The organism is Giesbergeria giesbergeri (assembly GCF_054779375.1).
Genome location: NZ_BAAGYJ010000002.1, coordinates 337668 through 394440, shown reverse-complemented (window position 1 = coordinate 394440; position 56773 = coordinate 337668). Strand labels below are relative to the sequence as shown.

The following is a 56773-nucleotide window of genomic DNA, read 5'->3' as shown; positions in this document are numbered from 1 at the left end:
GCTCGCATCATTGACCGCGTTGGTCATAGCAATCAGTTTTTCATGATTCCCGTTATCAGCCTCCAGACTTAACACCTTTTCGAATTCGGTTTTATTGAGCGGCTTACCGTTGCCGTCTAGGGCGAGCTTTGGACTCAAGCGGAAGTCGAAATCCTCAGCCTTGTAAATATTGCCATCAGTGGGCAGACCACGTTTGCTAAGGTACTCCTTGCCCATTTTTTCGACGTGGGTAAAAAGTCCGAAGTCTCCGGTGGCGTAACTGACTCCACTGGCGTTCTTGTTGGTGATGCCAATGCGGACGAATTGGGTGCGCAAGCTGGGAATGTGTGGAATGTCTCGAAACAGGTCAAAAGCCAGTTTGTTGCGCATCCGGGTCAGGTCATACGGATGTTTGTTGAACTGCAAGGTTTTTTCATTGCGCCAGGCTGCGGCATCATTGGCCAGTTTGATCCGGTAGGATTTCTGCGCTGCGAGGCGTGAACTATGGCCACGTAAGCGCAGCGTGGCGTTGGTAGCCTTGCCATCATCGGGATAGCCATCGACGATGAAGTGAGCGGCCACTTCTGGAACGATCGCGTCGCTGTCATCCACATCGGCATTCACGTCGGCAAAAGTATAAGTCCCGTCAACCGTGACCACGGTTGCGCTCAATACTTTCGCTTCTTCGACCGCATAGACGGTGGGGTCGTCTTTGACGTAGGGCGATTCTTCCACCGCTACTTCGATCACCGATGCCGGATCTAGCCTAAAGACACTGAGGTCGGTGGAACTCAGTGCAACCTGAAAGGCACGGGTGACGCTGCCGTTGGCATACTCTAAATAGGGGATGTTCAGCTTGAAAGCACCGTTTACCTCAGCGATCGTGGTGGCGTTCACCGCCGGAGTGACCGTGCTCACGCTACCAACCGAACTCGGCTCCAACTGAAAGAGTCCGCCATCGCTGGTGGTCAACGCCATCCGGAATCCTTGTTTGCTGACACCGCCGTTGTATTCCAGATAGGGAATGCTGAGTCGAAAGCCGTTTTGAGCAGCGGTAAAGAAAGGAAACTCCTGGCTACCGGCCAAGGCCGGCAGCAGGAGAGAAGCTGCGCAACAAAGTTGTTTAATCGAATGGGTCATATTGATTCAATGATTGGTTCTGTCGTAATAAGGTCGGTGGCGGTTATGAGGCCAAGTGGTAGAACTGCTCAGCGGTTGAAATGCTGTCCCTCATCTCACAGTTCATCTGCCCCTTGGCAATCATGTGCATGGTCTTAATACCGGCTATCAGGTGCCTTGCTGTATAAAACGACTTCCATCCTAGCATCGGTCTGAGCCGATGCTGGATTGCTCGGTGCGCCTGCTCCTGCTCCACGGGGTTGCTCAGGCACTGGGGGGATTGGCGTTGCTCTCTCTGTAGGCTGCCGTCTTGCATCCACCCTCGCACTGCACCACCTCGGGCACTGAGGAGGCGCCAACATCTGAGAAAGTGGGAGAATCCAGCCACCAGTTCAAGCAAGACGATGTCAATGGTGGCTGCAAAGAATTCACTGCACGGGTACACCGATGCCAGTGATCCGTTCTACATGGATGGCTGCCATGGCCCCGAAACAAATACGGCCTCATCTTCTCCGGGCCAAGGGGGCATCGTTACTGCAACAGCAGACACAGATTCCGACGCAGATGCACGGAATTGAAAATGTGTACCCAAGGGGATCGTGAGACAGACACCGGGCTGTAGGGCAATGATCTCCTCCCGGTCACCTTGTTTGCGCCACATGTCGCCACGGCCTGTCAGAACGAACCACACTTCCTCCACCGTGCGATGGGCCACAGCCTTGGCGACTTTGCCTGCAGCTAGCTCAAAATGTGCCATGCCGCCACCAGACAGGCCAAGCAAGACCCGCACATCGGAGCCATCGGGAGCCGTGATGGTGGGGTCGGTAGGCAGATGCAGGGTGGAAAACGGGTTCATTGCGTGCCAAAACAGGAGAAGACAACCTCACCAGAGGCGAGGGTTTCTAGAAATAAAAAGGCCCTGTATCACAAGACCACAGAACCTAGCCTCATCACCAATAAGAGGCTGAGAGAGGAATCCATCTAGAGCGTATTATGAACTCCCAGCAGCAGCCAATATCTGGCTCGCCGCTAGCAACATCAGCACCACAAACACCAAAAAGTGCAAACACCTGCAGCAACCGCTCGTAGTCTCTCGCTCACCGGCGAAACCTCGCCAGCCAGCCCAAGCTGCGCTCCACCACCCAACGCTTAGGCAACAATACAAAGCCCTTCTTTGCCTCTGGCAACCTCACGATTTCCAACTGCACTCCATGTCCTTGGGCATCACTGCGCGCTTTGTCTCCCGTATAGCCCTGATCGGCCCACGCTAACTTCACTGTCTCCCCCGTGACCTACTGCACAGCCTCACACAGCACCTGCACCTGCGCGCGTTCCTGTTCATGGGCGGGTGTCACATGCAAGGCCAGCAAATGCCTCAGCGTATCGACTGCCATGTGAACCTTGCTGCCACGCCTGCACTTATAACGGTCATAACCGGCCCGAGGGCTGCTCTCACAGCTCGATTGCAGAGTGCGTCCATCCAGAATCACCGTACTGGGCTGGCCTTGTTTGCCTTGAGCGACACAAATGATGGAGCGCAGAGCTGAGGCCATCGCGTCAAAGCAACCAGCCTGCAGCCAGCGGTGTGTTGGTTGGTATACCGCTTCCCAAGGAGGCAGATCATTGGGCAGTATGCGCCAAGGAGCTTCAGCACGCACGAGCCAGCGCAGGGCGTTAAAGGCTTTTTGCAGATCGTAGTGACGTTGGGGCGCCTCGGTGATGATCAGTGTCAAGTACGGTAGAGCGAAATCCCATTCCTCGCCACTGACATCGGTGGGGTAGGGCTTGCGGGAGATGACCACAATTTAACCCAAGGCCAGGCCAGGTCTGAGTTCATGACACGCTCTAGGGAGGGCGACCGTCTAACGCTTGTCAGTTAAGGTGTCCAAACGGTTGCTGCCGACAGCGGCAAGTGGCATGCAACGCACAGAGAGGTGCCGACATGGCAGATATCCAAACGGTCATGAAACGGCTTTGCTCAGCTCGGCGACTGGGTGGGCCAAGACGACCGCTTGCTGGTTCAGGACAAAACGACAACGGTGTAGCGAAGAAAAGCGAATTGCTCATCTTGCCGAAGCCGAGGTGCAAAGCCTGAGCTTGGGCCGAGTTACATCAACCATGGTAGATGCCAACGGTAACGCCCACAAACAAGTGGGTACCTACACCCGCACAGACGGTACCAACCACGCTATGACTGAGTTTGGTTTGGCTAGGACACGGCGCGTACAGCAACGCTGTATCGTTGCCAAAGAAGAATGAAAAAAGAGCAAGCAATATATAAAAAATAAGCAATAAGTTTATTTTTTATATACACAGACAAGGCGCATCCAATTTCCGAGGTAACTCATGAGTCCATCTGCGAAATTCCGTTGGGGCAAACGCACCTTGTGGTGGCTGATCGGCCTGCTTGGGCTGTCGGGTGTGCTGCTGTTGTGGCGTTTTGCCTCCCCCATACTTCTTGGAAACCCGTTCGAGCCACCAGGGATGGCGGCGGCCCACTATACAACGCGCGATGTAGTAGGTGATCTGGGTGGTGTACCGGTCACCATTCCCCGCCACTTTGCCAACTTTGTGGAATACGAAGGCGACCCCGGCTGGGGAGAGAAACGCAAAGGCCCCCGGCACGAGCGCACTCACCAATCCAGGCTGGTGAGCTTTGGCTACGACACGCGCTTTCCAGACATGGCAGGTGAGTCCAGCCAGGAACTGATCAAGGATAAAAGCAGTTATTCGATTTACACAACGCCCTGGATCAGCGTTGGCATCACGACCGGCAATATTTATCCCGGTGACGGATTTTTGGATCGGCTCACTACGGCCAACATCGGCAATGTTGAACGCATTCTCAAATACGAACAGTATGAACCGTTGCCCGAACCAGAGCATGGTTTGACAGTTTATGCGGCTGTGGGAATTGACCCCAATACCAAAAAACTTTACTGGGAACATCCCAACGCCAAAGATATCTTTGTACATCGCGATAAAACGGAGCGGGTGGATACCTATATCCGATGCAGCAATCGGCTAGGGGTTCCATCGCAGCCATGTACGCACGATTTCAGCTTGGAGCCGCACATGCATGCAAATGTGTATGTGAGCTACCGCCGTACTCAGCTGCCTCATTGGCGAGAGATTCAACAGGCCGTGGCGCAGCAGATTCTGAGTTTCAAAGCACTACCAACGAATGCGGCATCTAAGCCTTGATGCCACATCGTTGAAACCAGGTTTTTTAAATTTATCCACCAGGAAGCCATCTATGCCACAACCACTTACCAGCACACAAATTCGGCAATACATCAACCAAATTGACACCGGTGGCGTTGAGCAACGCCCGCCAAATCTATGACACCCTGAACGACCAAGGCAACCGCTACGCGGGCTGGGCAGTGGACGTGGCCCGTGGTGACTCCACCACCGGCGTTGCGGCGCTGAACTTTTTGCAAGACACAGCACTCATGGCCTGGGCGGTGAAACCTGCCGCAACCTGATACCGGTGCAAATTGGGGCCGTCTCAGAATTCGGAAAAAATCTACATGAACTTCCCTAGTAGTCAAGCAGGGTAGGTGCGTTTTTCCTTGAAGACGATTTCCTAGCGATTGAAGCAGCGAACCTAGCGTGTCATGGTTAAATCAATGGCTGGTTACGACCCAAAGCTATCATTCCTTGCCGATTAGGTTACTGTAAATTTTGTGAGCAATTTCTACTCGTTCAGCATTGGGGTAGTTTTTATTGGCAAGCAACACAACTCCAAAGCGCTTTTGAGGCAAAAACGCAACGTAAGCACCGAAGCCATTGGTGGACCCCGTCTTATTGACCCACACATTACTGTTAGGTGGCATGGCAGGCTCTTTTGCTCTTACTGGGTGTGGATTCAGGATAAGTTTGGGAGCGTTGCCTTCTTGCAGCGTAGATAAGTCAACAGGCATTGCATATTCCTCCCAGATGAGGTCTTGAGTCATCTGGCCTACGCTGAAATAGCTCTTGCGGGTATTGTTTAAAGCCGCTTGCAGCGTGCTATCCACGAGCAACATGCCCATGTTTGCCTTCACAAAGGTGCTCAGGTCAGAAGCCGTGGTTTTGATGCCGTAGGCTTCACTATCCAACATGCCTGGATTGACGCGCACAGGCTTCTTATCCTTGTTGTAGCCCCAGGCGTAGCTGGGCATCTTCTGTGTAGGGACGCTCAGATAAGTGCTAGCCAAACCAAGGGGCTGGAAAAGGGTTTGAGCCATGGCCGTAACAAAATCTTGGCCCATACTTTTCGCCGTAATCCACCCTAAAGCACCGATGCTTGGATTCGCATAAGTACGCATCGTGCCGGTTTTGTACGCAGGCTTCCAGGTGCGGAAGTATTCCAGAAGCTGCTCCCGAGTTTGGACTTCGTCAGGCACCTGTAGAGGAATACCGCCAACGGTGTGTGTACCAAGATGGAAAAGCTGCAAGTTGCCGAAGTCCGTACCTGCCAACTCAGGCAAATACTTTGCTGCTGTATCGGTCAGCTTTAGCTTCCCAGTGGCTTCTGCGTGCGTCGCCAGTGTGGCCGTGAAGGTCTTGCTGATAGAGCCAATTTCAAAAATCGTCTCGTCAGTTACTGGTTTTTTTTTCTCAACATCTGATACGCCATAGTTGAAGACATAAGTCTTTTCACTCAGTACCAATGCCACAGCCATACCAGGAATTTGGTTCTTTTCCATGGCAGGCAGCACGACTGTAGAGATGGCTTTCATTGCTTCAGCACTGGAAATTTCAGCAGCGTTAACAGCCGAGCCAATACTAAAGACAGCGCTTGTCAGAAGAACAATAAATAGACGGTTTTTCAATTTTTACTTTACGGGTGAAGGAGGAAAGCCGACGCTGGCACTTTGGTGCAATTGAGTGCTGTTACGCTGCGAGCTGGGGATTCTACAAAATTTGATAGCAAATTGGCTCTGCATCGCGGAGCAATGGATGACTGCTTCTGGCCGATTCCTGGCGTTCAAAAGCACGATTAGGTGAAGGTAAGACAACCTTCTGGAGTTCGTATTAAATCAGCGAACTCATTAGAGCGTGTTATGAATAGCCCCTGGTTTCGTTGAGACACCTTTACCTGAGGGCGGCTTCGAAATCAGCGATCAGGTCAGCCACCTCTTCCAATCCCACGGAGACTCGGATTAGGCCTTCAGCAATACCCATCTCCTTTCGGGTATCCACGCCGGCCTCCCAGAAAATAGTCGGTGCAACGGGGATGATTAGTGTGCGAGTATCGCCAAGACCAGTGGATTTAATGGCCAGGGAAAGGCGGTTGAGTACATCGATCATTGAGGATGGGTCGCGTAACTCGAAGCTTAGTAACCAAGAGCCGGCGGAGAAGAGCCGCTTCGCGCGCTCGTGGTCCGCGTGAGATGTCAACCATGGGTAGTGAACAGCATCAATCTTCGGATGCTGCTCAAGCCACCGAGCCAAGCTGAGAGCCGTTTTGCTGGCCTGTTTTATCCGTAGGGATAATGTCTCGCTGCCAATGCTGATGCGATGCGCCTGGTCCGAGCACATCGTCCCCCCCATGTCACGGAGGCCCTTCTTGCGAATTTGCAGCAGTCCCCACCCCTTGGGCTCGCCCTTCCGATAAGACGAGAATAGGTTCGGGTAAACGGTCCAATCGAATAGCCCCGTGTCTGTAACAGCACCACCCAATGCCTCCCCGTGACCGGCAATGGTCTTGGTCAGCGAGTTGATCACCAGGCTCGCGCCGACCGAGCGAGGCCGGAATAGCGCCGGTGAGGTAATGGTGTTGTCCACTACGTAGACAATCCCGCGCTCGCGACACAATTGTCCAATGCCTTCCAGGTCCACCACCTGGGTCCGAGGATTGGCGATAGTCTCGACAAAAACCATGCGCGTCTCGGGACGGATTGCGGCTGCCACGGCCTCAACCGAACAGGCGTTCACCTTGTCTACGGCAATTCCAAGGCCCTCGACCGTACCAAGGAGACTGTTGGTGTTGCCGAAGATGAATCTGCTCGCGACAAGATGGTCCCCTGCACGTAGGAGCGAAAGCAAGGTCGCCGCGATTGCACCCATACCGGTTGCAAAGCATACCGTTCCTACACCGGCTTCCAAGGCGGTGATCTTGGACTCAAGGGCAGCGGTGGTCGGGGTACCTTGGCGGGCGTATTGGTAACCGCCTTTGTAGGTGCCCTGAAAAGCGCCGATCAAGTCTTCAACCCGGTCGAAACCATACTGCACCGAAGTATGAATCGGCTTGTGGAGGCCCCCATGTTCGACGCCAAAGCGGCGATCAGAATGAACATTGTCGGTGGAGAGGGCGCGGCTGACAGCGAATGACTCTTGTAAGGCGGTGTCTATTGGCATGACGATTCGGGAATTTCAAAAAACTTAAGCGTTGGCGTTACGTCGCATCTCGGAGCGCGCGAGCACAAACACCGCCAACGCGAGAGGTATGAAGGATAGCCAGAGCACCGTGTTCCATCCGTAGGCCGTCAGGAAGCCCCCAGATAGCAAAGAGCCCAAAGCCACCATCCCGAACAAGATGAAGTGATTGAACGACTGGACGCGTGTTTTTTCTTCAGGGCGATGACATTCCAGGACGAGTGCCGATGCGCCCACAAACCCGAAATTCCAGCCAATGCCGAGCAGGATCAGCGTCAGCCAAAAATGGGTGACATCTACCCCTAATAAGCCAATGCCGGCCGAAATTCCAGTCAACACTAGGCCTGCCATCACAACCAGTCGCGCACTAAAGCGCGTAATCAGTTGCCCAGTAAAAAAACTCGGGGCATACATTGCGATGACGTGCCATTGAACGCCCAGGTTTGCAGACTCCTGCGACAAGCCGCACATCCGCATGGCCAAAGGGGCAGCCGTCATAAGGAAGTTCATCAACAGATAAGAGACGACACCACAGGTAACGGCCGTAATGAATTCGGGTTGCCGCACAATCAGGCGGATAGGACGTCCTTCGGCAACTTCTTTTTTTGTCGGCTTGGGAAGCCGGACGCCAACCAGGATAACTGCAGACAAGGCAGCCACGGCTGCTTGTCCCATGAAGGTTCCTGCAAACGTATACGGTGCCCACCAATCCATGGTGTGCGTGACGAGCTGCGGCCCAATCACGCCGGCAAAGACTCCACCAGCCATGACGAAGGACAATGCTTGGGGACGTTTTGCCAGCGGTACGCAATCAGCGGCAGCAAAGCGGAACGTGAGGACCACGGCCGCGTACGCGCCACCAAAAAGCATCGCCAGGCAGAAAAGCCAGAATGAGCCCATCAACACAGCCAAAGCAGAGACCAAGCCGATTAGTACGCCGCATACCGTTCCCAAGAGAAAAGCCGTACGTCGTCCGTAGCGCTGAGCAATCATGCCGGCTGGTAGTGAGCATGCGGTCATTCCCAGCACAAAAATGGTGATCGGAAGAGTCGCCCATGCTCGATCGGGGGCAAGCATGTTGCCAACGATGGCGCCAGTTGCATAGACAACCACCGCGTTTGCCCCGGAAAGAGCCTGCGCCACCGTCAGCCTGACGATGTTGCTCTTTGAGTGTGCGTAAAGACTTGTAGAGTCGAGTTCGGTTTCGTCGTTAAGACCCATTGTGGGCTTCCTTCATCGTCAGAACCATCCGGAATTTGACGGTACCAGACTTCATTTTTTTATAAGCCTCGAATGCTCTTTCCAGAGGCATGGTTTCAATCAGAGGACGTATACCGGCGAGAACACTGAAATTCAGTGCTTTCTCATTTTCGTAGGGTGTGCCGGTAATGGAACCAAGCAAGCTGCGCTCGCCAACGACGAGATGGCCGGGTGTCACAGGTAGCGAATCCTTGCCAGCGCCCAGGAGCACCAGCCGGCCGCGAGGAGCAAGGCCTGGCAATACGGCGGATACTGTTCCCACCTGGCTAATTGTCGTAACGATGGCTTGAGCACCGCCCATGGACTGGAGTTGGGCAGCAGCATCCTCGACCTGGGTGTCGATGTAGACGTGAGCGCCCAAGGACAGGACGTCTGCGGAGATGTCCTGGCCGCGTCCGATGGCAACCACCTTGAAGCCCATCTTCCGGGCATACTGCAGCGCCATGTGCCCCAGGCCTCCGATACCCAGGATCGCAACGAGATCGCCGGCTTCTGCGCCAGATTTTTTCAGTGCGTTGAAGGTCGCGATGCCAGCACAGAGAATCGGGGCGACTTCCACGGAAGCGAGTTCGTCGGGGATCGAGACAAGCCCGGTGCTGCGCACCCGCATCATCTCGGCGTAACCGCCATCACAGGAGGCACCGACAGACGGCTGATTCTCGCAGAGCTGGAACCGTCCCTGACGGCACTGTGGGCATGCATTGCAGTGGCCACCGAGTCGACCTACGCCGACGCGTTGCCCAAGCTTCCAGATCGAGGGGACGTGCTCCCCGATAGCGGCAATGCGGCCAATCACCTCATGGCCTGGCACCCGCGGGGGCTGTAGCGAAGAATCTGCATCCTCAATATCAGTTGCATCGGCACCACAGATGCCGCAGGCTTCGACCTCAATCAGCACCTCACCAACACCAGGCTCAGGGGTTTTCCGCTCCACCAGCTCCAGGGTGCCGGGCTGGGTAATTTGCATTGCGCGATAGGTTGCCCTCATGAGGCTGCCTCCACTTTGTTCATAATTTGCATCACTGCATATTCAGCGGCTTCGACTGCCCCGGCAAGATAACCTGCGTCTCGGCGACCGGCCTCACTGCCGGCTAACCAAATGCGGTTATTCCATTTGCCAGGCACCGAGGCAAGGCCTCGCGGAATTGGATGTCCTCCCGCTTCCCCATCATCCGCTGTCGCAGTCAGCGAATCGCTGGCCCAATCCTTATACAGGGTCGCATGGGGACGGCCGGCTTCTGGCCCAAACAGCTGGGCGAGTTGCTGGATGGACGCTTCGATGATCGCATCGCGTCCAACCTTCTCGCGCTGCCGTATCAGAATGCCGACAAAGCCAAACAAGGCTGCTTTCCCGGAAGCCGTAGTCGCATCATGAATTTCCGAGAGTGGGCCGACCATGCTTTGAGCTGTCCCGGAGAGACCGGCTTCACGCCAGAATGGCCGATCGTAGAGGGCAAAAAACTTGGCGTGAGGCGCCATCCAGGTCGGTGTATCACGCCAGTTCCGGGCCGTTGCGGCATCCAAGGCGGGCGAGAATTCAACCGTGGCTTCGAGAAGGCGTGGTGGCAGGGCAAACAGGACATAGGTCGCCTCTATGCGTTGGGTCATGCCCTCAGCATTGACGAAGCAGACTTCTGCACCTGCTTCATTAAGGGTGGCATGAGTGACACGCGAACCAAGCTGGATATTGTCTTTTGGCAACGCTGCGGCCAGTACCGAAACAATGGCACCAATACCTCCATGCAGTCGCATCGACTCTGGAACTTGGCGAATGCCCTGGAAGCGCTCTGGGGTTTGGCTATGCATCCGCTGAAAGACGATGTCGCCATCGCTATGCTGCGGAAAATAGCGAAGTCCAAGCTCACCCACGAGGTAGTTCATCGCCGATTGCATACCCGGCCAGAACCATGAGGGCCCAAGGTCAAAGCCGTCATCCGAGACCTCCCCCGCGGCATCAGTCGAAAGGATCCGCCCTCCCAATCGGTCACGGGCCTCAAGAAGGTGAAAACCGATACCGGCTTGATGAAGGAAGCGGGCTGCCGTCAGGCCGGCGAGCCCACCTCCGATGATGAGGACGGAAGTCTTCATGGTACTCAGGTTCGACGACTATTTCGGCAAGGCTTCAATGGTGTCGAAGACGCGCGCAGTGTAGGCAAGGGCAGCACCTGCATTGAGCAGGATCGTGGTACCCAATGCCTCTGCGATTTCTTCGTTCGATGCACCCAGTTCTACGGCCTTTTGGGCGTGGACCGAGATACAACCATCGCAACGAGTCGTGACCGCAACGGCAAGTGCGATCAGAGCATGGATTTTCGGCTCCAGTTTGCCGTTCTTTGCAGCGCTGTTCTCAATCGTTTTCATTCCGCTCAGAACATCGGGGCTCAAGTTGGCGAAGTCGCCAATACGACTCATTAGTGAATCTCGGTAGGCATTCCAGTCTTGCATCATGGCAATCTATTTCCTGGGAGAAATGGCCAGACACCGAATACGCGCCCGGCAGAGACAATTTAGGCGACTTGATAGATGCGTACGTCCGGAGCTGCTTCCAGCAGCGGCTTCAGGGCTTCGACGACATCGGCGTTAAACAACGCGCTCTGCAGGTAGGCGCTTGCGTTCTCTGCAGTGTCGAAGCCGTGTAGCACTTGCACGTCTTCGCTACGCACCAGCAGTTCTTTAGATTTGGCACCGGTAATGGTGTCGCGGAACGGTGCCTTGTACTGCTGATAAATACCGGCGGCGGCAGGCCGATTGGCATCGGGGATCTTGAGGGTGATTTGCAGATAAACCATTTCATTTCTCTTGGTTGAGTGTTCGTTTGGCCAGGAGGCCGGCCTCGACCCACCATTCAAAGCGCACCTTGAATGCGGATTGAATTGTTTACTTGTCCGCTTTCGCCAGCAAATGAGATAAAGTGTGTGGCATTAAAAGAAAATCTTTATCGAGATGAAGGCTCCCGTCCATCTCAATGCCTTACGTGCTTTCGAGGCCAGCGCACGACATCAAAGCTTTTCTGCGGCAGCAATCGAGCTTCACGTCACACCTGCAGCGGTCGGCCAACTTGTACGGACCTTGGAAGAATGGCTGGGCACCCCAGTGTTTCTCCGCAATAACAGCGGACGTGCTCGACTTGTCCCAACAGAAGCGGCCGAACGTGCGTTATCTGAGATTCGTGCCGGTTTTGACCGACTGGCGCTTGGTTTGGAACGCCTCAAAGAGGGGGCGGCTAGCGGGGTACTCACCGTCACGGTCAGCCCAGCCTTCGCCGCCAAATGGCTTTTGCCCCGCATCGACGGCTTCCACACTGCCTGGCCAGATACTGATCTGCGGTTGGACACGAGTCTTAGGGGAGTAGATTTTGTTGCCCAGCGGGTCGATATCGGCGTGCGCTATGGCACAGGAAGCTGGCCTAGATTAGCGGCTGACAAACTGATGGATGAGGAAGTCTATCTGGTGTGTTCCCCCAAGCTGCTAGTTGAGCCAGGTCGCTTGCAGACACCAGCTGATCTGTCCTGGGAGACTCTCATTGATGACCTTTCGATGGACGGTCACTCAGGCTTTCCTACCTGGGATTCTTGGCTGCAGAAAGCCGGTGTGATAGAGGTGGCAACGAAGCGTGGTATGCGGATTAACAACTCCGCCGCCGTACTTCAGGCGGCCATTGATGGGCTTGGTATAGCCCTGGCTCGTAGCGTCATGGCACGTGACGATCTGGCTGCTGGGCGTCTCGTGCGCTTGTTTCCGGAAATCAACTACGCATCGGAACTTGCCTATTACGTCGTCTATCGGCCGGAGTGTGCAAGCTTGCCAAAGCTGATCGCATTCCGCGATTGGATTATTGGCGCAGCCAACGCGGGCTAGTTTGGGGTTGCTTCAGAATTCGAAAAAAATCTACTGGGACTTCCTAAGTAGTCAAGCAAGGTAGGCGCGTTTTTCTTTGAAGACGGTGAACCGCCCCGGGAATGGAGGAGGCACCAACGTCTGAGAAGATGGAGCCATGACAAAGTCAAACAAGTTCTCACCGGAAGTGCGCGAGCGTGCCGTGCGCATGGTGCAGGAGCACCGAAGCGACTACCCGTCGCTGTGGGCAGCCGTTGAATCGATTGCGCCCAAGATTGGCTGTGTGCGGCACACCCTGCACGAGTGGGTCAAGAAGGCCGAGGTCGATAGCGGACAGCGCCCAAGTACCAGCACGTCCGATTTCCAGCTCATCAAAGAACTGGAGCGCGAGGTCAAAGAATTGCGCCGGGCCAACGACATCCTGAAGATGGCCAGCGCATTTTTTGCCCAAGCGGAGTTCGACCGCCGTTTGAAGAGCTGAAACGCTTCATTGACCTCAACCGCCATGCCTTTGAGGTCGAGCCCATCTGTCAGGTACTACAGATGGCCCCATCGTGTTACTGGCGTCATGCGGCATGCCCACGCTGCCCAGCATTGCGCAGCCAGCGTGCCCAACGTGACGAACTCCTCAGCGCAGATATCCAGCGCGTTTGGCATGCTAACTGGCAGGTCTATGGTGCCGACAAGGTCTGGCTGCAACTCAACCGTGAGGGCGTGCGGGTAGCCCGTTGCACCGTCGAACGCTTGATGCACCGTTTGGGTCTACAGGGTGTTCGCCGAGGCAAAAGCGTACGCACCACCACAGCGGACACCTCCAGGCCATGTCCATCGGCAGTTCAAAGCCAGTCGGCCCAATGAGCTGTGGGTGTCAGACTTCACCTACGTCTCTACAGGGCAGGGTTGGTTGTATGTGGCTTTCGTGCTCGATGTGTACGCCAGGCGCATCGTCGGGTGGCAAGTGAGTCCCAGTATGCACACCAACTTTGTGCTCCATGCGCTCGAGCAGGCTTTGTACGAACGTCAGCCAGAGGCGCATGCCTTGACACACCATTCGGACAGGGGCAGTCAGTATGTTAGCATTCGGTACACCGACAGGCTCAAGCAGGCGGGCATACAGCCATCGGTGGGCAGCAAGGGCGACAGTTATGACAACGCACTGGCCGAAACTATCAACGGGCTGTACAAAGCCGAGTTGATTCACCGCCGGGCTGCCTGGAAGACCAGGCAATCCGTGGAACTGGCCACCCTAGAATGGGTACACTGGTTCAATCACGTCCGACTGCTCACGCCGATTGGGGGTATCCCCCCGGCAGAAGCTGAGGCAAACTACTGGAGGCAATTGGCCAACAGCAACACCTCGGCAGAGGTATTCACTTAAACCAACCTGCCTCCTCGAAACCCGGGGCGGTTCAGTGCTCAGTTCACCAGCATGTTGACGCAGGGCCACTGTCTGCCACATTTCTGTGCTGATGGGACATCGGATTGGAGTGGACGAACGGCTCCACTTTTATTTCATAGGCATCAACGAATCTGCCTCGCTAATTTCCGCCTTGCCTGTCTTACGTTCAAATAGGCACAATTCGCGGCCCTCTTGACCCTGCATGTGTTTTTGTGGATAGCGCCCCCCGATCATCAGCGCCGTGTAGCCTACGCTGTCGTCGAATAGCACCGGCGAGCCCAACACTTTTTTGTTCTGTAGATTGCTCCGCGCCAAACAGGTCTGACGCTGTAGCTTGTCTTGCGCCAGCCATGCATCATCGGACGAGGCCTGTACGCTGCCAGCGAAGAGCGTGGCGAGCAAGGTGAGGCAGGTGACTTTCATAGAGTTTCTCCTGAAGTGATATCTGTGATAGCTAATTTTAAGGATGGCTTTTCATTGCTTGGCCTGAGTGCCATCCTGTGGGGGGAATTTTTTTCAACTATTGATAGAAGAATCATGAAATTCTCTGCCCGCAATAAAGCGATCTTCACTGCAGCCACGGCCATGATCCTCGCATCGACTTGGACGGGTGAAAATCGACCATCAAAGACGTGGTGATATTTTAAATATCAACAAGTTAAATCTATACAGTACCATCACTCAAAGTTTGTGATGGTGTTGGGATCGTGCCACCTCGATGGTATCTGATAGCTTTAGTACCATGAAAAATGCCATGAAAAAACAGTTCTTGGCAGTTCCAGTTATTTCCAGTTGTTTCCATATTCAGGAGCAAAAAAGCCCGCAGTGATGCGGGCTAGAAGGCCATTTAGTTCCTGTCAGTTCCGGTAGTTTCCGGTTGCCGGATTATTCCCACTCGATCATCAATAGATCTCGCAGACCCGCATAGTTAAAGGGATTGGCTGTGATCGACATGGTTCTTTACCGTCGCTTTTACCGTCAAGGAAAAAGAGCTTGTCTGGTGCAAGAGATGAAGCTAACTTCACGGAAGCTACGGTGGCTAGCCCACATCGATCAGACTGAAGCATACCGAAAATACCAACTAAGGTCAGCCGCAGACTCGAACTATCGAGCCGCGCCCGCTAGTCGCCGCTATTGCCCCCTCAAGTTACGTGCCGGCCGGTTCCTTTCGTTTCGATCCATTCGCCATAAGTGTTCGATGCGGCCACTTAGGTGCTCGAGCAAACACCGCGCCACGCTGTGAGTTCGCGAATAACAGCAAGCAATTGGAGCAGGCCGATCTCGCTGGTGCGTGGGCTTCCAGTTCCATCGCCACTAAGCCCAGGAACCGACATCACATCCCTCTAAGCGAAACACCGCTCCATCCGGCGTCGGCAAGAACTCCAAAGACGCCATTGGCACATAGGGCAGCAACAGCGGCACGAAGCCTAGAGTGTTCACCGGAGTGCTGTTGCCCAGGCTTTTCGGGTGTTTTGACACGTCAGTCGTGCCATTCAAAGCACGCGCTACGGCCTATGAACCTCCTCAAAATTTTGTCGCAAGCTACAACTAGTTGGTGGTCACGGTGGTTCTCTACCGACTTCGATCCATGAAACAGATTGCATCGCACGAGGTAGATGGTGCGCAAGAGTTGCGACCAGGTAAGCATGGCTCCTTTCGTCCAGTCGACGGGCTGCTGCTTGACGGCGGCGCGCAGCGCTTCGTCCATGAGTGCTATGCGGTCGTACTTACGAAAAGCGTCTCTTCCGAGCTTCTTGCGCACGTCCCGCACGTTCAAGACCGGGAGCAGCGCAGTAAAATTCAAGATGTTCTCCTCGAACTCGGGATCATCGTTTAGGAGACTATGGTATGCGGTTACGAGTTTTGGGTGATCGGCCAAGGCGTTGATCATCGCCGCATCTGTCTCAGCCTGCGTGACGCACTCCATCCACCCGTTGAAGGCCATCCAAACATTGATGAACGACGAAAAAGCCGAGCGTTGCTGCTCGGACGCCTCGACAAGCTCGCGGGCCAAGTCAGCGGCTTCAGGATCAAGAAAACGAAAGTTGTCGAAACTGCTCATGGGATGAGCCAAGGCGGGAGTGGATGGTCTAGTTCATGAGGCGCGGAACTGAGCCGACCGTACGGTGACTTTTTCAGCATCAGACAAGAGCTGGATGACCCAATTGTTTGGGGAATTCACGAATACATGCTGTAGCACCGTACCGAACTTGGCCCTTGAAAAGCTCATGTCGTCGGAATTGATGTCGGCGAGTGTGCCGGCGAGGTAGTCCGGCAGTCTCACCATCTCATCGAAGCGGTGTCGCCCCGTCTTCTCCGGCATCTCGAAAATGATCTCCGGAACACTAAGTCGCAGACGGCCTTCGCTGTCTGAAATGGGCAGTTCGTGCTCGGAGCGAAGGAGCAGGAAGTAGAAGTACGCAATGTCGTACACCACCATGTCGTAACGCTCAAGCAGTGCGTCCCGGTCCGAAATCCATCGCAAGAACCCGGCCCGAGTCGACTCCGTCACCAGGTGGAACACGATGGCGGCAGCGCTCGCGGCGAGATGGATCTGGCGTGCGAGCTTTTCATTGACTTGTTTTTTCCGAAGATCTTGTTCAAAGAGCTTGAAGCGCTTGATCGCTTGGTCGTAGTACGGATTGACGTCGGCGGAGTTGTCTCGCCAGGCCTTCATCATCTCGCAGGCGTCGGGCAGAAAGTCCGCCATCTCCGCCGTTTGAAGGTAGCGGCGTAGCAGCGCTTCATCTCGACGCAATACGAAAGACAGACTGAACGTGATCGGCTTTGGACAGGTAAGGTACTGCACGAGCCCCAAGGGCACTTGGTTTGTGTTCTTGAGATCTTTCGGCGCAACGTTGCCCAAATATTCGCAAATTTCCGCCGCGGTGGCGTGGTTGGCAATCACAACGAGCGAAATGACATCGTTGTTTTTGTTGATGTTCCCGATGCAGTAGTCGGACACGACTGTCCAAGGCATTCCTGGCGGGTACTCTGAGAACCACGCCTCCATTTGTCGCTGCAAGGTGGCGGTTGCTTCGACCAGTCTTGGGAGGATGTCAATCATGATTCATCTTATGAGAACTTGCTCCTCAAATGGTGGCCGCTGTATTGATGCCGCTTATAGATGCCTCTCCCCTGGCTGGCGTAAGTAGCCCCCTCCTTTGGATCGGCTGACGCCTTCGTCCTCGCCCCGCAGTACGGGCCCTTCACTTGCCTCATGTGCGGCCTATCCCTGCCGCGTTGTTCCTTGCGCGCCTGAAGGACCGGCAAACAGTCGGTACCCGGTCGCCCGTCGCTCCCGCGGCGCTGCGCTCTTCGCTTGACTGGGTTCGACGCCAGCGTTGGCTAGTGCCCCCCCCCCCGCGGGTACGTTGACTCGACTGCAGAGTCGAGTAGAGGATAGCCGGGAGCAAAGCATCCTGAGAGAGAATGCACTGGTGTCTCAGTCCGAATTCCAAATTGACTACACCTCCGCGCGAGGATCCAACACCGGCGACGAGTACCATGAATTGTGGGCTGCGCGGCAAGCTCTGAAATTGCTCGATGGCCGCAGTTCTCTTTCGGTAGTCACCGTGGAGGGATTGACGGCGAACGAAGGGACGGACAAGGTATGGGATGGCGTGGACTGTAGCCTTATGTTCGGAGGTGACGACGCCGCGAGTGCAGAGCGTGTCGAGGTTCAGCAGCTGAAGTATTCGGGATCAAGCCCGACCAGCCCGTGGACGACGTCCAGGCTCTGTACGGGAAAGGATGGTAGCCCCAAGACGTCGCCCATCCGGCGACTGGCCGATGCCTACAAGGGATTGCTCGCTAAGCGCCCTGGCAAGCCGAACAACTCGCTGCGGGTCGTCCTGGTCTCGAACCAGCCGGTCGCATCCGAACTACTGACGCTGGTCGAAGACGCACGGAGCACGGTCCCCGAGTCCTATAGCCGCACCTGGAAGACGGGTTTGCCCGACCTGCATCGCCTGGTTTACGCCAGCGGACTGAAGCCCGCAGAGTTCGGGGAATTCGCCCAGGTGCTCGATCTGCAGGGCGCATGCGGCTCGCGCTTCGCGGTTGAAGATGGCATGTTGAAGGCCATCTCGGAATGGACGGATGTCGAGCTGCATGCGTCGGCAAGCCGCGTGCGCGACTACATTCGAAAGCGCATGCTCCCCGAGGCGGCTGGCGAAGTCATCACGCGCGAGAAGGTACTGGTCCAGTTCGCGGGTGTGTCCGAAGACTACACCCTGTTCCCATGCCCTTCAAAGATCGAACCCGTCTCGTCGGCCGTGCCTCGGCCGATCGCGGGTGAGATCGTTGGCCGGATGAAGGCAGGTGCCCGGCATCTGTGCCTGCATGGCGGAGGAGGCGCAGGCAAGACCACCACGCTGCAACAAATCGACCAGTCGCTGCCGGCAGGGTCTTTGATGGTGGTGTTCGACTGCTATGGCGCCGGTTCATACCTTGATGCCAGCGCGCTGCGCCATCGTCCGCAGGATGCGTTCGTGCAACTCACGAACGAGATTGCCTACCGACTTCGTCTTCCTCTTCTGCTCGTGCCGCAGGCATCGCGCGACTATCCGCGGGCCTTCCGCAAACGTCTGGAGTCGGCCGCCGGTGCTATGGCGACCACGTCGCCCGACGCGCTGTTGGTCGTGGCCATTGACGCTGCGGACAACTCGATCCTGGCGGCGCAGACGCGATCTCCGGCCGAGACCAGCTTCGTCCACGACCTGGTGACGATGGATGCCCTGCCCGGCAACGTGCGGATGCTGATCAGCGCGCGCACCGGGCGACTGGACGAACTCCGCCTGCCGGTCAGCTTCGAGAAATTCCCACTGCCGGCGTTTTCGCTGGAGGAGACCGCTTCCAACATCCATCGTTATTGGGCGGCACCGCAGCCTTGGGTCGATGACTTCCATCATCTCTCCGGTGGGGTGCCCAGAGTGCAGGCCTACGCCTTCGAGAATGCGGCCAACACGCCCGAACACGCGCTCGATGCACTGCGGCCATTCGGAAAGAACCTTGACCAGGTGTTCCGAGAACAGTTTCAATTCGCACTCCGCAAGAATGCACGCGAGAACGATCTGGAGCACCTTTGCGCAGGATTGACTTCGCTTCCGCGTCCGATACCCATCAGCGATCTGGCCATCGTCCTCGGGCAGCCTCAGGCCAAGCTCAGCGATATCTGTGTGGACCTCGCACCGGGGGTTCGCAATACAGGTGGGCTGATCAGCTTCGCGGACGAGGACTTCGAGAGTTTCGTGAGGACCGCTGCGCAACCCGCGATGGCGGATGTACAGGCCCGCGCGGCGCAGCACCTCCTCAATCGGTCCGGCGTCGACGCCTATGCGGCCCTGAACGTGGCACCAGCGCTGCTTGTCGCCGGCAGGAGCAAGGAGCTTCTGGAACTGGTAGAACGGGAGCCGCAGCCCCCGGTCCAACTTTTGCCCGATCCCATCCGCAGGCGCGAGGTGCAGTTGCAGCGCCTGCAGATCGCGATTCGCGTGTGCCGGGAAGCCAGCGATGCGGCCCATGTGCTGCGCTTCGTGCTGATTGGCGCCGAGGCCATCAAGACGGAAGAGGCGACATTGAAGCAGCTCGTCGCCAATCCAGATCTCACATCGCGCTACGCCAAGGACACGGCGAGCCGGCTTGTCCTCGGCGATCCGGGAAAAATCGCCGCTCATGGACCGCTCTTGTTCCACCTGCTCGCCGACGACGCCGCGCGTGGCGACGCCATCTCCGTCAGGGAAGGTTGGCGGCGCATTCGGGCGTGGGAAAGCGCACGCCGCGATGATTTCGATAAGCAGATCCGGCGCTACGGCCATGCCTCCGCATGGCAGATTTCGCCCAGGGACGTTGCTGCGGCCATCCACGCGACGCTCTTGCTAGAAGGTCCCGTTGCAGCCGCAAATCACTTCCAGCGAGTTGGCCCGCGAGAGTTCGCCTACCGCTCGGCGAAGCACCTCGTCAGCCGCCTACTCGCAGAGGGCAAGTTTCAGGACCTTGAGAAAGCGGCGGAGGTCCTCAATGATGTCGAGTCGCTGTTCCTGCTGGTCCCAATGGCGGCTGCAGGCCGCAATGTGGACTTGCAACGCGTGGCCTCCGGCCTACGCCTGGTCAAGCGCCGGATGCGCAGGGCCGGCGCAATTCTCGCCCGCGCGGAAACGTCTCGAGACGAGGTTGGTCTCTGGACCATCGACACCTCCCTGACAGCGGCCGAAATCCTGATCGCCCGTAAAGGGGAGCAGTCGGTTGCGGTAGATGTGCTTTCGCCCTTTTTGGATCTTGAGCTTCGGCGCATCGACAAGGTGCATGAATCTCACTATTTGTTGATCGACGCCATCCTCCGAGCCGTGACCTTGACCGATGTGCTTGCAGGCAGGACCGGTGCAGCTGATCTGATCCTCATTCCAAGGCCAAAACCGTCGGAGGAAGAGAAAAAGAAGGCAAGGCACGACAGCCACGCCGAAGAGCACGATCGCAAACTACGTGAACTGGTCGAAGCGTTCGTCGGCCTCTACGCTGCACGTGCGATGCTGCTCGTTTCGTCGTCCGGTGACGCGGTCAAGGATGCCGAACTGCTCGACAAGGCGAAGCAACGGTTGGAGCGCGACAGCTGGAGCATCGACCGTCGCTTTGGGACCTCCTCGATGCGAGCAAAGGCGGCGGAGAGCCTGTCATTGCTGCTTGCTACGAACGTGCCGCCGACCTTGACCATGGACCGTGCGCTCGAGGTTCGCCGCGGGTGGTCGCCGAGCGATGCACATGGACTGTTCTATCGGCTGGCCGCCGTTCCGGCTCTGCACGACCCCCTCATCCTCGGCATTGCGCAGGCCGCGACATCGAACCGCACCGGTCGCAGCCCCGCTGGAGAACGATCGGAGTTCCTGTCGGCGTACGCATCCCTCATGGCAGCGATCAGCCCTGCGGATGCCGATGCCATCTTCCAATCGTCCATCGAGGTCGCCGGCGAGCTGGACACGGAAGTGATCGACCAGCTTCGCTTGATCTCGCAGATGACCATGCAGAGCCATCGCAGCTTCGGGGACAGAGGACGTCTCCTTGCTGCGGACCTCACCGAAGTCATCCAGGATGCCGCGATCCGCATCGACAGCTACGACCACTTCCCTTGGCCCGATTCGATCCGGGCTCTGGCTCAACTGGACTACCCCATCGCGCTCGCCGCTGTCGCCCGTTGGCACGATTCAGAATTGGCAGCCCTGCGCCTGACCCTCAACAGCGCGCTCGCTGCCGGTCTCGAGCTTGGGGCGCTGTCGGCACCACAGGCAGCTTCGCTCGCAGTGTTGCTGCAGGATATCGACGGCGAGGTATTGCGCCAGATCGGCACCCATGCCGAACGCGACGGACGCGATGCATCTGCCCGGATGGCGGAAGAGTTTGCGCGTGATTGCCTACTTGATCGCTTCGATAATGAGCGCGCGATCCAGTCATTCCTTGCCAAGAATGCCGAGGGGTTCTGGTCCAGACGGCTGCTCGCCCAGCATGCGTTCCAGAGCACGCTGGCGGTGACGCCTGTCGCGGATGCGAGCGTCGACGATTCGGCGCGTGATGCTAATGGCAAGCCGACTGTTCCGCCGGCCTCGTGGGACGAAGCGGTTCTGGTCAACGTTGACCTGCTCGGGGCGGAACTTCGCCGGATCAAGGAGCAGTCGCGTCAGGATCGACGATACATATCGACCGAAGACACGCTGTCGCAGGCCGGGCAGCACGTACCCACCCGCCTTCGCATTGGTCATCTCGATGCGCTACTGCGCTTGGATGCGATGTGGGATGAGGCCGATGTGCTGCATGCTTTGCTGGCAAGACTCGACGCTTGGGCAGGTAGCCCTGCGGTTGTCCAATGGCGAGATCGGCACATGGCGGAGGTGCTCTCGCGACGGCTTGCGGCGCTTTGCCGTTATCTCCCTCACCATGATGTCGAGCTGCGGTCCGCACTGACAATGGCGCGTTCCGCAAGGATTGGACTGGCGGACGTTTTGCTGCGCGGCATCGAGCTCAATTTCGATCGATTCCGTGCATCCGGGCTGTTCGCCGTATCGGGGATCATCACAAGTGAACTGAAAAGCGAACAGGTCTCGGAACTCTGCGACTGGTACATCCGGCGTCTGGCTGGTCGCATCATCGACCAAGACAGGGAAGGCGTCCAGGCAGCCATGATCCCTGGACAGGTCGAAGAGACACTAGGCCGCTTCTTCTACGCCATGCTCGGTGATGTCGATGTCCGAGTTCGCTGGCGCTGCGCCCATGCACTTCGGCGCCTCGCTCGCATGGGAGAAAACAACATCCTGGACGCGATTGTCGCCCAGCATGCACGGACTGCAGAATCTGCGTTTCGCGTGCCTGGTGCCCCCTTCTACTGGGTGGCGGCTCGCCTGTGGCTGGTCATCGCCCTGGACAGGATTGCGCTGGAATCGCCGGCGGCAATTGCCAAGCATGGTGGCTGGCTCCAGCAGGTGGCCTTCGACGAGCAGTTCCCTCACGTGCTGGTCAGGGGCTTTGCACGCGACGCCTGCATGAAGTTGATCGAATCCGGCCATTTCGCCGCGGACAGCGGAACCAGAGAGGCGCTGGCCAAGGTCAATCGCAGCCCGCTGCCGCGCAGCAGAAAAAAGCGCGACTACGGCAGGAGCTTAGACTCCTTCCACAGTCACGACGAAGGCCTGCGATTCCATTTCGATGGTCTGGATACGCTGCGATATTGGTATGACCCCCTGCTTCGCGCGTTCCCCGACGTGACGCCGCGGGAATTCCTGGTCATTGCCGAGCATTGGATCGTGGATGCGTGGGAAGCGAAATCCGGCGACTCCTTGCGCCCACACGACCCAAGGAAGCACCGCTTCAGGGAGCGGAATTGGCAGCTTTACAGCAAGAGTCATGGCACCAACCCCACGCTGGAGGATTACCAGACCTATCTGGAATGGAACGCGATGTGGTGTACCGCGGGACAGCTGCTGCGCAGTCGCCCCTTGGCCGCACGCGACTATGGACGGGATGAACTCGAGGAGCGCATCGGGTACAACACGCTTACTCTGTCGCCGCTCTGGCTGGCCGACCTCGCCGGGCCGGTGCCGCTGCAGCCAAGCCGTTGGAAGACCCCCGCCAACACTGCCGGATGGATCAAGAACGTTTCCGACGATGAACTCCTGGCGGAGCTGCTGGCCAGCGACGCACCGGGCTTTGTCGTGGCCCACGCCCACATCGACGACAGATCAAGCGAGCATCACCAAACAGTGCGCGTATCGACGGGGCTGGTGTCGCCGGCGACTGCGCATGCGCTGGTCCGCGCACTGCAGACCACCGCGGACAGCTCGGCCTTCTACATTTGTCCGGAGGGCCACGATCTGGAGATCGATGAACTCGGTTTCCAATTGAGCGGATGGCTGGTCTGCCCGGAGGGCGACACGTTGCTCGACGAGAAGGACGTGTTCCGCAATGGTGTTGCACGTATCGACTACTGCCCAGGAAAGTCCGTCACAAAACTGCTCGGGCTCACGCGCCGCATCGAGCCCGAGATTGCTTGGTATCGTTCTGGCGAGCAAGCGCCAAGTTTCGTGTACCAGGCCTGGGGCCACCAGGAGAGCGAAACGGACCGGGACCATCGCTATGGTCGCCAGACCGAGTCGTCGGGGCACCGCCTGCTCGTCTGCAAACGCGGATTGGCCGAGTTCCTCGACAAGAAGAAGCGCGATTTAATCGCTGAAGTGGAGATCACGCGCCGTGAACCAAGAACATCCGGATATTCCGATCACGAAGAAGAGCCCAAGGAAGTTGAATTCGAGAGGATCCTCCTCCGACGAGACGGCTCGATCCAGGCCGCTGAGCGAGATTTTGGCACTTGGGGACCGGCTGGTTCGTGAGTTCGGACTGGAGGACAGCACCGACACCGCGGGCCGCTGGATGGCCCACCACCTGGCCGAACTGCTCGACCAATCGAGAACGCTGAAGGGCGAAAAAAAGAAACAGGCGGAGACGGCAGCGACGGATCTGATCCTGAGGCTTTGGTCTAGCCGCGAGGCTCTGCCCGGCGCTGCCTACCCGCTGAAGGCACTGGGGAGACCACTCTCCGTCTTGCGCCTGCTCGGTGAAGAATCGTCCCCGTTCAGTGCGAGGCACTCGCGGACGGAAGAGGCGCTGCTGGCCGATGCGTTCGACGGCTTGCGTAAGCTTGTTGCCCACGGCGTGCTGCTGTTCTCAGCTCGACTAGACGAACATCCAGAAGACAACGTAACGACACCCTTTCTGGTGGACGAGGAACGGCGGTCCATAGAGGCATTGAACCTGTGGGTAGAGCATTTCAAGCAGGCGCGGAAACCTAGCGTTTCGATCGTGGACTTTTCCATCGCTGCTCCCGATGCCAAGCCCAGCCCCGATCCCGATCCAGAGACCCTGACGGAAGAGGCCCGAGCCAAGCGCGCCTTTGTCGAAGAGATCGACAGGCTCCAGACCACGCTTTCGAAACTCAAAGATAGGCTCGTACCAGGCGGATGAGCTACGAGCAGTGCCGGGCCAGCGATGTCTATCGCTGCCATGCAAGGTTCGTGGCAGCGTCCCTCGTAACATTCGACGTCCAGCACGCACCCAACTCAACTGAGGCCACATCGCTAGGGCGCTGCCGGTACAGCTTTTAACTTCGGAAGCAGCTTTGGAAAATGCGATTGTCCGTCAATCCAAACACAACTCCGCCAGCCGCACAAAGGCCTCAGAGAGCGATCAATACTGTCGCGGAAGATATTGCCGTCGCTGCACGTGCGAGTGCTCAGCCAATGAGGCTCGTGCGAACCGTCACGTTACCGTAAGAAGCGCGCATCTTTTGATGGCGCGGGAGATGAAGCGATTTGTGGGGCGGCGACTCTGGCAACACCATCATCAATCAATTCACATCATACCGAACAAGGGCCAAAACTTCAGCCTTTGCGCATCAGCGCAATCCAACTTGCAGGAACGGCCGTCATCGACGCACTACGCAATGCGGCGCCGAACCCAGTCGGCAGCTTCTTCAGCGGAAGACATGACTCGGCACGCAAAGTCGCGTTCGATGGCTAGGTTTCGCTGCCTCAACAGTGCGTGCATGGGTCCATCGGTCAGGAGTACGTCACAGTAGCCCAGCGCCGCTTCTGCATGGTGAAAGTCGAACATGTCGTTGGCGTTCAACTTCTGCGTGCGATTCCAGCGCAAAGCTGCATGCAACAGAGCACCGACCTGCAAAGTACGCAAGGCCCGCCGACCGGCTGGCTTCCGGATGGCCGCCCGCAACAGGCCGAGACACTGCCTGGTGATTTCTTCCCGCTCTTCCGCCGAGGACTGGGCTGCAGGACCAAGAGCCTTCCTAGCCATATCGTGCAGCACGTCGGCGGCGATCGGGGCGGCGAGTTCCAGCACGCCATTGATCTCGTCCCGGTACACCTGTGCGAAGCTCTTCATTGATGGCGCATGCACCGCGTTGTCGCGGTTCAACCGATTGGCGATGTCGCCGAACGGTGAAGCAAGCGGCCAGGCGCTTCCGATGGTCCCCACCATCGTCGAAAGAGAAAACTCCCACAGGTGGTCGAAGAACGCCTTCTGGATCACGAGTTGCTCATCTTCCGGGAAGGCCGTGGCCACCGGATGCTGAACACCCAGGATGTACGGGACCTTTGTCCAGACCAGGTGCTCCAGCGGATGCACGCTGTGACCTGCATTCGCATGAAGGAAGTGAGCGACTTCCGTCGCGACGCGGGTCGGTTCGTGGCAGAGCGTGATGCCGCAGCTCAGTTCGTCGATCAATTCGGCAGTCGCACCCCGCGTGGTCAGGTCCGACTGTTTCATCAGTTCAAGGAACAGCGCATCGCTGATGGGACAGACCAGCCGCCCTGCCGCGACACCTGCAACGAGAGCATCCAGAAGATCCGATGCACCTGGTGGGCATGGCGCCCGCATTCGCGCGCCCCGCAGGTAAATCCAGAAACACTTGTCGAGGTAGATGCGGTCTCGTGCCATCACCCATTCGCCAAGTTCGATGACTCGGCGTCGCGCGTGCTCGTCGGCCGTGATTTGCGGCGTGGCGCGATGCAACGCGAATCGTTCGGCAATTTGGGCTGAGGTCACGGGGGCTTGCGCTTCTTGTCGGGTCGAACGGACTTTGGCTTGAGATGATCGGGCTCGCTCAGTACGAATCGAACACCACGGCGTTGCAGCAACCGTACATAGTATTCGACCAAATCGCCATTTTCGCTGCTCAGTAAGTCACGCCCTTCCCGCGCATCCTCACCCTGCCCTGCTGCCGACCATAAGTGGTGTTTGAGATGCCTCGTTGGGTCGTAGCTGGACTACGACAATATTTTTCCGAAATCTTCCGAACCGTCTTCAGAGCCCGTCCGGTGCAGGAGAACGCGAGCCCCCTCGTCTGCCCTCCTCCTTTTGTCGTCGGAACCCTCGATCCCTGACCATGAACGCCTCCAGCATGTGCGGAATCAGCGTCGCAGCATCGATCGTCTCGCCATATGTCTGCGCGTGCAGCGCGGCGTAGCGATCGAGGTCGGCCTTAAGGCTGGTCGGGCATGAGAAGGTCTGCTTGATGCTCTCGGTCTTGGGCAGCGGCCCCAGCCGCAGTTTGCGAGCCGTGCTCATCGCGAAGTCCCCCGATTGAAGAACAACGGTTGATACGGCCGCAGCACCAGATCCCGGTTGACGATGATGCGCACCGGCAAGCCGGGCCGCTCCGTCAACGTCGGCTGGATGTTGAGGTTGCGCCGCGTCATCTCCTGTCCGACCTGGTTCACGCTGTCCTGCAGGCTGTCGCGCCCGGCGATGACGACGCGATCGCCGTTCTGGCGGCTTTCCGGCGCAGCCAGCTCGGCGCCGATGCCCAGCAGCGTCGTCAACGCAGCGCCGGCGAAGATGCGGTCCCAATACCAATCGACGCCATCCTCCAGTCCAGCGTAGCCAGCCGGATCGGTGCCCGCCAGGTTGTCCAGCGTCAGCGAGGACGTGTCGGGCAGGATGATCCGGTTCCACACCACCTGCACCCGGCTCTGCCCGTAGCTCACCTGGCTGTTGTAGCGCCCCAGGATGCGGGAGCCCTGCGGGATCAGCATGAACTTGCCGGTGGCCGTGTCGTAGATCGGCTCCGTCACCGAGGCGATCACGTCACCCGGCAGATCGGATTTGATGCCCGTGACCAGCGCGCCCGCGATCACCGTGCCGGCCATGACCTGATACGGCGAGGCCGGCATTCGCAGGTTCCCGGAATTGCGGGTTTCCGTGGAACTGGCTTTCAGGAACGCCTCTTTCTGGTCCTGCCGGTTCTGCACGGTGGTCGGGTCGGTGGGCTGGGCCGCCGTCGAGGCCGGCCCGGCGGCCATCGGGTCAAAACCCGCCAGGCCAGACGACGGACTGGCCGTGGCGATCTGCATCGGCGCAGCAGTCGCACGCTGACCACCCGAACGGAAGAACACCGACGAGCCCGCCGCCGCTTCCGCTTCCTTGCGCTGTGCGTCGCGCCCAGCGGCGGCCGGGTCTTGGCCGGGTGGCGTGTAGGTGGGCATCACGGGCTGCTGCGACTTCACGATAGCGGGCCCCAGGTCCCCCGCGGCGGCCCCAGTTCCGGTATCTGTGGCGGCAGTTTCGAGTAGTCGGTTGGCAGCTTGTCGAGCCCTTCGGAGCGCGAGACCCGATCCACGTTGTAAAGCTCGCTCTGTTCGCTCGCACCGCGCTTGCGTGGTTGTAGCGACCACATCGTGGCGCCCAGCACGGCCACGGCGAGGCCTCCGGCCAGGATCGCCAAGGTGCGTCGGTTCAAGCGTGTCACCGCGCGCGGCTGCGCGCGCAGCGCCACTGCCTCGGGGGCAACCTTGCCCGCCTGCGGCGCAGCAAGGTCGGGGGTGTCGTCCTGGCTCATGGTCAGTACCCCCGCGCAATGCCATCCGTGCGTTCGATCCGCACGATGTCGCCCTTGTCACCGCCCAAGCGCAGTTCGGCCGCGCCGAACAGCCGATCTACGATGTAGTACGGCGCGCGGAAGCGGTAGTTCATCAGTTGCCCATCGCCTTGCGCGCCGATCACGAACAGCGGGGGCAGTTCGCCCTGCGCGATGCCCGGCGGGAACTGGATGTAGACCTTCTCGCCATCGTCGAAGGCGCGCAGCGGCTTCCACGGCGGATTGTTGCCGCTGACCGCGTAGCGGAAGCGAATCTTCTCCAGCGACAAGCCGGTATCGATCGGCGCCGTCGCCTGCGCGGCCTGTGCCTGGCGCTGCAAGGCCAGCATCCGGTCTTTCGGGTATTCCCACGACACCGAAGCCATCCAGGCGCGTTCGGTCGAGGTCAGCTCGATCAGGTAGGTGCGCCGACTGGTGGTGACGACCAGGTTGGTCTTGAGACCGGAGCGGATCGGCTTGACCAACACGCTGACGCGCATGCCGCTGGACGTGTCACCGACGATCCAGCGAACCGTGTCGCCGGCGGCGACCGTCACCAGTTCCTCGCCGGGTTGGAGAGAGATCACAGTGACCCGGCCCGGCGCCGCATAGACCTGGTACAGCGCGCCGTCGGTGAATGGCCAGACTTGGATGGCGTTGACGTAGCCCTCGCGCGTCGGCGCCATCCGCGCCTCGGCGTTGGCGCGAGAGACCCGGAGCTTTTCATCGGCGGGTTCGGGTGCCGCCTTGGTGTCGCCCCCCTCCGGCAGCGGCTTCATCTGCGCCGGCATCGGCAGCACCTTCGGCATCTCGACCACTTCAACCGGCTTGGGCAAGTCGGGCAACGGCTGGGCCTGTACCGGCTCATCGAGCGAGATGGCTGGCGGCGGCGTGCCTTGCGTGGCACAGCCCTGCAACAACAGTGCAGAGGCTGCAAGCGTCAACACGAAAGCGTAAATGCGGAAGAGCCGGTTCATGGTTTGGCTCCTTCGGTGGCATCGAGTTCACGGCTCCACGACAGGCCGTTGACGTAGATGCCCAGGGGGTTCTTGCGCAACCGCTGCTCGGTGCGCGGGGTTTGCAGGACGGTGGAAATCACGGCGTTCCAGCGCTCGGTGCCCGCAGGCGCACCGTTGACGAAGCGCTGCTCGTTCCATCGCACGTTGAACGACGTGTCGCTGGCGCGCACGACGCTGGTGATCTGCACCGTCACCGACTCCTTGCCGACACGAATGAACGGGTCGTGGGCACGTGCGTACTCATTGAGCACGGCCGCACCGCGGTCGGTGGTGTAGTCGTAGGCATCAAACCAGTTCTGCCGCACGACAATGGGATCGATGGACAGTGAACGAACCAGCACGACGAAGTGCGCCAAGTGATAGGCGATCTGCGCATCGTTCGGCCGGTACGGCGTGGCGGCCTCACCGACCGCCCGAACCTGGCCGGCCTGGTCCACTTCCACCACGTAGGGCGTGACGATGGATTGCGCCGAGCGCCAGACCATCCCGCCTGCCATCAATAACGCAAGCACCAGACAACCGAAGGCCATCAGCCGCCAGTTCTTGGCCTGCACGCGGGCCGAGCCGATGCGCTCGTCCCACACCTGGGCGGCGGACTGGTACGGAGTGGCAGGCTGCGGCGTATCGGCATAGCGCACCTGCGGTCGTTTGAATCGCATAGATCGTTCTCCTTATGAATCGGAATCGCGCAGGCTTGGACCACTGCTGGAGCCGCCGCCGTCGCCTCCGCGCAGTGAGTGGGCTGCGGTCGTGGCGGCATGGCTGAGCTGCTGGCGCCGGTGCAGCCGCTTGGCCCAGGCGGGTTGCTCCTGCTGTGCGGCGTCCGCAGGGGCTTCGCTGGCAGCGGACTGACCTCGTGCGGCTGCGGCAGCGCCACCGCTGGGCGCCGCACCCGCATCGTCTGTGCGGAAGGCCGCTGCCGCTTGCTCCTTGAGCGAGCGAGCCCCGGCGGCCGTCTTCTGCCCGACCGCCTGCGCACCGCTCTTGGCAACGTTGCCCACGCCGGCTGCGGCGCCCTTGAGGCCGCCTCCAGCGGCTGCGGAACCCGCTTGATAAGCCAACCGCGCGCTGCCTGCGGTCGAGGCCGCAGCACGCGCACCGCTGGCGGCCAGCTTGGCGGCGGCTGGCGCCATCCGCGCCCCGGCGGCCACCGCGCTGCCAACACCCGTTGCGGCGGCACCGACCGCAACGGCGGTTCCCGCTGCGCCCACCGCTGCCCCGGCCATCGCTCCAGCGCCGAGCTGCGGCGCCCCAGACACGAGGCCCGTGGCGATGCCCGGCCCGTAAATACCCAGGGCCAGCAGTGAGAGCGAAGCCAGCATCACGACAAGCGCGTGGTCGATGGATGGTTCGTCGGGCGTGACCTGGAACTCGGCGAACAGCCCGGTGCCGATACCGACGATCACCGCCAGCACCAGTACCTTCACGCCAGACGACACCACGTTGCCCAGCACCTTCTCGGCGAGGAAGGCGGTCTTGTTCCACAACGCGAATGGCACCAGCACGAAGCCGGCGAGCGTGGTCAGCTTGAACTCGATCAGCGTGATGAAAAGCTGCACCGCCAGCACGAAGAAGCAGAGGATGACCACCAGCCACGCGAGGAACATCACGACGATGGGCGTGATGTTGATGAACACTTCCGGGAAGCCGGCCATCTGGCTGATCTGGTCGAGGATGGGCGCACCGGCGTCGATGCCGGTCTTGGCCAGGTGCCCCGGCTGCAGGAACGTCTCCATGGTCATAGTCGAGCCGGAAGCCGTGAGGCCCAGACCGGCGAACGACCGGAACACAATGCTCGCCAGCCAGTTGAAGTTGCCGATGATGTAGGCGAAGGCGCCGACGTAGAGCACCTTGCGGATGAGCTTGGCCATCACGTCCTCGCCCTGGCCGGTGGCGTGCCCCAGCGCCCAGTAAAGTCCGGCCAGGGTCATGTCGATCGCCACCAGCGTGGCGGTGAGGAACGCGACTTCACCCCGCAGCAGGCCAAAGCCCGAGTCGATGTAGGTGGAGAAGACGTTGAGAAAGCGGTCGATGATGGCAACGTCGTTCATGGCCGTTCGTCCTGCGAAGTTGTGGGTGAGTCGAAGCTGACCGGAATCGCTGGTAACTCGGCCAGCGTCTGGTACTCGTCCGGCCCGGTGTGCCCGGAGAGGAAGCGCTGCAAGTCGGCCTGGGCGACCTTCGCGCAGAGCGCGCCGTCGTGCTCGCCGCTGTCGCATTGCATGCGCAGCGCATGCAGCCGCGCCGGATCGGCAGCCAGCGCATCGACCGACAGAACCTGCGGCCGGTCGCAACCGGCCAGCAGGCATGCAAGAAGGAACAGGACGGACGCGCGGTTCATGGCCTGCCCGTCAGTTGCGATAAAAGGTCACGGACTGCGGCGTGTAGGCCGTGCCGCTGCCGAGGAAGCGCCGCGTCACCTCGCGCCCACGCTCGACGGCGGCGGCCTGTCGCGCCAGTTCCAGCGAGGCCGCGCGGTCCTGTGTGAGCTGGAGTTGCTGCGACTGGATGGACTGCTTGGCTTGCAGAGCCAGGAGCTGGTTGGTCGCCTGCATGGCCTGCAAGGCGCCGGTGGCCGACTGGCTCTGGCTCACCAGATCGGCCAGCACGCCTTCGTCCTCGGACAGGTTCTGTGACACCTGCGCCTGCATGCGCATCGCGGTCTGCAAGCCGCCGAGGGTGTTCTTCCAGCGCTCGCGCGCGTCCTGGTACATCCGGTCGCCGCTGACGGTGGCGGCGTACTGTTCCGGGTACAGCCGCGCGAACTCGGCGTCCATGCGCCACAGGTCATAGGCCAGCCCTCGCGCCTGCGCGATGAGTTGCTTGGTCGTCTCCAGGTTCGAGCGCAGGCGGTTGACCACGTTGAACGGCAGGCTCGCCAGGTTTCGCGCCTGGTTGATGAGCATCTGCGTCTCGTTCTGAAGCTGTTTGATCTGGTTGTTGATCTGCTCCAGCGTGCGCGCGGCCGTCATGGTGTTCTGCACCAGGTTGGTCGGGTCGAGCACGATGTCGCCGATGCCGAACAGCGCATGCGCGGGCGGCACGGTGCCGATGGCCAGTGCGCAAGCGGTGGCCAGCGCGATCAGACGGGGTTTGAAGGAAGCATGGACCGTCATGGCAGTTCTCCTTTGGGGTGGTGGTGGAACAGGTCGGCCGCCCAGTCCAGGCCGTGTTGCCGCAGCCAGGCAGGAGCAAAACCAACGTGGGGAGCGGGGGTGGACAGCTCGTCGATGAGGCGCTGGTCCTGCGGTGTGGAAGCGCCCGCGAAGGCGAGCGTGACGGGCCCGAGGTCCAGGTCAAACAGGCGGTTGCCCAAACGCGACTGGTAGTAGTAGTCGCGCTTGGGTTGGGCGGTGGCAACGATCTCGATCTGTCGGCTGTTGAGGCCGAAGCCTTCGTAGATCGTGCGGATCTGCGGCTCGGTGGCCTGCGGGTTGGGCAGGAAGATGCGGCTGGCGCAGCTCTCGATGATCGCGGGCGCGATGGTCGAGTCCTTGATGTCTGCCAGAGACTGCGTGGCAAAGATGACGCTGACGTTCTTTTTGCGCAGCGTCTTGAACCATTGGCGAATACGCGCCGCGAACACCGGGTCGTCCAGGAACAGCCAGGCTTCATCAAGAATCAGCAGCGTCGGCGCGCCGTCGAAACGCTCGTCGAAGCGCGCAAACAGGTAGCCCAGCACGGCCAGTACCGCAGCCTTGCTGTGCATCAGCTCTTCCATTTCGAAGCACTGCACGTCCGCGGCGCCCAGCCGGTCGCGGTCGGCATCCAGCAACTTGCCGTGGGCGCCACCGAGCACATAAGGCGCAAGTGCCTGTCGCAGCACGTTGGACTGCAGCAGCAACGACAGGCCGGTGAGCGTGCGCTGCTCCACGGGCGCGCCCGCAAGACTGACGAGAGCCGACCAGATGGCCGCCTTCTCGTCTGGGCCGACACTGATCCCCTCATGCCGCAGGCGGCCTTCAACCCATTCAGCCGCCCAGGTGCGATAGCCCTCACGGTCGATGCGGGCGAGTGGCTGAAACGCGATCGAACCGTCAGCGCCCAGGTCGTAGTGCTCGCCGCCCAGACCAAGAATGGTGGCGCGCATCGAGCGCCCCATGTCGAAAGCGAATACACGCGAGCCGGGATAGCGGCGGAACTGCATCGCCAGCGTGGCGAGCAAAACCGACTTGCCCATGCCGGTCGGTCCGGCCACCAGCGTGTGCCCCACGTCGCCGATGTGCGTCACCAGCCGGAACGGCGTCGCGCCTTCGGTGCGCGTGACTATCAACGGCGGGCCGTCGAGGTGGTCGTTCTTTTCCGGGCCGGCCCATACCGCCGACACCGGCATCATGTGCGCCAGGTTCAGCGTCGAGACGATAGGCTGACGCACGTTCGCGTTGGCGTTGCCGGGAATGGACGACAACCACGCATCGACCGCATTGAGCGTTTCGGGAATCGTCACGAACCCGCGCCCCTGGATGGCGCGCTCCACCATACGCAACTTCTCGTCGGCCACGGCGGCATCCGCGTCCATGACGGTGGCGGTCGTTGTCAGGTAGCCGAAGGCGACTTGATCGCTGCCCAGCTCTTGCAAGGCGGCGTCGGCCGCCTTGTTGTTGGCGTCGGTATCCACCAGCGGGCTTTCCTGCTGGAAGATCGTTTCATGCAGCAGCGCGATGACGTTCTTGCGCTTGGCGAACCACTGGCGGCGAAGGCGTCCCAACTCCCGTTCCGCCTCGGATTTGTCAAGACATAGGAAGCGCGTACTCCACCGATAGGCAAAGCCGAGACGGTTGAGGTCGTCCAGAATCCCCGGCCAGGTCGAGGTCGGGAAACCCCGCACCGACACCACGCGCAGGTGCTGGTCGCCCAGCATGGGCGCCAAGCCGCCGACCAGTGCGGAATCGGTCAGCAGCGCGTCGATGTGGAACGGCACTTCGGGAACGCCGACGCGGTAGCGCCGCGTCGAGATGGAGGCGTGCAGGTAGGTCAGCGTCTGGCTGTCATCGAGCCAGGCGATTTCCGGCATCACGCCGTCGAGCAGGTCGAAGACGCGATCGGTTTCCGCGACGAAGGCTTGCAGGCGCTCGCGCCAGTCCACGCCATTCGTCGGCGTGTTCTCGTAGAGCATCTTGGCTGCACGGGCACGGGATTCTTCGGGCGGCAAGTACACCAGCGTCAGGTGATAGCCGCTCTCGAAGTGGTTGCCCGAGTCCTCAAAGGTGGCGCGGCGTTCCTCGTCCACCAGCCACGACAGCAGTTCAGGGAACTCCGAGTGCGGATAGTCGGCAGCGGCACGGCGTTCGGCTTCGATAAACAGCGCCCAGCCCGAACCAAGCCGGCGCAGCGCGTTATTCAAGCGCGCCGACGTGGCGATCAGCTCGCCTTGCGTGGCGCTGTCCAAATCCGGCCAACGAAAGCGTGCCGTGCGCTGGAACGAGCCATCCTTGTTCAGCACCACGCCCGGCGCGATCAGCCCGGCCCAGGGCAGCCAGTCGGCTAGCAGCGCGGGCCGCTGGCGGTATTCGGCAAGATTCAGCATGGCATCTCCCTCACACGTCCAGCAGCGGCTTGTGCTTGATGTGCCTGGCGAAGACCGGCATGAACTGCGGATCGACATGCACACCCCAGACCGCCAGCGAATGGCCGACGATCCAGAGCACCACGCCGGGAATCCACAATTGCAGACCCAGCCCGACGGCGGCGGCCAGCGTGCCGTTGGCAATCGCCACGGTGCGCGGCGCTCCTCCCAGCAGGATCGGCTCGGTCAGCGAGCGATGCAACGGCACTTCAAAGCCCGGAAGATCAGTGGCCGTGCTCATACGACGGCCCCGCCGGAGAAGCTGAAGAACGAGAGGAAGAAGCTCGAAACCGCGAAGGCAATGGACAGGCCGAAGACGATCTGGATCAGCTTGCGAAAGCCGCCGCTGGTATCGCCGAAGGCCAACGCCAGGCCGGTGGCGATGATGATGATCACCGCGACGATGCGGGCCACCGGCCCCTGGATGGATTCGAGGATGGATTGCAGCGGGCCTTCCCACGGCATCGAGGAACCGGCGGCCTGCGCCGTGCCCGCCAGCAACAGCATCAACACCGCGAGCAGCAACCCTTGTCCTGCAGGTCGGGCCAGGCGATGCAAACGCGCCAGCATGGGCAGCGGGGAAAGCAGATTTACAGAAAGATGGAAAGCATCAACGTGCGTCATGGCAGTTCTCCAGGTTGGTTAGTGGTCGGGCAAGGCGCAGCGGCAGCGGCTGCAAGAGGAACCGGCGGCAGCTCGGGAAGCTGCGCTTCCAGCGCATCCGCCAGGCGGTAGCCCGCGCCGTCGAAACCGACGACGCGAGAAATGGTTTCGATGTGGCGCTTGCGGCCACGGCCTGCGATGTGGATCACGACATTGACCGCCTCGGCGATCAGGGCGCGGGGCGGATTCACCGCCACTTCGAGGATCAGTTGCTCCAGGCGCAGCAGTGCGCCCAAGGCGGAGCCGGCATGGATGGTGGCGATGCCACCGGGGTGGCCGGTGCCCCATACCTTCACCAGATCCAACGCTTCGCCGCCGCGCACTTCGCCCACAATCACGCGATCCGGGCGCAGCCGCATCGTGGCGCGCACCAACTCCTGCATCGACACCACGCCCGCACGGGTGCGCAGCGGTACATGGTCAGGGGCAGCGCATTGCAGTTCGATGGTGTCTTCGAGCACCAGCACGCGGTCGCCGGTGGCGGCGATCTCGGCCAGCAAAGCATTGGCGAGCGTGGTCTTGCCGGTGCTGGTGCCGCCGGCGATCAGGATGTTCTGTCGCTCTCGCACGGCATGGCACAGGAACTCGGCCTGCCCAGCGGTCAGGATGCCATCAGCCACATAGCGATCCAGACCGATGATGCTCACGGCGCGCTTGCGCAGCGCAAAGGCCGGTCCGGGTGCGGCGGGCGGTAGGATGCCCTCGAAGCGTTCGCCGGTTTCTGGCAGTTCGGCGGTCAAGAGCGGTTGGCCGCGATGCACCTCCGCACCGACATGGGCGGCCACCAGACGGATGATGCGTTCGCCATCGGCTTCGGGCAGTTCGACGCAGAGCGGTGCACGGCCAGAGGACAGACGATCCACCCACAATGTCCGGTCGGGGTTGAGCATCACTTCCACCACGTCCGGGTCTTCCAGCGCAGCGGCGATCACCGGCCCCATCGCCGTGCGCAGCATCTGGATGCGGCGATCCTGGGACGCCGCCGCGTCATCCATGCGTATTGGGTCGGGGTGCAGTTCTTCCACCACGTCGCGCACCAGACTGCGGCCACGCAGCAGGTGGCGAGCCAACTGTCCGACGAACTGCTCGAAGCGCGCCTTGCCCTGTGCGCGAGCTGCGTTCTGATGGGCTTCGGGCACTGGCGTGCTGACGGTCAGGAAGTAGCGAATGAACAGCGCCAGCGTTTCGATCTGGATGTTCTGGTCACGCTCCAGACGCTCGGCCTGCCGCGACAGACGATCCAGCCGCTTGGCAATCGCCGCCTCGCGCTGGTCGCCGGCATCGGGAGACAGCCAGGCTGCCAAGGCAGCGGCGACGATGCTGGACTTGGACACGCCTTTCTTGGCGGCCAGCTCGTCCAGGCGCTTGGCATGCTCGTGCTGGATGAAAAGGTTCAATCGGTATTGGCTCATAGGTCAATTCCGTCGTTGGGGTCGAGAGATGCCAGCCGCGCCGTGCGTTGCAGAGCGGGATCGAGCTGGCCGGGAAGCACCGGGGTCATGTCGTCGTAATCGAGCAGCGACAGGTCACTGGCCGGGGCATCCATCTCGGGGGCGTAGGCAATGGCTTCGGACAGTTCGGGCTGGCGGCGTGGGCCGTCGTCGTCGGTCGAACCCAAGGCCTCCAGGTCATCGGCGGATGCCGTGGCCGGTGCCGCAGGAACCGCAGGTATTGCCAAACCGCTCCAGTCGTCAGGCCGTGCAGGCGGCACATCGGCATAGCGACCTGCCGTCACCGCAGGCGGTGGCAATACCCGCTGCTTGAAATTGGCGTCGGCGAAGTAGCGCAGCTTCTTCGCCTTGATCGGCGGCAGGCTGGACACCATCACCACCGCTTCGTCGGGCGGAAGCTGCATCACTTCGCCCGGCGTCAGCAGCGGCCGTGCGGTTTCTTGGCGCGACACCATCAGGTGCCCCAGCCACGGTGCAAGCCGATGGCCTGCGTAGTTGCGCTGGGCGCGCAACTCAGTGGCCGTGCCCAAGGTTTCGGAAATGCGCTTGGCTGTGCGTTCGTCGTTGGTGGCGAAGGTCACGCGCACATGGCAGTTGTCCAGAATCGAATGGTTCTGCCCATACGCCTTGTCGATCTGGTTGAGCGACTGCGCGATCAGAAAGCTGCGGATGCCGTAGCCCGCCATGAAGGCCAGCGCCGTCTCGAAGAAGTCCAGGCGGCCCAGCGCCGGGAACTCATCGAGCATCAGCAGCAGCTTGTGGCGGCGCTCGATGCCGTCGCTGCCGTCGAGCGATTCGGTAAGCCGCCGGCCGATCTGGTTGAGAATCAAACGGATCAGGGGCTTGGTGCGGGAAATGTCCGACGGCGGCACCACCAGGTACAGCGAGACGGGATGCTCTGCAGCAATCAGGTCAGCAATGCGCCAGTCGCAGCGCGAAGTGACTTCAGCCACGGTCGGATCACGGTACAGGCCGAGGAACGACATAGCTGTGGACAGCACGCCCGACCGCTCGTTGTCCGACTTGTTGAGCACTTCACGGGCAGCGGATGCAACGACGGGATGTTGGGTATCGCCCAGGTGCTTCGTCGCCATCATCCGGTGCAAGGTCAGCTCGAACGGGCTGGCCGGATCGGACAGGAAGTTGGCGACGCCACGCAGCGTCTTGTCTTCGCCCGCATACAACACATGCAGGATCGCGCCGACCAGTAGCGCGTGACTGGTCTTCTCCCAGTGATTGCGCTTTTCAAGCGCACCTTCGGGATCGACCAGGATGTCGGCGATGTTTTGCACGTCGCGGACTTCATGCGCGCCGCGTCGTACCTCCAGCAGCGGGTTGTAGGCCGCCGACTGTGCATCGGTCGGGTTGAACAGCAGGCAGTGCGAGAAGCGCGAACGCCAACCAGCGGTGATCTGCCAGTTCTCGCCCTTAATGTCGTGGATGACGGCGGATGCAGGCCACGACAACAGTGTTGGCACCACCAGGCCCACGCCCTTGCCCGAGCGCGTGGGCGCGAAGGTCAGGACGTGTTCCGGCCCTTCGTGCCGCAGGTAGTGGCCGTCATGCTGACCAAGAAAAACACCAGCAGGCTGCGTCAGCCCGGCCTTGCGAATGTCGGCGGCATCGGCCCAGCGTGCCGAGCCATAGGTCGTCACCTTGCGCGCCTGGCGCGAACGCCACACTGACATGGCGATGGCGACCGCCACGGCCAGCAGGCCGCTGCCCGCCGCGATCATGCCGCCGGTGTCGAACACCTGCGGCGCGTAGGCGTCGAAGAAGAACCACCACTCGAACAGCTTCCACGAGTAATAGACCGGCGTGCCGTACAAGTCGAACCAGGGCGATCCCAGGCGTAGCTGATAGCCCAATCCAGCGGCTGTCCATTGCGTGGCACCCCACACACCGGCGATCACGATGCCGAACACGGCGGCGATCTGCCCGAACAACACACCTTGAGCCTGCATACCATGGCCTCCGATTTCTCCTGCGCTGATTCCCCGTGGAAAACGCGGCACAAAGGCGTGCCCCAGGCGTCAGGATCGGTGCCAGTTCAGTGCCGGTCAAAGACCGTTATCGGCAGCAAGGTGATGTAAGGAACATTGTTTCATGCAGGGACGAAACCAGTAAAAACGCCACAGGCGCGAGCGCACTGCGGCGTGTCGAGAAAGAAAACGAAGATATGCGGCAAGCCGCCAACGGTCAGAACTTCGGCGGCGTTTCCGATGGCGTGTAAGGCACCTTGCCGTCGCCGAAGAAGCGCTTGTTCGACGCTTCGGCCACCCGGTTGCACAGCACGTCGCCCATCGTCGAGCGCTCGGTCTTGCACTGGCGACGCAGTTCCTTCAAACGCTCGGGATCAGCGGCCAGTTCGTCCACGGTCGGCACATTGGCTTGCTGCTTCGGCGGCTCGGACGGGCCGCAGGCCGTGAGTGCTGCAACCAGCAACAAAGGGGTAAGTCGCTTCATGGCTCGATGTCCTCCGGGGGATCGGGTTCAGGTGGTGGCGCGGGTCTCACGCCTTCGGGCAAGTCGATGGCCTGCACCCTTTCGATGAATCGAGACAGCACTTCCGAAGACTCACCTTCTCGATGCAGCAGATAAGTCGTTAGCACAGGGGAACGGCCCGCCAGAGGCCGCGCGACCACACCCGGCTCGCGCCTGGCCGCGATGTGTGGTGCACCAGTCAGGCCCAACGCAAAGCCGGCCGACACCAGCGCCATCATCAAATCGCAGGACGCCACGCGCTCAGCAATCAGCGGCTCCATGTCCGAGCGGCGCAGCACGCGCTCGACTTGGCGCGCATGGCCTTCGCATACTTGTGGATCGCACAGCACCAGAGGATGGCGCAGCAACTCTTCCAGCGGTATGCGCTTGTGCCTGAGCAGTGGATGCCGCGCAGGCACTGCCACCATCAGGGGGTCACTCCAGACTGCTTGAGCCACGACGCCATCGCCCAATTCATCGGACTGCGCGAAACCCACGTCGTAGAGGTCATCATGCAGCCCCTTGATCTGTTGTGACAGCGGCACCTCGAACAGCCGGATCTCTACTTCGGGCTCCTCCTGCCGGCACAACGCTAACAAAGCCGGCAGACGCGACGGCGTGATGCCGTCGGACAGGGCAATGCGCAACTGACCATGAAAGCCATTGACCGCAGCCGGCACGCTGTCGCGGGCTTGTTGCAAGGCCGTGAAGATGCGCGGCACATGCTCCAGAAACAGCTTGCCTGCACGTGTCAGCTTTGTGCTGCGGCTGGTGCGGACGAACAACTGTTCACCCAGGTCTTCTTCCAGCTCTTTGATGGTGCGGGACAGTGGCGACTGCTCGATGTGCAGCCGCTCGGCAGCCCTGGCAAAGTGGAGTTCTTCAGCCACTGCTAAAAAGCATCGAAGGTGGCGCAACTCCATATCGACTCCCTCTCCTCACTTAGCACAGCATCTTGCTGGGGCGTACGACCTGCTCTTTCATGAGGGCAGGCCGGTCAATACCTGTTCACCTTTGGGAGCAGGCGTTCGAGCGACATTCATGATCCAGCAAACGCATGAGAAATAGCCGATCAAGGCACATATCTCCACTACGCCACGCTCGCCCCAACGTTCTCTCGCCGCCTCGTAGGTCGAATCACTAACACCGTGCCGATGCAACAGTTCGGTGGTGAATGCCCATGCATCGGCCTCCTCCTCTGTCATCGTGCGAGGACGGGTCGCTTGAGCCATGTCCTCCAGTGTGGTTTCGGCTACGCCCGCGCCTATCGCCAGAGGAAAATGGACAGCCCATTCAAACTGATTACCTAATTCGCGAGCAACCATCAAAGTCACAAACTCGTTGCCATTTTTTGGCAGAACAGATTCAAACCGCAGATATTCTCCGACGCCGGCCAGTCGCTCAAGCAATACCGGGCTTTGCATCAAAGGAATGAAAGGCCCTTTCACTCCTTTTCGGGGCCCGGCAATCAATGCATCGGCTGCAACTCGTTGAGCCTGCGTCATAGACTCCATCGGCGGTAAGGGCAAACGCTCGCTGCGATTTTGACCAAAGCCTTGCCGAATGGTTGTGTTCATGAGTTCTCCTAAATGAAAGCCTATCGAGAATTAAAACGAACGAGCAATGCGCTGCTTGCCAGCAATGCTGATATCCCTAACCACAGCGCCGAATTGAATGGCCAGCCCACTCGAAGCAAAAAATTGGCTGCAATAGGGCCTGTCAGCTGACCAACAGCAAATGCAGCAGTCATTGATGCCAATAGCTTCTGTGCGTTATGACCTGCCTGTTGCCGCGCCTCCTGCAAACCGATCAAGGTTATGAGCATGAAAGTTCCGCCCACGCAAAACGCAGCTACCGAGAGCCCGAATAGGCTAGGTACGACGATGGGCATAAATATCCCAATGGCCATGACCACTTGCGCACCAGCCCAGATATATTTCCGGGGCCAACGCACAAGGAAACCTACGCACAATGTGGACAGGGCCGCAGCCATACCGAATAGTGGCCACACCCAACCAAAAAGCACTGGGTCATTGAGTAGCGAACGCGCTTGAGAGGGTAAATACGTCGCGGGAAGGATGTAACCGAAGCCGAACAAGCCATAACAAAGAACCAGCGAATACACGCCCCGTGGCAGTGGTGCCTCTAGCGTCATTCGCGTACCTCCCTGTGAGTGGAGGGGGGCGTTTTTCCTATCTATCTTGAATGTCATCAACGTGCCAATCAGCGCCAGCCCCGAAAGGGCAAGCCAAAGTACCGAGACTCCCAGCCCCAGCAGTGCGCCCACGTGACAAATCAGCCCGACCAAGGTAATGCCGATTCCGACGCCAGCAAACACAAGACCGTCGAGACGACGAACATCTAACGCCGCGAGATGGGCCAGCACGACACTTGCCGTCCCGACTAAAACCCAGGCGCTAGCGATGCCCGCGATGAACCGCATTCCCAGCCACCATGTGAAAGACTCGGGAACAGCCATTGCCGCAGTGCTCACGACGACAGCCCATAAGCCACATCGCATCAACACGAGCGCAGATATACCCCTCGTTCCGGCAAGCACGGCTCCTATGAAGTATCCCGAGTAGTTGGCTACCGCCAACCACCCTCCGCCAGAGAATGAAAGCCCGAGGTCTGCTTGCATCAATGGCAACTGAGGAGTGAATGCAAAACGGCCGACTCCCATCGCCACAGCGAGTGCTACAAGACCACTCAGAGCGATGCCAAGGCTTGTCGGAGCAGATGTGTGAAATTTGTCCATGCGCCATTCTGGCGCGCTATAATTTTCTCGTAAATTGAATTATAGAGAATTAATTTTCTTTAAATGAGAAACTTCGACCTGGACGATCTGTCCATTGTTCAAGCTGTAGTGGCGCACGGTGGCGTTGCTCGGGCGGCACAAGCTCTGCACCGTGTGCCGTCCAACATCACTACGCGCATCAAGCAACTTGAAGCCCGCATGGGGCTAGAGTTGTTCGTGCGTCGTGGTCGTAGTCTGGTACCCACAGAGGAGGGCCGCTTGTTGGTCAGCTATGCGGAGCGTCTACTGCGATTAGCTGATGAGGCAGAGTCGGCCCTGCGAACAGGGAAGCTACTGGGGACATTGCGTATCGGCTCGTTGGAAAGTACCGCAGGTAGCCGGTTGCCAGAGCTTTTGTCACGTTACAACCAAACTAACCCTGCGGTGCGGATTGAGCTTGTTACTGGGACAACCGGTGCGCTGATCAGCAGACTGGCGCGCCATGACATCGAAGCCGCCTTCGTTTCAGAACCTTTTCATGCTCCAGGTGTGGCTGCTGAACCCATTTTTCAAGAAACGCTGGTGCTCATTACTGGTTCACATATTAATTCATTGTCCAGTCTCGCTAGTATGGGAAATTTTGCACTTATTGCCTTTGCAAGCGGCTGCTCATATCGTCGTCTGCTGGAGCAATGGCAGAGTGAAAATGGGGTGAGTGTTTCCGGTGTTTTGGAATTCTCATCGTATCCAGCGATTGTCGCATGTGTCGCGGCAGGTACTGGCGTGGCAATTGTTCCGAAATCCGTTCTGGCCGGTTTGCATGCGGCTCAAATGGTGCGTGTCCATGAGCTACCCGCACACATGGCATCCAATAGAACGCATTTGATTTGGCATGAGGGAAAAGAATCCTTGGCACTGAAGAGCATGCGCCAACTTCTAATCTCAGCAGAGTAGATCAATCATTATTTTGAATGAGCCAGATGATTGTTTAAATTTGTGAAAAATATTTTTTAGGACAAAAAAATTGTTTCTCCCCATCCAAAAATCAGATATCCAGAAATGTGCTAGTTTATACACACAGGTTTTTTCCTCTCCACCTTGGAGCGAACCGTGGACTGATGAAGAAGCGGATAATCGTCTGCGCTACTTAATGGATAGCAAAGGGTTTTTTGGTTTCTTGGCAGAAAAAGATGGCAAGACCATAGGATTCGTTCTGGGTACCACTGAGCCCTTTGTAGGAGGAAATGCTTTTTATCTCCGCGAAATGTGCGTTTGCCCCACTGAACAGGGACAGGGCATTGGCAAGGAATTGATAGCGTATCTCCATACGGCGCTTGTTGCTCTTGATGTCTCTCGCTCCTACCTCATCACGCAAAGAGGCGGGCATGCGGCGCGCTTCTATGAAAAAAATGGCTATATCCAGGAAGTTGACGATGCCGTATACCAAGCTGATCTGAAGGAATAGCACATGCAGCGGATTCTTGTCAGTGCGTGCTTGCTGGGCGAGCAGGTGCGCTACGACGGTTCTCACAAGCGATCTCGCCACCCGATTCTTCAACAGTGGGTTGCAGAGAACAGGGTGATCTCCATCTGTCCAGAGTTATCAGGGGGCATGCCTGTTCCACGTCTACCGGCAGAAATAGCGTCCGGTGAGGGCGGAGAAAAAGTTCTCCAAAGACAAACGAGCGTTGTGGACTCATCCGGAGCTGATGTTTCTCACACGTTTATTGTTGGCGCACAAAATGCACTTCGCATAGCGCGCTTACACGAGATTCACATAGCTGTACTGAAAGAAGGCAGCCCTTCATGCGGCTCTCACCAAGTCTATGATGGCTCGTTTAAGGGGCATCTGGTTGCGGGGCAAGGTGTAACGGCTACATTGCTGAGAATATCTGGCATCTTCGTTTTTAGTGAGATGGAGTTCAACGATGCCCATAACATGCTGCTCCATCTGGAAGCAGACGGTATCGCTAGTCCAATTTTCCATAAGCCCTAAATCTCAATTTCTTTCGAACACCGCTTTGCTTCGTTCAGCAACCATGCACGGAACAAGGCTACATCAGGCCTGCTGGAGACAGCGGATGCAGGATATACAAGCCAGTAGCTGTAATCGTTAGGCTGGGTAATCGAGAAAGGCTGAACGAGACGGCCTGCCCGAAGTGCATCGCCAGCCAACAGCAGCTTTCCGAGTGCGACACCTTGACCGTCGATGGCCGCTTGAAGGACATGGCTGTGATCATCGAATTTTGGGCCGCTGCCAGCGTTCGGATTCATGACTCCCACATGAGTAAACCAGTAAGGCCATGCGTCCTTAGGGGTGTCGTGCAAAAGACATTTCGCAAGCAGGTCTGCGGGTTCCATCAACGGACGATCCGATGCCTGCAATGAGGGGCTGCAAAGCGGCGACAGCATTTCCCGCGCAATCAAATCAGCTTTCAGCCCTCGCCAACGTCCGAGCCCCGAGCGGATGCCTACATCGAAGCGGTCATCAGACACGTCCCATAGTTCGCCCGAGCTGGTCAGCTTCAGCTCAATGTCCGGGTGCATTTCCCTAAAAGCGCCCAGACGCGGTACCAACCAGCAAGTGGCAAAAGACGGCAACACCGTGATGCGCAAAGGCCCATCATCGCGTTCACGCAGTGAACTGCTGACGAAGGACAGCCGATCCAACATGGCTGTCAGTTCCGGCAGCCAAGCCTGTCCCTTGTCGGTCAGGCGCAGCGCATGTCCCGCACGCAAGAACAGCGCAGAACCCAGCCACTCTTCCAGTTGCCGTACCTGCTGACTGATGGCTGCCTGGGTTACGCACAGTTCCGCCGCCGCACGGGTAAAACTCATGTGCCTCGCTGCAGCTTCGAAAGCACGCAATGCGGTTAGTGGGGGAAGGCGTCTCATGACAGATGACCAGTTCTTGATTAGATATACTTATGGAGGGAATCAGTATAAGTCGCTGGCAGGTATTCAGGTCAAGGTGTCAAATGATTAAGTTATTGCGCCAGCCCTCGTAGCCCCAATGCTTTCGTTACTTCATATCTCCCCTGTTCTGTTGGTTCTCTCTGCGATTCTTATATTCAAACAACCGCCTGTCAGGGCGGCTCTTGTCGGTGCCACCCTTGCCGTTGCACTCATGTTCCTTGGCGCCGGGCAACCGCTTTCACGCGAACTCTCGCAATGGATCGCACAAGACACGCTGATTCTGTTTGTCAGCGTGGCGTTCGTACTAGCCCCCGGAATGATGTTGGTCGTTCTGATTGAGCGTACGGGCGCAACCCAGGCTCTGAGCACATGGGTAGGCAACCTAAAGCTGCAAGGCGTTCAGCAGTTGGGCTTCATCGTGCTGGGGCTTGCCCCTTTGCTGGAATCAATGACGGGATTCGGTGTTTCACTGATTGCCGTCATTCCTGTATTGCTGGCACTTTTTGACCGTGACAAAGCACTGCGCATTGCATTGGCTGGAATGGTCATCATGCCCTGGGGAACCTTGGGGCTGGCAACGGTGGTGGGAGCCACACTGCTAGATGTGGCACCAGCGAAATTGGCCAGTCAAACAGCAATCACAAGTGCGCCAGTGTTTGTTGGTTTGGCTTTGACGGCCACCTGGATTGCCGGTTATCGCAAACTGACTGCCTATATCTCAATGCTGGCCATAGCGATGCTGTTTGTGTCGGTTTTATATGTCGCCTCGGCTTGGCTTGGTCCGGAAATCGCGGGGGTGAGTGCGGGTTTCGCTGTCGTGCTGGTGGGGCTGCTGAAGTCATGTCCAAAAATTCCCTCCGCAATTCATTGGCCGGCAGCAGCATGGCCTTACATGCTGCTATTCTTCTGCGTTATCGCACTCAAGATACTTGTTGTTGTAACTCAGGCCGACATATGGCTGGTGGTACAAGGGGCAAGCATTGCATGGAAGCCACTGGCGTCTCCGGGAGTCCCGATACTACTCGTGTGCTTGGTTTTGCTTGCTCGACGAGATGAGCGCCTCGGGCTTCAGACGTTTTGGCAATCGGTGTCCCAGCGAGCGCGGCGCCCGTTACTGACGATTCTGTGTTTCTTGTTCATGTCACAAGTCATGGTGAAGGCGGGTTTTCTTTCGGGTGTGCGCGACAGGCTCTCTGCCATGGATAGTGAGTTGCTGCCATTCTTGGGCGCCATACTTGGGGGGATCGGTGGCTACCTCACAGGGTCAAACGTGGGCGGCAACGTTCTCATGATGCCAGCCATCGCAGACCTTCCAGCATCGTTACTTCCCAGCATGGCAGCCACACTGAACAGTGCGGCCGGCCATGCAGCACTGGGTTCTTTACCCATGATTGCTACGATTGCTGGCTTGGCAAAAATCAATAATCCAGAAGAACAACGTCTGGTGCGCTTCGCTCTTGTCGTTGTGGTAGTCAATATGGCCCTGGTGGGGTGTGCTGGTGCATTTTTGGCTTATTTTAATTAAAAGGATAATTCGGTGACGGAAAAAGGCTCAGTATCAGGCGGCATCAAAGATCTATTGAGAATTGAAGGGTTGACGGTTTTGTTGCTCAGTTTATTTGCATATTCTGAGTTTGGTTCGGGCTGGGGATTATTTGCACTTTGCTTCCTTCTCCCGGATTTGTCTTTGCTCGGCTATATCGTGGGTGCTCGGATCGGTGCGGTGCTATACAACACTGCTCACTCTTACGTTGGCGCTTTGCTTTGCGTAGCAGCAGGCGTGTATCTCTCTCAGCCATTGGCAGTTTCATCGGGAATCATCTGGATCGCTCATATTGGCTTTGATCGCTCACTTGGATATGGATTGAAGTACGAGAACGGCTTCCGATTCACTCACCTTGGAACAATCGGGCGACCAAAAAGCTGACGTTCAGCTCTACGAAACACTCGGGCTTCGGCCCAAGTTCCAAGACACGCCACCGCCGCGCACCGTCGCGGCGAGTTGCTGCCCCAGCCACTGTTCGATCACCGGCCGCCAGGGCACCAAGCTGAACCCCATGCCGTCATCGAGCATCGCGTAGCGACCGCTGGCAAGCATGACCGAGCGCCGGTAGATGCCGGCCACACGCTGACCGTCGGCGACGGGTCGATGCTCCAAACCGGTATCGGCGGCAATGTCCTTTGCAGCCTGCGCCAGTTCCCGATTGCGCAGCGTGCCCAAGAGGTTACGGGCGAGGATCACGCGCTGCCCGCGCCGCTCGGCCAGCCCCTGCTCAGCGAGGAACTCACCGCGCTGTTGCAGGGTGTTCTTCACCTCGCCGCCAAAGCCCAGGTCGCCCAGTCCCTTGCCGCCGCTGATCAACTGCTGATCCAGCCAGGTCGCGCCGATCACGCGCGCCTGCCGCTCAATCGGCAGGTAAGATTTGAGTTCCACGGCGACACCGCCCAGGCGCTGCGCATCGTACTGGCGGCCACGCTCGGCCAGGTCGTCCGGCACCTTCCATAGCCCTTCGGCCACACGCTCCACGATGCCAGCCCGGCGTAGAGCTTCCAGCCGCCGGACGTGGGCGGCGACGACTTGCTGCGGGTCGCGTCCGGGCGTGGCCCGGCCCTGTTCAATGGCCAAGTGATGATCGGCACGGTACAGGCCATCGCTCGCCAGCGCAGCGATGTTCTTATCGGCGGCGCGCACGTCGGCCGACTCCTTCACTTCCACCACCGCGCCCGTGGGATAGTTCGCCAGCTCGTCGCGGGCGTTCAACGCGACGTAGTGGGCCTTGCCGTCCACGCCGTCGATGACCAGATAGCCTCGGTCGCGCAACTCGTCGGCCACGCCCTTGGCGGCCACGCGGCCGATGACGGTACGGCCATCCTTGCCCGGCTCGAACACCGCCAGCTCGCGCGGTTGCCCGCTCATAGCCCGCTGCATGGTGCGGATGATGTCGCCGCGCTCGCCCAGGGCGCGCAAGGTCTTCTCGGCGTCGGTATGGATGGCCCAGGTTCCGGGCTGCACCTCATCGGCCAGGCCCAGGCGCTGCAAGCGTTGCAGGCGGCCGATCAGCAGCAGGCGTTGGCGTTGCAAGCGGGGTTCGTTAAGCCGCTCGACCTGCACCCGGCCATCGTCGCCAGCCTCGCGCTGCAAGGTACGATCCAGGCTCGTCCACCGCTCCTGTTCCACCTCGCGCCCCAAGGTCTGCTGGATCTCCAGTTCGGTGCGTGGCCCCAGCCACTCGGTCGCCAGTTCGGCGGCGCGGTGGCGGAAGCCGTGGGCGATGTAGTCGCCCGCGATGATGAGGTCTTTGCCGGTGTCGTCGCGCCCGCGCACGATCAGGTGGGTGTGCGGGTTGTCGGTGTTCCAGTGATCCACCGCCACCCAATCCAGCCGCGTGCCCAGGTCGGCTTCCATGCGGTTCACCAGATGCCGGGTGTAGGTGCGCAGGTCGTCCAGTTCCGCGCCGTCTTCGGGGGACACGATGAAGCGGAAATGATGCCGGTCGTCGGCGCAGCGTTCCTTGAAGGCATCCAGGTCGGCTTCGTCGGCCTGTGCCCCATAGGCCCGGCCCGGTTCGCCATCGCGGCCTGCGCCGTCGCGCTCGATGTAGCGCAGGTGTTTGGCGAGCGATTGCGGGCTGGCCCGCTGGTGATTGACCAGCAAGGTCTTGATAGTCACGCGCCGCGACATGGGCGTCAGCTTCTCCCCGGCGAAGCGCGCCGCCGTATGGCCGCGCCCCAGGCGCGAGCCGGGGCGCTGGCCGGTGCCGGCCGCCCCAGGACGGCGCACCGCCGACTTGCCGCTGCTGGCTTTGCCAGCCTGCTTGAGCACCTTGGAAACGAAACTCTGGCCTTGGCCCTTGCCCCGGTTCTTCGGGGCGCTCGGACGCACCCGGAAATCGTCATCGCGGCGGTTGGTCATCGCCGTTCTCCCTGCAAGCTCTGGCGTGTCCGGTCGTGCGAAGCACGCGGACATGCCTGCATTGGCGCGACCCTCGCGCCGAACGCGGCACGGCGGCAAAGCCGCTCCGTGCCGCACCACCCCCACGTGCAGACTGGCTTTCGACGCGGGCCGGTGCCGCGTCCTTTTGTCTTGCCTTCCGCCTTTGCCCTTCGCTGTCGCTCCGGGCGTCGGCGGCCCGGCGACGCTGCGCTGCCTGCAGCCAGCGCGCCGGTGAACGCGCCAATGGCCGCAGGCCGGGCGCGTTCGAGGCAAGACGCCTGCACGTTCTCCAGCCAGATCGGGCGCGCAACGCCGATCACGGCGGATGCGCTGACCGGGCCGAAATACCGACTGTCGAAGGACGCCGGATTGGTCACACTGAGCAGGAAAAGTTCGCCAGGGCGAAGCTGCCGGCATTGCGGCCAGGATGGCAGCGGCCGGCCCAGCCGATCAGCAGGCAGCACGGCGGCCGAAGGCACGCCGTCGATGCGCACCTGACCGGCGACGATGCAGACGTGTTGCGGCGCCACCGCGCCCACACGTTTGAGCAGCGGCACGCGCGTCGGCAGGTAGCCGCGCTGCGCAGCGAGCGTGGCAGCCGTGGCCGGCAGCGGCGACACGAGAGCCGCCCAGGCCAGCGCAGCGAAGCAGATGGCGGCCAGTGTCGCCGCGATGATGCGAGCGCGCAAACGTGAACGCGGGTGCGAGCGAGGACGTGGCGCAACGGTGGGTGTGCTGGCCGTGGTGATCGGGGCGGTCATGGCAGCACCTTCCCGGCCAGCCAGGCGGCCTGCCGCTCGGCGGTGTATTCGGGCAGCGCAAGGCGAGCCGCAAGACGGTTGCCAAGCGTGCGCCAGTACGCAGGCGACACGTCAATGGCGGCGATGCCCAGCGCCTCGATGGCGTCGATGCGTTCCAGCACGGCGCGCACGTTGGCATCGCCTTCGACGTGCAGCAGCAGGCGCGCGCCCGGCTGCACCCCGGGGATGCGCTGCGCCGCGTCCAGCGGTGTGCAAGCCTGCATCACCATGAGCTGCCAGCGGATCGTGCCGTAGTCGTTGGCTTGCCAGCGGATGCGGCAGAACATCGCGCCCGGCAGGAACACCGCGCAGCGCCGCCAGCGGTCGAGCTGGAGCGTGCGCGCCGGTTCGCCGAAGCGCAGATAGAGCTTGAAGCGATGTTCGAGGTAGGCCAGCGAAACGCGCGTCAGCGGCACGTTGCTGGCCTGGCCGGCGAGTACCGCGGGATGCAGCGACGGTGCAGCCGTGGCCGCGCCAGCGGCGGGCGAAGCGGATGCGGTCATGGCGTGTTCTCCCTGCGGTGTTCTGGAAACTCCCGCTCCAGCAGACCGCGCAGCAGGTCAGCCACGGTCACGCCTTGCGTGAAGGCCGACACCTTGATGCGCGCCCGCATGGCGGGCGTGATGTCGAGCGTGAGGCGGGCCGTGTAGAGGTCGCCTTTGCCCAGCGCATCGGCGTCGCCCTGGCGAATCCACGCCTCGGCGTGTGGATTCGCGGGCGGACGTGCGCCGATGCCGACGCGCTTGCCCGGGCGTTTGCCGTTGGGTGGCTGCTGCGCTGTCATGTCGGCCACCGCAGCAGTTCGTCCACCAGGGCGGTGATTTCGCGGGCGGCGGCGCTGTCGGGCGCTGTCTCGCGTGCGAGCCGACCAGCGGCCACGCTGTCGGCGAACACGATGCGCTGATGCACCTCCGAGCGCAGCGCGGGCAGCGGCTGTTCTGCGAGCGATTGCCGCGCCTCGCGGCCGATGATGGTGGTGCTGACGCGCCGATTGATGACGAAGGCCGCGCGCAGCGCAGGCCGGAACACCTGCGCCTCGCGGATCAGCGCCACCATCTCGGCGCTGGCCCACACGTCATAGGGGCTGGGCTGCACCGGGATCAGCACGCGCTCGGCCGCCAGCAGCGCGGAGCGCGCCAGGGCGGCGATGCGCGGCGGCCCGTCGATGATGACGTGATCGGCCCGCCTGGCGAGTTCTGGCGATTCCTGATGCAGCGTTTCGCGGGCAAGGCCCACGGCGCTGAACAGCCGTGGCAAGCCTTGCTGGCTTCTGCGCTGCGTCCAGTCCAGCGAGGAACCCTGCGGGTCGGCATCGAGCAGGACGACATGCTGGCCGCGCATCGCCAGTTCGCCCGCGATGTGCGTGGCGAGCGTCGTCTTGCCGACACCGCCTTTCTGGTTGAGCAGAGCGAGGATCATGGCGCGGCCCTCCCTGCTGGGAAGCCGGGCTTTGCCTGTCGTGCAAAACGCTGTTCGCCGTGCCGTTTGGTGGTTGTCCACCGAAACGGCGCGCTTCTACTAAAAGTTATGTATTTCTTGTTAGGGAAGTTAGAGGGGCGGCAAACCCGCGCCGTTATTGGCTTTCCGGTGTTTTCGTACTCCTGATAGCACGATAGGCGTACTCCCGATAGCACGATACCCGTTACTCCTGATAGCACGAGGCCGTCCACACCTTTTTCCCGAGTTATCCCCGTGCCGTGTGCAGCACGGGCCGGAACGTCAGCAGCTCCATCCCGTCGTCCAGCATCCGCTCGATGCCCAGGACGTAGCCGGGCAGCGACTGCCGCGCCACCAGGACGCGCAGGTCGTAGGCGAAGTCGGAGAAGCGCGCAGCGCTGCCCGACTTGCGGTGCAGGTGCCGGAAGTCGAATTGCCAGCCGCCCGGCTGCTTGCCGCCGTGCTTGCGCACCAGGCGGTACAGCCAGCGTTCGATGCCGCCCTTCAAGCGGAAATAGGCCGGGTCGATGGTCAGCACCAGGGCGGCATCGAGCACGCCAGCATAGAACCAGTCCGGCAGGATCAGTTCGATGCCCAGCGGAACGCCGCTGGCATCGGCCAGTTCCTTCCACTCGTTGATCCACGAGAAGCGATGCAATCGCCTTCCCGTGGTTTCGCGGATGGACGTGGCCACCGTGGTCGATTGCAGCCGGTCGAGCGCGGCTTTCAGCCGCAGGTAGTCGTTGAGCGACGTGCTGCGTCCGATGAAGCGCAGGATCTCGTAGGGGGTGGCGCGTATCCAGCGCGACGGGCGGATGCCCGCGTCGCGCGCCTCCACGATCTGCGAGGCGGCCCATATCAAAACGTCCGCATCCCAAATGGTCGCTATGCCATGCTCTTGCGTGCCTTCCACGCGGATGGTGATGCCGCCGGCGCGGAAGTCGATCGGCGCGATGCGCCGCGACTTGGAGAGCGAGAAGAACGGAAAGGCCATCAAGTCCTGGCTGTCGCGGGGTGCCATGTCGCCCGGCAGCGCGCGGAACAGGTCGAGCTGTTCGCGCTGCGGCAAGGCTTGCCCTGGCGGGCTGGACATGGCGACGGCCACCCACGCGCCAGCGATCAGCGGCCGTCACGGTAGTCGCCCGCGTGGCGTTCGGCATATTCCGGGTCGGACGTCGCCTCGTAGCTGCGCTGGTCGGCCCAGGCATCGAGGTCGGACACCGCGTACATGACGCGCCGGCCGAACTTGCGGAACTTCGGGCCGCCGCCGACCACGCGCTGTTTCTCCAGCGTGCGCGGCGAAAGGCGCAGGTACTCGGCGGCTTCGTCGTTGGTCAGGTAGCGTTGGGGCTGCGCAGGCGCAGCGGCAGCAGCGGCGGCAGGCCGCAAGGGAGCAGGTCGCATGGGATGAACCTCCATCAAGCCCGGCCGCACCACGCGGCCGGATAGAGGCACTTTCGAGAAAGCGAGGCTGCTTGCTAAGGGACGATCTGCGAGGGACGCGAAACGTCCCCCTGCTACAACGGCAGCAGCGGAAGCTGTGCCAGGCGGCGATAGCCGCCGCGCATCAGCGCCTCACCACGGCGCACCAGCCGCCGCACGCGGGCGCGCAAGGCGCTGTCCTTGTGCCAGTCGGCCGCGACCGCATCCACGCCGAACAACCCTTCGGCGACTTCGCGCAAGGACGCGCCCGCCAGGGTCGCGTCGAGCGCCTGCAAGGTGTGCAGCTCCAGCACCGCGCCGGGCGTAGGCCGGGAACGGGCCGCCGCCGCAGGCGCGGCAACCGTGGCGGCGGCCAAGGCATCCAGCTCGGCCACGAGCGTGCGATAGCGAACGCAGGGCATCGCGCAGGCGCGGGTCGCATACAGGTAGGCCATGCCGTCTTCCAGGCCCGGCCCGAGCGCGACCCGCAAGCAGCAGCCCGGCCAGTGTGACACCAGCACCAGGCGCTTGCCGTCGTGGATAAGTTGCTTGCGGCCAGGAACACGCCAGAACTCGAAGGCATGGGCCTCGGGCGGCGGGTCGGCATCCGGGTAAAGCTGCACCACGGCATCGTGATCGGGAAACCAGGCCGGATGCGCGTCGCGCGCATCCAGGGCTGAATCTTCCAACAGGCGCAAGCCCCACGCGTGCGCCGCGTCCGGTCGTCGGCGACGGCGCAGCCAATGGCGGCGGTAGTCGGGATTCCTGCGCAGGTATTCCCAGGCCAGCGCGGGGCCGTCGAGGTGCAGGACGTAGAGATAGGCCGCTGTCGGATACCAGTGTTCGGCGCTGCGATCAGTCATGGCGAAACCTCCCTGTGTATGGGATGCGTCGCCACCATTTCCGCGATACAGGAGCTATCGAAATACCATCAGGTCGTCTTCAAAAACTGTTAGTCTGTAACTAACAATTACAAGACAGTTTGGCTCCTGCGTGTTGCGGAATTCGTCTGAATGCGACGGCTGCGCCGTCAGGAAAATGGCGCGTAGCACTGGATACCGTGCCGCGCCCTGTGCCAAAGATCAGGACTGTTTGCAGCAGGGTTGCACCGCTTCGGTGCAAGCATGCGGATTCAGACCTGCACGGTCTTGACCAAGACTGAAATAGTCACAATGTGCCCCGGCTGGCCGAGCCGCACTGGCTTTCATCAGTCCGTGATCGCGCCGTTCTCTTGCGCCAGCCGGACGTACTCCGATAACGGACGCACCGCGTGGAAATACCGATCGCGTCGCACGGGCAACTTGCGCGGCCCGACGATGCCAGCCAGGTCGGACAACTTGACTGTCCCTAGCGCAGGCATTCCGATACCGAGATCAATCAGGCCGTAGGCCGTGTCGCCATCCGCAGGATCGAGCGACACGAGCAACCAGGTCACATGCGCGTCCAGAGTGAACAGGCGCACCACGGGCAGCGGGTCGAGCTGCTGACCAGCAGCGAGCACCGCGCCGTGGGCCAGCAGCCGGGCGCGTTCATCAGCGGTGACAAGCGGCAGGGTCACGGGCAGCCTCCCAACGAAACCAACGATGCGCGGATGCGCTTTTGTGCCGAAGTGCAGAACCGCCGAAACGCATTCGCGTGGAAGCACGGATGCGCAGAAGCGGAGTTACAGGAAGCCGGAAAGACACGGATGCGTGTCCCCTGTTCTGTCGGAATTCACAGATGCGGATTTCCGTAAAAGTACGAAAGCGGGCCTTTCAGCCATGAATGAACACTATAGATTGTAGCTCTATAGGGCTCAATGAGCTGTCATCTTGGTTTTCATGGGGAAACCAAGTCAGTGGCAGCGAAACACTCATTAGCAGCGGCAATACGGACAGTCAGGAAGGCGCGAGGCTTGAGCCAGGAAGCGTTCTCCGACGTGTCCAGCCGCACCTATATGAGTACGCTGGAACGCGACCTGAAAAGTCCGACCCTGCACAAGCTGACCGAGCTGTGCGAGGTCATGGAGGTTCACCCGCTCACGCTGCTGACGCTGGCCTATACCGGAGACGACCTGCGGCAGGCCGACCAACTGCTGGCGCAAGTGCGGCAGCAGCTGGAGACCGTGACGAAGAAAAGTGACACGCTATAGCGTGTGCGCATGCGCTGGCATGGCTGATCCGGCTCAGCCGGTTCAACGGTGTTCAAGGGGCGCCAAGCTGCGCGCGGCGGGGATAGCCCGCAGGGCTATCCCCCGGAGTACAGCGAGGCATGCAGCTGCAGCAGACTGAGAACGGGGCACGAGTGACCTATCCGCAGTGCGCGCAGGTTCTGAGTCCGTGACCACGCCCGAAAATATCATCATGTAAACGAACAACAAGGAGGAGCCAGGGATGCCATTCCCCATCTCACAGTGGACGCAGATTGCGCCCAACTACCAACAAGGAACGATACTTCTGGGCAACGGGGCGAGCATGGCTGTCTCGCCCGGCTTCGGCTACGGCTCATTGCTGGAGCATGCCCAGCGAACGGGATTGCTCGCCGATGATGTAAATCGCCTCTTTCGCTTTTTCGGAACATCCGACTTTGAGCTGATCCTTCGACTGGTCTGGCAGGCGTCCAACGTCAACAAGTCGCTGGAGATACCAGACCAGCGCACGCATCAGGCCTACCTGAACGTCAGAGAGTGTTTGATTCAAGCCGTTCGCAATGTGCATCCTGAGTACGATCTGGTGAGTGGTCGATTGCCCAGCATGTACCAGTTCTTGAAGGGGTTCGATACAGTCATTTCGCTGAACTACGACTTGCTCGTCTACTGGACGATGACCTATGGCCTGAATGTCGAAGATGGCCATCAGTTCAAGGATTGCTTTCTCGGGAATGGCGCCTTCGATGATGCGTGGCAAAGATTCCGTAACCGTTATCGGGAGCAAACCAACACATTGGTGTTCTATCCCCATGGAAACTTGGCTCTATGCCGCAACGCTGTGGAACAGGAACTCAAGATCCATAGTGCTGGAGCGGGCTTGCTGGAGGCAATCCTGCATGCGTGGCGCAGCGAGCAAGTCGTGCCGCTGTTCGTCAGCGAGGGAACGATGCAGCAGAAGGTGTCCTCCATCCAGAATAGCTACTATCTGTCCACGGTGTACCGGGAGGTGCTCACCTCGCAACGATTCGCGTTGACGCTGTTCGGTTGGGGAATTGGGGAGCACGACAGGCATCTGCTGAAGCGGATGCGTGGGACCGGAGTTCAGCGGGTGGCGGTCTCTGTTTTTCGTGGTAATCAGGTTGACTGCAATTACGCGTATCAAGTCATTCAAGATGATCTTGGACCTGTTCACGTAGATTTCTTCGATAGCGAAAGCCCCGGTTGCTGGATTCACGCAGTGCCACAGCCGGGACTTGGCCAATTAGGGCGCTACTAAAGCGATCCTAAATGCCCAGCCGTAGGCACTGGCCGGGCCGATTCGGCGCAGCCGGTTCGGCGGTATCGAGGGGCGCCAAGCTGTGCGCGGCGGGGATAGCCCGCAAGGCTTTCCCCCGGAGGCAAGCGAAGGTCGCAGCGCCGCAGGCGCGAAGGCGTGAGGGATTGGAGCCGAATGGGCGTGACGGCAAAGACGGCACGGGGCGCAGCCCGCAAAGCCCGGCGGAGCACCGCGCCGATAGGCCAGGCCCAGACAACCATTACAGACGCTGCCTCTAGACAGGAAGACACGGCCCGCCATGGGCCACGACCTGCTGCCGCCGCGTTGGAGGCTAACCTACTGCGCAGCGCCCCGCCGCATGGCGGGGCGCTGCGGGCGGCGGTCACGCCGCCTGGGGCTTGCTGCGTGACCAGATCAGGTCGTGCGTGCCGTCTTCGCCCTCGATCAGGCGGGCGTAGACCGTGGCCGCGAACGAAGGGTCGTCGAGGGTCACGGAGATGTACTCCCGCCCGGCCTCGCTGGTCTTCTTCCACGCCGCGCCGATGTCGTGGCTGGCCGCCTGCAGGCGGAAGTCCGGGGCTTTCTCGTTGTCGCCCTTGTCGTTGGGAACCAGCTTGACCTTGACGTTGAGCGTCAAGGTGCGAAGCGTGCCGGTGAAGCCGTCTTTGTCTGCGTTGAAGCTGCCGATGTTGGCCATGATGAAACTCCTTTTCGGTGGAACAAGGTTCGCGCCCATCGCGTCCTTGTTGTGATCCGGCCTGCGGGGGACGGGCGGGCTGCACCGCTTGCGGGCGCAACGCAGTGGAGAGCCGGGAGACGAAGAGAATTTGCCGCGCGAGGAATCTGCGCAGCTGAGGGGAAATTGTTTTCGCCGGACGGTTGCAGCCATGAAGCCAGAGGCGCAGCCGCGCCACCGCCAGGATTCACAACAACACAAGGACGCCTTGGGCCGAACCACTCCGAAAGGAGACTGGCCGACTCGACATCCCCGCACGAAGTCTGCACCGGCATGCTTGCCGACGCGGGCCAGGTCAAACACCCCGACGACAAGCGAGAACATCCCCGCCGCAC

Annotated in this window: 51 protein-coding genes, 5 pseudogenes and 1 other annotated feature (1 of these 57 running past the window's edge); of the genes and pseudogenes, 13 read left to right on the top strand and 43 right to left on the bottom strand. The window is 60.2% G+C overall.

Annotated elements, in window-relative coordinates:
- From ACYVB2_RS06005 to ACYVB2_RS05990, 4 genes and pseudogenes are all read right to left on the bottom strand, one after another.
- Positions 1–1119, bottom strand: the 5' portion of a protein-coding gene (locus ACYVB2_RS06005; RefSeq protein WP_382434100.1) for a CotH kinase family protein. It extends 864 nt beyond the left edge of the window; the window shows 1119 of its 1983 coding nt (coding positions 1–1119); it begins with the start codon at positions 1117–1119; its stop codon lies beyond the left edge, outside the window.
- Between the two features lie 43 nt (positions 1120–1162).
- Positions 1163–1414, bottom strand: coding sequence for a DDE-type integrase/transposase/recombinase (locus tag ACYVB2_RS06000; protein ID WP_382434102.1), 252 nt, complete (start codon positions 1412–1414; stop codon positions 1163–1165).
- A 147-nt stretch (positions 1415–1561) separates the two neighbouring features.
- Positions 1562–1954, bottom strand: coding sequence for a cupin domain-containing protein (locus tag ACYVB2_RS05995; protein ID WP_382434104.1), 393 nt, complete (start codon positions 1952–1954; stop codon positions 1562–1564).
- 135 nt (positions 1955–2089) lie between these two features.
- Positions 2090–2894, bottom strand: a pseudogene (locus ACYVB2_RS05990) (IS5 family transposase).
- A gap of 550 nt (positions 2895–3444) precedes the next feature.
- On the opposite strand from ACYVB2_RS05990, the gene ACYVB2_RS05985 reads away from it, so the two are divergent.
- Both ACYVB2_RS05985 and ACYVB2_RS05980 read left to right on the top strand, forming a co-directional pair.
- Positions 3445–4302, top strand: a complete 858-nt coding sequence (locus tag ACYVB2_RS05985; RefSeq protein WP_382430534.1) for a hypothetical protein — start codon at positions 3445–3447, stop codon at positions 4300–4302.
- A gap of 110 nt (positions 4303–4412) precedes the next feature.
- Positions 4413–4586: a hypothetical protein gene (locus ACYVB2_RS05980; protein ID WP_382430536.1), complete on the top strand. Its 174-nt coding sequence runs from the start codon at positions 4413–4415 to the stop codon at positions 4584–4586.
- Between the two features lie 168 nt (positions 4587–4754).
- Here ACYVB2_RS05980 and ampC read toward each other — a convergent pair whose 3' ends face one another.
- From ampC to ACYVB2_RS05945, 7 genes are all read right to left on the bottom strand, one after another.
- Positions 4755–5918 carry a class C beta-lactamase gene (gene ampC / locus ACYVB2_RS05975; protein ID WP_382430538.1) on the bottom strand — a complete coding sequence of 388 codons (1164 nt, stop codon included), beginning with the start codon at positions 5916–5918 and terminating at the stop codon, positions 4755–4757.
- Positions 5919–6180: 262 nt separating this feature from the next.
- The gene (locus ACYVB2_RS05970; RefSeq protein ID WP_382430540.1) at positions 6181–7446 is read right to left on the bottom strand and encodes a cystathionine gamma-synthase family protein; all 1266 of its coding nucleotides are present in this window, start codon (positions 7444–7446) and stop codon (positions 6181–6183) included.
- A 24-nt stretch (positions 7447–7470) separates the two neighbouring features.
- Positions 7471–8685 (bottom strand): MFS transporter, encoded by a 1215-nt coding sequence (locus tag ACYVB2_RS05965; protein WP_382430542.1) that lies wholly within the window; start codon positions 8683–8685, stop codon positions 7471–7473.
- The gene (locus tag ACYVB2_RS05960) at positions 8675–9712 is read right to left on the bottom strand and encodes an alcohol dehydrogenase (protein ID WP_382430544.1); all 1038 of its coding nucleotides are present in this window, start codon (positions 9710–9712) and stop codon (positions 8675–8677) included. The genes ACYVB2_RS05965 and ACYVB2_RS05960 overlap by 11 nt, the downstream gene beginning before the upstream one ends.
- Complete coding sequence (locus ACYVB2_RS05955; protein WP_382430546.1) at positions 9709–10812, bottom strand: flavin monoamine oxidase family protein; 1104 nt, start codon at positions 10810–10812, stop codon at positions 9709–9711. The genes ACYVB2_RS05960 and ACYVB2_RS05955 overlap by 4 nt, the downstream gene beginning before the upstream one ends.
- An 18-nt stretch (positions 10813–10830) precedes the next feature.
- Positions 10831–11172 carry a carboxymuconolactone decarboxylase family protein gene (locus ACYVB2_RS05950; protein WP_382430548.1) on the bottom strand — a complete coding sequence of 114 codons (342 nt, stop codon included), beginning with the start codon at positions 11170–11172 and terminating at the stop codon, positions 10831–10833.
- A 59-nt stretch (positions 11173–11231) separates the two neighbouring features.
- Positions 11232–11513, bottom strand: coding sequence for a hypothetical protein (locus tag ACYVB2_RS05945; protein WP_382430550.1), 282 nt, complete (start codon positions 11511–11513; stop codon positions 11232–11234).
- A gap of 154 nt (positions 11514–11667) precedes the next feature.
- Between ACYVB2_RS05945 and gcvA (ACYVB2_RS05940) the strand changes: the two genes are divergently transcribed.
- Together gcvA (ACYVB2_RS05940) and ACYVB2_RS05935 are read left to right on the top strand one after the other, a co-directional pair.
- Positions 11668–12582 carry a transcriptional regulator GcvA gene (gcvA, locus tag ACYVB2_RS05940; RefSeq protein ID WP_382430552.1) on the top strand — a complete coding sequence of 305 codons (915 nt, stop codon included), beginning with the start codon at positions 11668–11670 and terminating at the stop codon, positions 12580–12582.
- Between the two features lie 136 nt (positions 12583–12718).
- Positions 12719–13939: pseudogene (locus ACYVB2_RS05935) on the top strand (IS3 family transposase).
- Positions 12997–13113, top strand: a sequence feature (AL1L pseudoknot). It overlaps the preceding pseudogene by 117 nt.
- Before the next feature lie 129 nt (positions 13940–14068).
- Here ACYVB2_RS05935 and ACYVB2_RS05930 read toward each other — a convergent pair.
- From ACYVB2_RS05930 to ACYVB2_RS05920, 3 genes are all read right to left on the bottom strand, one after another.
- Positions 14069–14383, bottom strand: a complete 315-nt coding sequence (locus tag ACYVB2_RS05930) for a hypothetical protein (RefSeq protein WP_382430554.1) — start codon at positions 14381–14383, stop codon at positions 14069–14071.
- A gap of 1057 nt (positions 14384–15440) precedes the next feature.
- Positions 15441–16022, bottom strand: coding sequence for a hypothetical protein (locus ACYVB2_RS05925; RefSeq protein ID WP_382430558.1), 582 nt, complete (start codon positions 16020–16022; stop codon positions 15441–15443).
- 33 nt (positions 16023–16055) lie between these two features.
- Positions 16056–17027 carry a hypothetical protein gene (locus ACYVB2_RS05920; protein ID WP_382430560.1) on the bottom strand — a complete coding sequence of 324 codons (972 nt, stop codon included), beginning with the start codon at positions 17025–17027 and terminating at the stop codon, positions 16056–16058.
- Positions 17028–17400: 373 nt separating this feature from the next.
- On the opposite strand from ACYVB2_RS05920, the gene ACYVB2_RS05915 reads away from it, so the two are divergent.
- Positions 17401–23832: a hypothetical protein gene (locus tag ACYVB2_RS05915; protein WP_382430562.1), complete on the top strand. Its 6432-nt coding sequence runs from the start codon at positions 17401–17403 to the stop codon at positions 23830–23832.
- Positions 23804–24463, top strand: coding sequence for a hypothetical protein (locus ACYVB2_RS05910; RefSeq protein WP_382430564.1), 660 nt, complete (start codon positions 23804–23806; stop codon positions 24461–24463). The genes ACYVB2_RS05915 and ACYVB2_RS05910 overlap by 29 nt, the downstream gene beginning before the upstream one ends.
- A gap of 471 nt (positions 24464–24934) precedes the next feature.
- On the opposite strand, the gene ACYVB2_RS05905 is transcribed toward ACYVB2_RS05910, so the two are convergent.
- The 18 genes and pseudogenes from ACYVB2_RS05905 to ACYVB2_RS05820 form a co-directional block, all read right to left on the bottom strand.
- A complete protein-coding gene (locus tag ACYVB2_RS05905; protein WP_382430566.1) occupies positions 24935–26059 on the bottom strand; it encodes a hypothetical protein in 1125 nt (374 codons plus the stop codon).
- Between the two features lie 258 nt (positions 26060–26317).
- Positions 26318–26581 carry a DUF2274 domain-containing protein gene (locus tag ACYVB2_RS05900; protein WP_382430568.1) on the bottom strand — a complete coding sequence of 88 codons (264 nt, stop codon included), beginning with the start codon at positions 26579–26581 and terminating at the stop codon, positions 26318–26320.
- Positions 26578–27851, bottom strand: a pseudogene (locus ACYVB2_RS05895) (TraB/TrbI/VirB10 family type IV secretion system protein). Before ACYVB2_RS05895 ends, ACYVB2_RS05900 begins: the two are co-directional and overlap by 4 nt.
- A gap of 2 nt (positions 27852–27853) precedes the next feature.
- Positions 27854–28846 carry a P-type conjugative transfer protein TrbG gene (gene trbG / locus ACYVB2_RS05890; protein ID WP_382430570.1) on the bottom strand — a complete coding sequence of 331 codons (993 nt, stop codon included), beginning with the start codon at positions 28844–28846 and terminating at the stop codon, positions 27854–27856.
- Positions 28843–29547: a conjugal transfer protein TrbF gene (gene trbF, locus ACYVB2_RS05885; protein WP_382430572.1), complete on the bottom strand. Its 705-nt coding sequence runs from the start codon at positions 29545–29547 to the stop codon at positions 28843–28845. The genes trbG and trbF overlap by 4 nt, the downstream gene beginning before the upstream one ends.
- 12 nt (positions 29548–29559) lie before the next feature.
- Positions 29560–30939, bottom strand: coding sequence for a P-type conjugative transfer protein TrbL (trbL, locus tag ACYVB2_RS05880; protein ID WP_382430574.1), 1380 nt, complete (start codon positions 30937–30939; stop codon positions 29560–29562).
- A complete protein-coding gene (locus ACYVB2_RS05875) occupies positions 30936–31229 on the bottom strand; it encodes an EexN family lipoprotein (RefSeq protein WP_382430576.1) in 294 nt (97 codons plus the stop codon). Before ACYVB2_RS05875 ends, trbL begins: the two co-directional genes overlap by 4 nt.
- Before the next feature lie 10 nt (positions 31230–31239).
- On the bottom strand, positions 31240–32004 hold the full coding sequence (trbJ, locus tag ACYVB2_RS05870) for a P-type conjugative transfer protein TrbJ (RefSeq protein ID WP_382430578.1): 765 nt from the start codon (positions 32002–32004) through the stop codon (positions 31240–31242).
- The gene (gene trbE, locus ACYVB2_RS05865) at positions 32001–34415 is read right to left on the bottom strand and encodes a conjugal transfer protein TrbE (RefSeq protein ID WP_382430580.1); all 2415 of its coding nucleotides are present in this window, start codon (positions 34413–34415) and stop codon (positions 32001–32003) included. Before trbE ends, trbJ begins: the two co-directional genes overlap by 4 nt.
- Before the next feature lie 10 nt (positions 34416–34425).
- A complete protein-coding gene (locus tag ACYVB2_RS05860) occupies positions 34426–34695 on the bottom strand; it encodes a VirB3 family type IV secretion system protein (RefSeq protein WP_382430582.1) in 270 nt (89 codons plus the stop codon).
- Positions 34692–35078 (bottom strand): TrbC/VirB2 family type IV secretion system protein, encoded by a 387-nt coding sequence (locus tag ACYVB2_RS05855; protein ID WP_382430584.1) that lies wholly within the window; start codon positions 35076–35078, stop codon positions 34692–34694. Before ACYVB2_RS05855 ends, ACYVB2_RS05860 begins: the two co-directional genes overlap by 4 nt.
- A complete protein-coding gene (trbB, locus tag ACYVB2_RS05850; RefSeq protein WP_382431250.1) occupies positions 35075–36112 on the bottom strand; it encodes a P-type conjugative transfer ATPase TrbB in 1038 nt (345 codons plus the stop codon). The genes ACYVB2_RS05855 and trbB overlap by 4 nt, the downstream gene beginning before the upstream one ends.
- Positions 36095–36529: pseudogene (locus ACYVB2_RS05845) on the bottom strand (CopG family transcriptional regulator); the annotation flags it as partial. The pseudogene ACYVB2_RS05845 and the gene trbB, both read right to left, overlap by 18 nt.
- The gene (locus ACYVB2_RS05840; RefSeq protein ID WP_382430586.1) at positions 36526–38532 is read right to left on the bottom strand and encodes a conjugal transfer protein TraG; all 2007 of its coding nucleotides are present in this window, start codon (positions 38530–38532) and stop codon (positions 36526–36528) included. The pseudogene ACYVB2_RS05845 and the gene ACYVB2_RS05840, both read right to left, overlap by 4 nt.
- Before the next feature lie 235 nt (positions 38533–38767).
- A complete protein-coding gene (locus ACYVB2_RS05835) occupies positions 38768–39034 on the bottom strand; it encodes an EexN family lipoprotein (protein WP_382430588.1) in 267 nt (88 codons plus the stop codon).
- Positions 39031–39975, bottom strand: coding sequence for a LysR family transcriptional regulator (locus ACYVB2_RS05830; RefSeq protein ID WP_382430590.1), 945 nt, complete (start codon positions 39973–39975; stop codon positions 39031–39033). The genes ACYVB2_RS05835 and ACYVB2_RS05830 overlap by 4 nt, the downstream gene beginning before the upstream one ends.
- Before the next feature lie 57 nt (positions 39976–40032).
- Positions 40033–40629, bottom strand: a complete 597-nt coding sequence (locus ACYVB2_RS05825; RefSeq protein ID WP_382430591.1) for a carboxymuconolactone decarboxylase family protein — start codon at positions 40627–40629, stop codon at positions 40033–40035.
- 20 nt (positions 40630–40649) lie between these two features.
- Entirely contained in the window at positions 40650–41810 is a 1161-nt protein-coding gene (locus ACYVB2_RS05820; RefSeq protein ID WP_382430592.1) for a YbfB/YjiJ family MFS transporter, read from the bottom strand.
- A 63-nt stretch (positions 41811–41873) separates the two neighbouring features.
- Here ACYVB2_RS05820 and ACYVB2_RS05815 point away from each other — a divergent pair, with 63 nt between their 5' ends.
- From ACYVB2_RS05815 to ACYVB2_RS05805, 3 genes are all read left to right on the top strand, one after another.
- Positions 41874–42743 (top strand): LysR family transcriptional regulator, encoded by an 870-nt coding sequence (locus ACYVB2_RS05815; protein WP_382430593.1) that lies wholly within the window; start codon positions 41874–41876, stop codon positions 42741–42743.
- A gap of 70 nt (positions 42744–42813) precedes the next feature.
- On the top strand, positions 42814–43254 hold the full coding sequence (locus ACYVB2_RS05810) for a GNAT family N-acetyltransferase (RefSeq protein ID WP_382430594.1): 441 nt from the start codon (positions 42814–42816) through the stop codon (positions 43252–43254).
- A 3-nt stretch (positions 43255–43257) separates the two neighbouring features.
- Entirely contained in the window at positions 43258–43785 is a 528-nt protein-coding gene (locus tag ACYVB2_RS05805; protein WP_382430595.1) for a 2-thiouracil desulfurase family protein, read from the top strand.
- Here ACYVB2_RS05805 and gcvA (ACYVB2_RS05800) read toward each other — a convergent pair.
- Positions 43782–44684 (bottom strand): transcriptional regulator GcvA, encoded by a 903-nt coding sequence (gcvA, locus tag ACYVB2_RS05800; RefSeq protein ID WP_382430597.1) that lies wholly within the window; start codon positions 44682–44684, stop codon positions 43782–43784. The two genes, ACYVB2_RS05805 and gcvA (ACYVB2_RS05800), sit on opposite strands and share 4 nt — an antisense overlap.
- Before the next feature lie 232 nt (positions 44685–44916).
- Between gcvA (ACYVB2_RS05800) and ACYVB2_RS05795 the strand changes: the two genes are divergently transcribed.
- Together ACYVB2_RS05795 and ACYVB2_RS05790 are read left to right on the top strand one after the other, a co-directional pair.
- On the top strand, positions 44917–46230 hold the full coding sequence (locus tag ACYVB2_RS05795) for an L-lactate permease (RefSeq protein ID WP_460535677.1): 1314 nt from the start codon (positions 44917–44919) through the stop codon (positions 46228–46230).
- Positions 46231–46242: 12 nt separating this feature from the next.
- Complete coding sequence (locus ACYVB2_RS05790) at positions 46243–46632, top strand: DUF4260 domain-containing protein (protein ID WP_382430601.1); 390 nt, start codon at positions 46243–46245, stop codon at positions 46630–46632.
- 9 nt (positions 46633–46641) lie between these two features.
- Here ACYVB2_RS05790 and ACYVB2_RS05785 read toward each other — a convergent pair whose 3' ends face one another.
- The 9 genes and pseudogenes from ACYVB2_RS05785 to ACYVB2_RS05745 all read right to left on the bottom strand — a co-directional run bounded on the left by ACYVB2_RS05785 (position 46642) and on the right by ACYVB2_RS05745 (position 53856).
- The gene (locus ACYVB2_RS05785; RefSeq protein ID WP_382430603.1) at positions 46642–48618 is read right to left on the bottom strand and encodes a DUF3363 domain-containing protein; all 1977 of its coding nucleotides are present in this window, start codon (positions 48616–48618) and stop codon (positions 46642–46644) included.
- A 308-nt stretch (positions 48619–48926) separates the two neighbouring features.
- Positions 48927–49400: pseudogene (locus ACYVB2_RS05780) on the bottom strand (S26 family signal peptidase); the annotation flags it as partial.
- Positions 49397–49942: a DUF2840 domain-containing protein gene (locus tag ACYVB2_RS05775; RefSeq protein WP_382430605.1), complete on the bottom strand. Its 546-nt coding sequence runs from the start codon at positions 49940–49942 to the stop codon at positions 49397–49399. The gene ACYVB2_RS05775 and the pseudogene ACYVB2_RS05780, both read right to left, overlap by 4 nt.
- Positions 49939–50223 carry a chromosome partitioning protein ParB gene (locus tag ACYVB2_RS05770; protein ID WP_382430607.1) on the bottom strand — a complete coding sequence of 95 codons (285 nt, stop codon included), beginning with the start codon at positions 50221–50223 and terminating at the stop codon, positions 49939–49941. The genes ACYVB2_RS05775 and ACYVB2_RS05770 overlap by 4 nt, the downstream gene beginning before the upstream one ends.
- The gene (gene parA / locus ACYVB2_RS05765; RefSeq protein ID WP_382430609.1) at positions 50220–50858 is read right to left on the bottom strand and encodes a ParA family partition ATPase; all 639 of its coding nucleotides are present in this window, start codon (positions 50856–50858) and stop codon (positions 50220–50222) included. Before parA ends, ACYVB2_RS05770 begins: the two co-directional genes overlap by 4 nt.
- A 265-nt stretch (positions 50859–51123) precedes the next feature.
- Positions 51124–51969 (bottom strand): replication initiator protein A, encoded by an 846-nt coding sequence (locus ACYVB2_RS05760; protein ID WP_382430610.1) that lies wholly within the window; start codon positions 51967–51969, stop codon positions 51124–51126.
- A 26-nt stretch (positions 51970–51995) separates the two neighbouring features.
- On the bottom strand, positions 51996–52280 hold the full coding sequence (locus ACYVB2_RS05755) for a helix-turn-helix domain-containing protein (protein ID WP_183018174.1): 285 nt from the start codon (positions 52278–52280) through the stop codon (positions 51996–51998).
- Between the two features lie 113 nt (positions 52281–52393).
- The gene (locus ACYVB2_RS05750; RefSeq protein ID WP_382430613.1) at positions 52394–53161 is read right to left on the bottom strand and encodes a DUF2285 domain-containing protein; all 768 of its coding nucleotides are present in this window, start codon (positions 53159–53161) and stop codon (positions 52394–52396) included.
- Positions 53162–53505: 344 nt separating this feature from the next.
- Positions 53506–53856 carry a DUF2958 domain-containing protein gene (locus ACYVB2_RS05745; protein ID WP_382430614.1) on the bottom strand — a complete coding sequence of 117 codons (351 nt, stop codon included), beginning with the start codon at positions 53854–53856 and terminating at the stop codon, positions 53506–53508.
- Between the two features lie 279 nt (positions 53857–54135).
- Here ACYVB2_RS05745 and ACYVB2_RS05740 point away from each other — a divergent pair, with 279 nt between their 5' ends.
- Positions 54136–54429, top strand: a complete 294-nt coding sequence (locus ACYVB2_RS05740) for a helix-turn-helix domain-containing protein (protein WP_382430616.1) — start codon at positions 54136–54138, stop codon at positions 54427–54429.
- A gap of 241 nt (positions 54430–54670) precedes the next feature.
- On the top strand, positions 54671–55702 hold the full coding sequence (locus tag ACYVB2_RS05735) for a DUF4917 family protein (protein ID WP_382430618.1): 1032 nt from the start codon (positions 54671–54673) through the stop codon (positions 55700–55702).
- Positions 55703–56084: 382 nt separating this feature from the next.
- Here the strand turns inward: ACYVB2_RS05735 and ACYVB2_RS05730 are convergent, their stop codons facing one another.
- A complete protein-coding gene (locus ACYVB2_RS05730) occupies positions 56085–56399 on the bottom strand; it encodes a DUF736 domain-containing protein (protein ID WP_382430620.1) in 315 nt (104 codons plus the stop codon).
- Positions 56400–56773: the final 374 nt, after the last annotated feature.

Bases quoted from the DNA above. Each gene is read 5' to 3' on its own strand.
- ACYVB2_RS06000 (WP_382434102.1), bottom strand. From the start codon at position 1,414: ATGCAAGACGGCAGCCTACAGAGAGAGCAACGCCAATCCCCCCAGTGC.
- ACYVB2_RS05995 (WP_382434104.1), bottom strand. From the start codon at position 1,954: ATGAACCCGTTTTCCACCCTGCATCTGCCTACCGACCCCACCATCACG.
- ACYVB2_RS05985 (WP_382430534.1), top strand. From the start codon at position 3,445: ATGAGTCCATCTGCGAAATTCCGTTGGGGCAAACGCACCTTGTGGTGG.
- ACYVB2_RS05970 (WP_382430540.1), bottom strand. From the start codon at position 7,446: ATGCCAATAGACACCGCCTTACAAGAGTCATTCGCTGTCAGCCGCGCC.
- ACYVB2_RS05965 (WP_382430542.1), bottom strand. From the start codon at position 8,685: ATGGGTCTTAACGACGAAACCGAACTCGACTCTACAAGTCTTTACGCA.
- ACYVB2_RS05960 (WP_382430544.1), bottom strand. From the start codon at position 9,712: ATGAGGGCAACCTATCGCGCAATGCAAATTACCCAGCCCGGCACCCTG.
- ACYVB2_RS05955 (WP_382430546.1), bottom strand. From the start codon at position 10,812: ATGAAGACTTCCGTCCTCATCATCGGAGGTGGGCTCGCCGGCCTGACG.
- ACYVB2_RS05950 (WP_382430548.1), bottom strand. From the start codon at position 11,172: ATGATGCAAGACTGGAATGCCTACCGAGATTCACTAATGAGTCGTATT.
- ACYVB2_RS05945 (WP_382430550.1), bottom strand. From the start codon at position 11,513: ATGGTTTATCTGCAAATCACCCTCAAGATCCCCGATGCCAATCGGCCT.
- gcvA (WP_382430552.1), top strand. From the start codon at position 11,668: ATGAAGGCTCCCGTCCATCTCAATGCCTTACGTGCTTTCGAGGCCAGC.
- ACYVB2_RS05930 (WP_382430554.1), bottom strand. From the start codon at position 14,383: ATGAAAGTCACCTGCCTCACCTTGCTCGCCACGCTCTTCGCTGGCAGC.
- ACYVB2_RS05925 (WP_382430558.1), bottom strand. From the start codon at position 16,022: ATGAGCAGTTTCGACAACTTTCGTTTTCTTGATCCTGAAGCCGCTGAC.
- ACYVB2_RS05920 (WP_382430560.1), bottom strand. From the start codon at position 17,027: ATGATTGACATCCTCCCAAGACTGGTCGAAGCAACCGCCACCTTGCAG.
- ACYVB2_RS05900 (WP_382430568.1), bottom strand. From the start codon at position 26,581: ATGAGCACGGCTCGCAAACTGCGGCTGGGGCCGCTGCCCAAGACCGAG.
- trbG (WP_382430570.1), bottom strand. From the start codon at position 28,846: ATGAACCGGCTCTTCCGCATTTACGCTTTCGTGTTGACGCTTGCAGCC.
- trbF (WP_382430572.1), bottom strand. From the start codon at position 29,547: ATGCGATTCAAACGACCGCAGGTGCGCTATGCCGATACGCCGCAGCCT.
- trbL (WP_382430574.1), bottom strand. From the start codon at position 30,939: ATGAACGACGTTGCCATCATCGACCGCTTTCTCAACGTCTTCTCCACC.
- ACYVB2_RS05875 (WP_382430576.1), bottom strand. From the start codon at position 31,229: ATGAACCGCGCGTCCGTCCTGTTCCTTCTTGCATGCCTGCTGGCCGGT.
- trbJ (WP_382430578.1), bottom strand. From the start codon at position 32,004: ATGACGGTCCATGCTTCCTTCAAACCCCGTCTGATCGCGCTGGCCACC.
- trbE (WP_382430580.1), bottom strand. From the start codon at position 34,415: ATGCTGAATCTTGCCGAATACCGCCAGCGGCCCGCGCTGCTAGCCGAC.
- ACYVB2_RS05860 (WP_382430582.1), bottom strand. From the start codon at position 34,695: ATGAGCACGGCCACTGATCTTCCGGGCTTTGAAGTGCCGTTGCATCGC.
- ACYVB2_RS05855 (WP_382430584.1), bottom strand. From the start codon at position 35,078: ATGACGCACGTTGATGCTTTCCATCTTTCTGTAAATCTGCTTTCCCCG.
- trbB (WP_382431250.1), bottom strand. From the start codon at position 36,112: ATGGATGACGCGGCGGCGTCCCAGGATCGCCGCATCCAGATGCTGCGC.
- ACYVB2_RS05840 (WP_382430586.1), bottom strand. From the start codon at position 38,532: ATGCAGGCTCAAGGTGTGTTGTTCGGGCAGATCGCCGCCGTGTTCGGC.
- ACYVB2_RS05835 (WP_382430588.1), bottom strand. From the start codon at position 39,034: ATGAAGCGACTTACCCCTTTGTTGCTGGTTGCAGCACTCACGGCCTGC.
- ACYVB2_RS05830 (WP_382430590.1), bottom strand. From the start codon at position 39,975: ATGGAGTTGCGCCACCTTCGATGCTTTTTAGCAGTGGCTGAAGAACTC.
- ACYVB2_RS05825 (WP_382430591.1), bottom strand. From the start codon at position 40,629: ATGAACACAACCATTCGGCAAGGCTTTGGTCAAAATCGCAGCGAGCGT.
- ACYVB2_RS05820 (WP_382430592.1), bottom strand. From the start codon at position 41,810: ATGGACAAATTTCACACATCTGCTCCGACAAGCCTTGGCATCGCTCTG.
- ACYVB2_RS05815 (WP_382430593.1), top strand. From the start codon at position 41,874: ATGAGAAACTTCGACCTGGACGATCTGTCCATTGTTCAAGCTGTAGTG.
- ACYVB2_RS05805 (WP_382430595.1), top strand. From the start codon at position 43,258: ATGCAGCGGATTCTTGTCAGTGCGTGCTTGCTGGGCGAGCAGGTGCGC.
- gcvA (WP_382430597.1), bottom strand. From the start codon at position 44,684: ATGAGACGCCTTCCCCCACTAACCGCATTGCGTGCTTTCGAAGCTGCA.
- ACYVB2_RS05795 (WP_460535677.1), top strand. From the start codon at position 44,917: ATGTTCCTTGGCGCCGGGCAACCGCTTTCACGCGAACTCTCGCAATGG.
- ACYVB2_RS05785 (WP_382430603.1), bottom strand. From the start codon at position 48,618: ATGACCAACCGCCGCGATGACGATTTCCGGGTGCGTCCGAGCGCCCCG.
- ACYVB2_RS05775 (WP_382430605.1), bottom strand. From the start codon at position 49,942: ATGACCGCATCCGCTTCGCCCGCCGCTGGCGCGGCCACGGCTGCACCG.
- ACYVB2_RS05770 (WP_382430607.1), bottom strand. From the start codon at position 50,223: ATGACAGCGCAGCAGCCACCCAACGGCAAACGCCCGGGCAAGCGCGTC.
- parA (WP_382430609.1), bottom strand. From the start codon at position 50,858: ATGATCCTCGCTCTGCTCAACCAGAAAGGCGGTGTCGGCAAGACGACG.
- ACYVB2_RS05760 (WP_382430610.1), bottom strand. From the start codon at position 51,969: ATGTCCAGCCCGCCAGGGCAAGCCTTGCCGCAGCGCGAACAGCTCGAC.
- ACYVB2_RS05755 (WP_183018174.1), bottom strand. From the start codon at position 52,280: ATGCGACCTGCTCCCTTGCGGCCTGCCGCCGCTGCTGCCGCTGCGCCT.
- ACYVB2_RS05750 (WP_382430613.1), bottom strand. From the start codon at position 53,161: ATGACTGATCGCAGCGCCGAACACTGGTATCCGACAGCGGCCTATCTC.
- ACYVB2_RS05735 (WP_382430618.1), top strand. From the start codon at position 54,671: ATGCCATTCCCCATCTCACAGTGGACGCAGATTGCGCCCAACTACCAA.
- ACYVB2_RS05730 (WP_382430620.1), bottom strand. From the start codon at position 56,399: ATGGCCAACATCGGCAGCTTCAACGCAGACAAAGACGGCTTCACCGGC.